The sequence below is a fragment of the Crystallibacter degradans genome (assembly GCF_012952295.1).
Classification (GTDB): domain Bacteria; phylum Actinomycetota; class Actinomycetes; order Actinomycetales; family Micrococcaceae; genus Crystallibacter; species Crystallibacter degradans.
This window is the reverse complement of record NZ_JABBCH010000022.1, coordinates 1-56,892: the sequence shown is the minus strand read 5'-3', so window position 1 is coordinate 56,892 and position 56,892 is coordinate 1. Positions and strand designations below refer to the sequence as shown.

At 64.7% G+C, this 56,892-nt stretch carries 52 protein-coding genes and 1 pseudogene (1 of these 53 only partly in view); 30 read left to right on the top strand and 23 right to left on the bottom strand.

The features are described from left to right. The 4 genes in view from ypfJ to HGO92_RS21095 are tightly spaced (at most 37 nt apart) and all read right to left on the bottom strand, a layout consistent with a single transcriptional unit that may run on beyond the window. A protein-coding gene (ypfJ, locus tag HGO92_RS21110; protein ID WP_169998382.1) for a KPN_02809 family neutral zinc metallopeptidase crosses the window boundary here: on the bottom strand, positions 1-336 show its 5' portion. Its footprint begins 570 nt before the window's first position; only the first 336 of its 906 coding nucleotides appear in the window; the start codon lies at positions 334-336; its stop codon lies beyond the left edge, outside the window. A 37-nt stretch (positions 337-373) separates the two neighbouring features. Next, positions 374-997, bottom strand: a complete 624-nt coding sequence (locus HGO92_RS21105; RefSeq protein ID WP_169998380.1) for a CbiQ family ECF transporter T component — start codon at positions 995-997, stop codon at positions 374-376. Beyond that, a complete protein-coding gene (locus tag HGO92_RS21100) occupies positions 994-1,701 on the bottom strand; it encodes an energy-coupling factor ABC transporter ATP-binding protein (RefSeq protein WP_169998378.1) in 708 nt (235 codons plus the stop codon). The genes HGO92_RS21105 and HGO92_RS21100 overlap by 4 nt, the downstream gene beginning before the upstream one ends. 1 nt (position 1,702) lies before the next feature. After that, a complete protein-coding gene (locus tag HGO92_RS21095) occupies positions 1,703-2,365 on the bottom strand; it encodes a biotin transporter BioY (RefSeq protein ID WP_169998376.1) in 663 nt (220 codons plus the stop codon). 194 nt (positions 2,366-2,559) lie between these two features. Between HGO92_RS21095 and abc-f the strand changes: the two genes are divergently transcribed. After that, the gene (abc-f, locus tag HGO92_RS21090; RefSeq protein ID WP_169998374.1) at positions 2,560-4,158 is read left to right on the top strand and encodes a ribosomal protection-like ABC-F family protein; all 1,599 of its coding nucleotides are present in this window, start codon (positions 2,560-2,562) and stop codon (positions 4,156-4,158) included. A 27-nt stretch (positions 4,159-4,185) separates the two neighbouring features. Here the strand turns inward: abc-f and HGO92_RS21085 are convergent, their stop codons facing one another. From HGO92_RS21085 to HGO92_RS21075, 3 genes are read right to left on the bottom strand one after another with little or no spacing between them, the layout of a single operon-like run. After that, entirely contained in the window at positions 4,186-5,079 is an 894-nt protein-coding gene (locus tag HGO92_RS21085) for an SURF1 family cytochrome oxidase biogenesis protein (protein ID WP_169998372.1), read from the bottom strand. Between the two features lie 3 nt (positions 5,080-5,082). Next, on the bottom strand, positions 5,083-5,331 hold the full coding sequence (locus HGO92_RS21080; protein ID WP_440915792.1) for a hypothetical protein: 249 nt from the start codon (positions 5,329-5,331) through the stop codon (positions 5,083-5,085). After that, positions 5,328-5,864, bottom strand: a complete 537-nt coding sequence (locus tag HGO92_RS21075; RefSeq protein WP_169998370.1) for a DUF3099 domain-containing protein — start codon at positions 5,862-5,864, stop codon at positions 5,328-5,330. The genes HGO92_RS21080 and HGO92_RS21075 overlap by 4 nt, the downstream gene beginning before the upstream one ends. A 154-nt stretch (positions 5,865-6,018) precedes the next feature. Here HGO92_RS21075 and HGO92_RS21070 point away from each other — a divergent pair, with 154 nt between their 5' ends. Further along, on the top strand, positions 6,019-6,741 hold the full coding sequence (locus HGO92_RS21070) for a beta-ketoacyl-ACP reductase (protein ID WP_139003589.1): 723 nt from the start codon (positions 6,019-6,021) through the stop codon (positions 6,739-6,741). 152 nt (positions 6,742-6,893) lie between these two features. Beyond that, positions 6,894-7,646, top strand: coding sequence for an SDR family oxidoreductase (locus tag HGO92_RS21065; protein ID WP_169998368.1), 753 nt, complete (start codon positions 6,894-6,896; stop codon positions 7,644-7,646). Positions 7,647-7,765: 119 nt separating this feature from the next. Here the strand turns inward: HGO92_RS21065 and serB are convergent, their stop codons facing one another. Continuing rightward, positions 7,766-8,659 carry a phosphoserine phosphatase SerB gene (gene serB / locus HGO92_RS21060; RefSeq protein WP_169998365.1) on the bottom strand — a complete coding sequence of 298 codons (894 nt, stop codon included), beginning with the start codon at positions 8,657-8,659 and terminating at the stop codon, positions 7,766-7,768. A 129-nt stretch (positions 8,660-8,788) separates the two neighbouring features. Here serB and HGO92_RS21055 point away from each other — a divergent pair, with 129 nt between their 5' ends. The 6 genes from HGO92_RS21055 (at position 8,789) to lplAB (ending at position 13,462) form a co-directional block, all read left to right on the top strand. After that, the gene (locus tag HGO92_RS21055) at positions 8,789-9,577 is read left to right on the top strand and encodes an ABC transporter ATP-binding protein (RefSeq protein WP_169998363.1); all 789 of its coding nucleotides are present in this window, start codon (positions 8,789-8,791) and stop codon (positions 9,575-9,577) included. A 13-nt stretch (positions 9,578-9,590) separates the two neighbouring features. Then, positions 9,591-10,367 carry a sulfite exporter TauE/SafE family protein gene (locus tag HGO92_RS21050; RefSeq protein ID WP_169998361.1) on the top strand — a complete coding sequence of 259 codons (777 nt, stop codon included), beginning with the start codon at positions 9,591-9,593 and terminating at the stop codon, positions 10,365-10,367. Beyond that, the gene (locus HGO92_RS21045) at positions 10,364-11,170 is read left to right on the top strand and encodes a TrmH family RNA methyltransferase (RefSeq protein ID WP_169998359.1); all 807 of its coding nucleotides are present in this window, start codon (positions 10,364-10,366) and stop codon (positions 11,168-11,170) included. Before HGO92_RS21050 ends, HGO92_RS21045 begins: the two co-directional genes overlap by 4 nt. A gap of 176 nt (positions 11,171-11,346) precedes the next feature. Then, positions 11,347-11,601 (top strand): type B 50S ribosomal protein L31, encoded by a 255-nt coding sequence (locus tag HGO92_RS21040; RefSeq protein WP_074702428.1) that lies wholly within the window; start codon positions 11,347-11,349, stop codon positions 11,599-11,601. Between the two features lie 161 nt (positions 11,602-11,762). Beyond that, on the top strand, positions 11,763-12,320 hold the full coding sequence (locus HGO92_RS21035) for an NADPH-dependent FMN reductase (RefSeq protein ID WP_169998357.1): 558 nt from the start codon (positions 11,763-11,765) through the stop codon (positions 12,318-12,320). An 80-nt stretch (positions 12,321-12,400) separates the two neighbouring features. Next, positions 12,401-13,462: a lipoate-protein ligase LplAB gene (gene lplAB, locus HGO92_RS21030; RefSeq protein WP_169998355.1), complete on the top strand. Its 1,062-nt coding sequence runs from the start codon at positions 12,401-12,403 to the stop codon at positions 13,460-13,462. Here lplAB and HGO92_RS21025 read toward each other — a convergent pair. After that, positions 13,357-14,298: an alpha/beta fold hydrolase gene (locus HGO92_RS21025; RefSeq protein ID WP_169998353.1), complete on the bottom strand. Its 942-nt coding sequence runs from the start codon at positions 14,296-14,298 to the stop codon at positions 13,357-13,359. The genes lplAB and HGO92_RS21025 overlap by 106 nt on opposite strands. Before the next feature lie 162 nt (positions 14,299-14,460). On the opposite strand from HGO92_RS21025, the gene HGO92_RS21020 reads away from it, so the two are divergent. After that, a complete protein-coding gene (locus HGO92_RS21020; protein ID WP_205834880.1) occupies positions 14,461-16,491 on the top strand; it encodes a hypothetical protein in 2,031 nt (676 codons plus the stop codon). Here the strand turns inward: HGO92_RS21020 and pepN are convergent, their stop codons facing one another. Next, complete coding sequence (pepN, locus tag HGO92_RS21015; RefSeq protein ID WP_169998351.1) at positions 16,492-19,113, bottom strand: aminopeptidase N; 2,622 nt, start codon at positions 19,111-19,113, stop codon at positions 16,492-16,494. Between the two features lie 121 nt (positions 19,114-19,234). Here pepN and HGO92_RS21010 point away from each other — a divergent pair, with 121 nt between their 5' ends. The 4 genes and pseudogenes from HGO92_RS21010 (at position 19,235) to HGO92_RS20995 (ending at position 23,625) form a co-directional block, all read left to right on the top strand. Beyond that, positions 19,235-20,800: a circularly permuted type 2 ATP-grasp protein gene (locus tag HGO92_RS21010; protein ID WP_169998349.1), complete on the top strand. Its 1,566-nt coding sequence runs from the start codon at positions 19,235-19,237 to the stop codon at positions 20,798-20,800. A gap of 37 nt (positions 20,801-20,837) precedes the next feature. Beyond that, positions 20,838-21,764, top strand: a complete 927-nt coding sequence (locus HGO92_RS21005; RefSeq protein ID WP_169998347.1) for an alpha-E domain-containing protein — start codon at positions 20,838-20,840, stop codon at positions 21,762-21,764. Then, positions 21,761-22,612 (top strand): annotated as a pseudogene (locus tag HGO92_RS21000) (transglutaminase family protein). The gene HGO92_RS21005 and the pseudogene HGO92_RS21000 overlap by 4 nt, the downstream one beginning before the upstream one ends. A gap of 17 nt (positions 22,613-22,629) precedes the next feature. Beyond that, positions 22,630-23,625: an adenosine deaminase gene (locus tag HGO92_RS20995; RefSeq protein WP_240974838.1), complete on the top strand. Its 996-nt coding sequence runs from the start codon at positions 22,630-22,632 to the stop codon at positions 23,623-23,625. Between the two features lie 32 nt (positions 23,626-23,657). On the opposite strand, the gene HGO92_RS20990 is transcribed toward HGO92_RS20995, so the two are convergent. Continuing rightward, positions 23,658-25,100 (bottom strand): SDR family NAD(P)-dependent oxidoreductase, encoded by a 1,443-nt coding sequence (locus tag HGO92_RS20990; RefSeq protein ID WP_169998343.1) that lies wholly within the window; start codon positions 25,098-25,100, stop codon positions 23,658-23,660. Positions 25,101-25,214: 114 nt separating this feature from the next. Then, a complete protein-coding gene (gene glgC / locus HGO92_RS20985) occupies positions 25,215-26,483 on the bottom strand; it encodes a glucose-1-phosphate adenylyltransferase (protein ID WP_169998336.1) in 1,269 nt (422 codons plus the stop codon). 104 nt (positions 26,484-26,587) lie between these two features. On the opposite strand from glgC, the gene glgA reads away from it, so the two are divergent. Then, complete coding sequence (glgA, locus tag HGO92_RS20980; protein ID WP_169998334.1) at positions 26,588-27,784, top strand: glycogen synthase; 1,197 nt, start codon at positions 26,588-26,590, stop codon at positions 27,782-27,784. Positions 27,785-27,836: 52 nt separating this feature from the next. On the opposite strand, the gene HGO92_RS20975 is transcribed toward glgA, so the two are convergent. Beyond that, on the bottom strand, positions 27,837-29,954 hold the full coding sequence (locus HGO92_RS20975) for an acyl-CoA dehydrogenase family protein (protein WP_169998332.1): 2,118 nt from the start codon (positions 29,952-29,954) through the stop codon (positions 27,837-27,839). Between the two features lie 10 nt (positions 29,955-29,964). Beyond that, positions 29,965-30,696, bottom strand: a complete 732-nt coding sequence (locus tag HGO92_RS20970; protein ID WP_346769046.1) for a TetR family transcriptional regulator — start codon at positions 30,694-30,696, stop codon at positions 29,965-29,967. A 74-nt stretch (positions 30,697-30,770) separates the two neighbouring features. Between HGO92_RS20970 and HGO92_RS20965 the strand changes: the two genes are divergently transcribed. The 4 genes from HGO92_RS20965 to HGO92_RS20950 are packed head-to-tail and all read left to right on the top strand — an operon-like array spanning position 30,771 to position 35,617. Further along, positions 30,771-32,120 (top strand): acetyl-CoA C-acetyltransferase, encoded by a 1,350-nt coding sequence (locus HGO92_RS20965; protein WP_169998330.1) that lies wholly within the window; start codon positions 30,771-30,773, stop codon positions 32,118-32,120. 3 nt (positions 32,121-32,123) lie between these two features. Next, on the top strand, positions 32,124-33,467 hold the full coding sequence (locus tag HGO92_RS20960; RefSeq protein WP_169998328.1) for a 3-oxoacyl-ACP reductase: 1,344 nt from the start codon (positions 32,124-32,126) through the stop codon (positions 33,465-33,467). Beyond that, entirely contained in the window at positions 33,464-34,363 is a 900-nt protein-coding gene (locus HGO92_RS20955; protein WP_169998326.1) for a MaoC/PaaZ C-terminal domain-containing protein, read from the top strand. The genes HGO92_RS20960 and HGO92_RS20955 overlap by 4 nt, the downstream gene beginning before the upstream one ends. Positions 34,364-34,387: 24 nt before the next feature. Then, the gene (locus HGO92_RS20950; RefSeq protein ID WP_169998324.1) at positions 34,388-35,617 is read left to right on the top strand and encodes a kynureninase; all 1,230 of its coding nucleotides are present in this window, start codon (positions 34,388-34,390) and stop codon (positions 35,615-35,617) included. A gap of 55 nt (positions 35,618-35,672) precedes the next feature. Here HGO92_RS20950 and mshA read toward each other — a convergent pair whose 3' ends face one another. Next, positions 35,673-36,905, bottom strand: a complete 1,233-nt coding sequence (gene mshA / locus HGO92_RS20945; RefSeq protein ID WP_169998322.1) for a D-inositol-3-phosphate glycosyltransferase — start codon at positions 36,903-36,905, stop codon at positions 35,673-35,675. A 160-nt stretch (positions 36,906-37,065) separates the two neighbouring features. Here mshA and HGO92_RS20940 point away from each other — a divergent pair, with 160 nt between their 5' ends. Beyond that, positions 37,066-37,563, top strand: a complete 498-nt coding sequence (locus tag HGO92_RS20940; protein WP_169998320.1) for a hypothetical protein — start codon at positions 37,066-37,068, stop codon at positions 37,561-37,563. On the opposite strand, the gene HGO92_RS20935 is transcribed toward HGO92_RS20940, so the two are convergent. From HGO92_RS20935 to HGO92_RS20925, 3 genes are read right to left on the bottom strand one after another with little or no spacing between them, the layout of a single operon-like run. Further along, positions 37,560-38,729, bottom strand: a complete 1,170-nt coding sequence (locus HGO92_RS20935) for an FAD-dependent monooxygenase (RefSeq protein ID WP_169998318.1) — start codon at positions 38,727-38,729, stop codon at positions 37,560-37,562. The genes HGO92_RS20940 and HGO92_RS20935 overlap by 4 nt on opposite strands. Next, on the bottom strand, positions 38,722-39,423 hold the full coding sequence (locus HGO92_RS20930) for a methyltransferase domain-containing protein (RefSeq protein WP_169998316.1): 702 nt from the start codon (positions 39,421-39,423) through the stop codon (positions 38,722-38,724). Before HGO92_RS20930 ends, HGO92_RS20935 begins: the two co-directional genes overlap by 8 nt. A gap of 18 nt (positions 39,424-39,441) precedes the next feature. Continuing rightward, a complete protein-coding gene (locus HGO92_RS20925) occupies positions 39,442-40,620 on the bottom strand; it encodes a type III polyketide synthase (protein ID WP_169998314.1) in 1,179 nt (392 codons plus the stop codon). A gap of 250 nt (positions 40,621-40,870) precedes the next feature. Between HGO92_RS20925 and HGO92_RS20920 the strand changes: the two genes are divergently transcribed. The 5 genes from HGO92_RS20920 (at position 40,871) to HGO92_RS20900 (ending at position 45,658) form a co-directional block, all read left to right on the top strand. Further along, positions 40,871-41,566 (top strand): phosphoribosyltransferase, encoded by a 696-nt coding sequence (locus HGO92_RS20920; protein WP_169998312.1) that lies wholly within the window; start codon positions 40,871-40,873, stop codon positions 41,564-41,566. A 66-nt stretch (positions 41,567-41,632) separates the two neighbouring features. Then, positions 41,633-42,949, top strand: a complete 1,317-nt coding sequence (locus tag HGO92_RS20915; protein ID WP_169998310.1) for an ATP-grasp domain-containing protein — start codon at positions 41,633-41,635, stop codon at positions 42,947-42,949. Further along, on the top strand, positions 42,946-44,985 hold the full coding sequence (locus HGO92_RS20910) for a CocE/NonD family hydrolase (protein ID WP_169998308.1): 2,040 nt from the start codon (positions 42,946-42,948) through the stop codon (positions 44,983-44,985). The genes HGO92_RS20915 and HGO92_RS20910 overlap by 4 nt, the downstream gene beginning before the upstream one ends. Before the next feature lie 19 nt (positions 44,986-45,004). Further along, positions 45,005-45,214, top strand: coding sequence for a DUF6480 family protein (locus HGO92_RS20905; RefSeq protein WP_440915791.1), 210 nt, complete (start codon positions 45,005-45,007; stop codon positions 45,212-45,214). Positions 45,215-45,220: 6 nt separating this feature from the next. Continuing rightward, positions 45,221-45,658, top strand: coding sequence for a hypothetical protein (locus HGO92_RS20900; protein ID WP_169998306.1), 438 nt, complete (start codon positions 45,221-45,223; stop codon positions 45,656-45,658). A 116-nt stretch (positions 45,659-45,774) separates the two neighbouring features. Here the strand turns inward: HGO92_RS20900 and HGO92_RS20895 are convergent, their stop codons facing one another. Continuing rightward, positions 45,775-46,260 (bottom strand): hypothetical protein, encoded by a 486-nt coding sequence (locus tag HGO92_RS20895; protein WP_205834866.1) that lies wholly within the window; start codon positions 46,258-46,260, stop codon positions 45,775-45,777. A gap of 225 nt (positions 46,261-46,485) precedes the next feature. Between HGO92_RS20895 and HGO92_RS20890 the strand changes: the two genes are divergently transcribed. The 3 genes from HGO92_RS20890 (at position 46,486) to HGO92_RS20880 (ending at position 50,469) form a co-directional block, all read left to right on the top strand. After that, the gene (locus tag HGO92_RS20890) at positions 46,486-48,162 is read left to right on the top strand and encodes an alpha-amylase family glycosyl hydrolase (protein ID WP_169998304.1); all 1,677 of its coding nucleotides are present in this window, start codon (positions 46,486-46,488) and stop codon (positions 48,160-48,162) included. An 85-nt stretch (positions 48,163-48,247) separates the two neighbouring features. Then, positions 48,248-48,661 (top strand): CBS domain-containing protein, encoded by a 414-nt coding sequence (locus HGO92_RS20885; RefSeq protein ID WP_169998302.1) that lies wholly within the window; start codon positions 48,248-48,250, stop codon positions 48,659-48,661. Between the two features lie 17 nt (positions 48,662-48,678). After that, positions 48,679-50,469, top strand: coding sequence for a thiamine pyrophosphate-requiring protein (locus HGO92_RS20880; RefSeq protein WP_169998300.1), 1,791 nt, complete (start codon positions 48,679-48,681; stop codon positions 50,467-50,469). A gap of 6 nt (positions 50,470-50,475) precedes the next feature. On the opposite strand, the gene HGO92_RS20875 is transcribed toward HGO92_RS20880, so the two are convergent. Genes HGO92_RS20875 through HGO92_RS23945 form a run of 3 tightly spaced genes read right to left on the bottom strand, consistent with a single transcriptional unit; the run spans position 50,476 to position 52,937 of the window. Further along, a complete protein-coding gene (locus HGO92_RS20875) occupies positions 50,476-51,594 on the bottom strand; it encodes an FUSC family protein (protein WP_169998299.1) in 1,119 nt (372 codons plus the stop codon). Between the two features lie 51 nt (positions 51,595-51,645). Next, positions 51,646-52,083, bottom strand: a complete 438-nt coding sequence (locus tag HGO92_RS20870) for a DUF1684 domain-containing protein (protein WP_346769045.1) — start codon at positions 52,081-52,083, stop codon at positions 51,646-51,648. Positions 52,084-52,088: 5 nt separating this feature from the next. Beyond that, on the bottom strand, positions 52,089-52,937 hold the full coding sequence (locus HGO92_RS23945; RefSeq protein ID WP_240974837.1) for a metal-dependent hydrolase: 849 nt from the start codon (positions 52,935-52,937) through the stop codon (positions 52,089-52,091). Between the two features lie 216 nt (positions 52,938-53,153). Between HGO92_RS23945 and HGO92_RS20865 the strand changes: the two genes are divergently transcribed. Continuing rightward, positions 53,154-53,936 carry an SRPBCC family protein gene (locus tag HGO92_RS20865; protein WP_169998297.1) on the top strand — a complete coding sequence of 261 codons (783 nt, stop codon included), beginning with the start codon at positions 53,154-53,156 and terminating at the stop codon, positions 53,934-53,936. A 1,100-nt stretch (positions 53,937-55,036) separates the two neighbouring features. Here HGO92_RS20865 and HGO92_RS20860 read toward each other — a convergent pair. Continuing rightward, complete coding sequence (locus HGO92_RS20860; RefSeq protein WP_169998295.1) at positions 55,037-55,414, bottom strand: PGPGW domain-containing protein; 378 nt, start codon at positions 55,412-55,414, stop codon at positions 55,037-55,039. A 232-nt stretch (positions 55,415-55,646) separates the two neighbouring features. On the opposite strand from HGO92_RS20860, the gene sbnA reads away from it, so the two are divergent. Next, positions 55,647-56,720 (top strand): 2,3-diaminopropionate biosynthesis protein SbnA, encoded by a 1,074-nt coding sequence (gene sbnA / locus HGO92_RS20855; RefSeq protein WP_169998293.1) that lies wholly within the window; start codon positions 55,647-55,649, stop codon positions 56,718-56,720. Positions 56,721-56,892 lie beyond the last annotated feature (172 nt).

Below are 56,892 nucleotides of genomic sequence, written 5' to 3'. Positions count from 1 at the left end.
GGACGGCCGTGGATACGTCATGTTGAACCGGGGGAGCTCCTCGCCCCAGAACCGGTTGAGGCTGTTGACTGTGCCCACTACCCGGCAGTCGCGGCGCACGTTGGCATCCTGACCGGTTTCGCATTGGGCCGCGATACTGTCCGGCCCAGTGGCCTCCTGCTGCACTGAAGTTCCGGAGCCGAGTCCGAGCCCCTGCAGCAGTTCCGGTGGAACCCCCAGAAGCGAGGCGATGAGCACCACCAATCCGCCGCCTCCGATGGCGATCTTGCCGCCCATGCCGCCGCGCCGGTCCTGGACCTGGGACGTGTCCAGCCGGGAGCCCTGATTGAAACTCATGGGCTTAGAATAGCGCCGCCGGCCGCCGGTGGAGGCGCTATTGTTCCTTTTCCCCGAGTCCGCGTGCGGCTAGGGCGTCTCCGGTCTGCCGGGCATAAGCCACCGCGCCGATGATGACGGGCTGCACGATGGCGCGCGGGGAAGAGCCAAGCCCGCGGGCCTTGGCCGCATCCCGGACGTCGTGCAGTGACCCGAGCAGGTACGGGATGCTCCGCAGCATCAAGGAGATAGTCAGGGCGAAACGCTCGGGATCGGCGCCGAACCGCTGCAAGGGAGAGACGGCCGCAACCAGCCCGTCGAGCAGCCGCTGGGTCTCGGTGGTGGAGGTCAGCAAATTGGCCGCATAGATGCAGGTCAGCAGGGCCGCTACCACAGCCAGGGCCCCGGCCGGCGAGTCGACCCACCAGCGGTAGGCGACCACCACCAGCAGGAAAAGCCACATGGCGCGCAGCGGCGTCACCAGTTTCCGGACCGGAAGGCCCGCGGCTACATGAAGGACAACGACGACGGCCAGAACCGCCGTGCGGGAGAGGGCACCGGGCAGGGCCAGCACCAGGATGCCGGCCGCGGCAAGCAGCAGGAACTTCAGCAGCAGCGGCGCCCGGTGCAGCCAGCTGCGCCCCGGTACATAGGCGCTGATCAGGTGGGCACGCCCTCTCACGGCGTCCGCTCCCGGATGCCCGCGCAGAGTTTGCGGTAGTAGTCCACGGCGGCGGGCGGATCGCCGTCGTAAATCACTGTGCCTGAGTCCACGACGAGGGTTCGTTCACTGTCCAGGGCCAGTTCCAGGTCGTGGGTGGCCAGGATGACCTGCTGCGGTAGCGAGGCAAGCCGGCCCCGCAGCAGCAGCGTGTTCTTCAGGTCAAGCAGGGTGGAGGGCTCGTCCAGCACCAGGACATCCGGATCCACCGCCAGCACGCTGGCCAGGGCGGCCAGCTGACGCTCCCCGCCGGAGAGTTGGTAGATGCTCTGGTCGGCCAGGGCAGCGAGTCCGAAGCCGGTCAGGATTTCCATGGCCGCGTTCCGGCGGTCGGTACGGTTGCGGTGGGTCCGCCTCAGCGACAGCTCGACGTCTTCGAGCGGCGTGGGCATGACCAGCTGGGACAGAGGGTCGGTGAAGACAAAGGCCACTTTCCGCCGTACCGCCGTCCCGTGCTTTGCGGTATCGCGGCCGTCCACGCCCACGGTTCCGGCGTCGGGGAGGACCAGTCCGTTGATCAATTTAAGCAGGGTTGATTTACCGGAGCCGTTGGCGCCGATGATGCTGATGCGCTGTTCCCCGAGCGCCAGCTGCGGCACAGACAGGATCGGGGCTGCGTCTTCGGCGAAGTCGGGACGGACCAGTACGTCGCGGAACTTGATCATCTCAGCGTGGCCGGCGGAGCAGATCAGGGAAGGCTTTGTGGATACCGACGGCGATCGCAGCAGCCGCGGCGTTCTTGACCAGATCCCCGGGGACGAACGGCAGGTCGGCAACCAGCGCAGCACCGAAGGCCAGCTGCCCGTTGAGCATCATGCCTGCAATCCCGCACAGATGCGTCAGGACGGTGCCTGCGGTCGCAGCCGCGAACAGCCACAGCGTGGTCAGCGTGGTCAGCTTGCGGACCCGCCGGAGCGCTGGCCGCGCCAGCACCCCGATGAGTGCAGCGGCGAAGGGGAAGGAAAGCAGGTAACCGGCCGAACCCATCGCCAGCACGCCCAGACCGCCCTGGTAGCCGGCGAAAATGGGCAGGCCGACAAGGCCAAGCAGCACATACAGTCCCACCGCGGCGAACGCGCGGGCGCCGCCGAGGACCAGTCCGGCCAAGGCAACCACCATGGTCTGGAGCGTTATGGGCACACCGAGGATATTGCCGGCCGGGATCGGGGGAACCGCGATCGATGCGGCGGTCAGCGCGGCGAAGACGCCGATGAGGGCCAGATCTGTGCCGTTCCAGGAACGGCGGCGCGGCGCGTTTCCGGCGGCAGGGGAGCCGCCGACGACGTCGGAGGCTACAAGGTTCCGATTGTGGGCGGACTGCTTCGGCATCGAAAGCTCCTTCTATGGCATGGGGACAACGTGTCTACCCCAACTACCGAGAATAGCGCCTGCGGGGCAGGGAGTGTTTGCAGGTTTCCTTCGAAGTCATACGGGCCGGTAGACTGGAAAGGCTGATTTCTACAGCATCTTGTACTGCATATCCCCTTATAACCCCTTATATTCCCCTTGAAGAGGTCCTACCTGTGATTACCGTTAATGATCTTGAGCTGCGCGCTGGAGCCCGTCTGCTCATGGACGCGGTGTCATTCCGTGTGGACAAGGGCGACAAGATCGGGCTGGTGGGCCGCAACGGCGCCGGCAAAACCACGCTGACCCGGGTTCTCGCCGGCGAGGGCATTCCGGCCGCAGGCCAGGTTACCCGCAGTGGAGACATTGGCTACCTGCCGCAGGACCCGCGGACGCCGAACATGGACCAGCTGGCGCGTGACCGTATTCTCTCCGCCCGCGGACTGGATGTCGTCTCCGGCAAACTCCGCGCCGCACAGGCCGACATGGCCAGCGAGAATCCGGACGTCCAGGCCAAGGCTATGCGCAGTTACGACCGGCTCGAAGCCGAGTTCCTTGCAGGCGGCGGCTACGCTGCGGAGGCCGAAGCGGCCGCGATTTCCTCCAACCTGGCGCTGCCGGAGCGGATCCTGAACCAGCCGCTCAAGACTCTTTCCGGCGGCCAGCGCCGCCGTGTTGAACTGGCCCGAATCCTGTACTCAGGCGCCGACACCATGCTGCTGGATGAGCCCACCAACCACCTGGACGCGGACTCCATCACCTGGCTTCGTGAGTTCCTGAAGAACCACCACGGCGGTCTGATCGTGATCAGCCACGACACCGAGCTGCTCGAAGCCACCGTCAACAAGGTCTTCCTGCTTGACGCCAACCGCGCCACCATCGACATCTACAACATGAACTGGAAGCGCTACCAGCTCCAGCGCGAAACCGATGAGCGTGCCCGCAAGCGTGAGCGCGCGAATGCGGAGAAGAAGGCCGGGGTGCTGATGGACCAGGCCAACAAGATGCGGGCCAAGGCCACCAAGGCCGTCGCAGCGCAGAACATGGCCAAGCGGGCCGAGCGGTTGCTCAGCGGACTGGATGCCGTACGTGCCAGCGACAAGGTCGCAGCGCTGCGTTTCCCGGACCCGTCTCCCTGTGGCAAAACCCCGATGACGGCCGAGGGACTGAGCAAGTCCTACGGCTCATTGGAAATCTTCACCGATGTGGACCTGGCCATTGACCGCGGTTCCAGGGTAGTGATTCTGGGACTGAACGGTGCAGGCAAGACCACGCTGCTGCGGATGCTCGCCGGGGTGGATTCACCGGATACCGGCGAGGTCATTCCCGGGCACGGGCTGAAGATCGGCTACTACGCGCAGGAGCATGAAACGCTCGATACCGAACGCAGCGTCCTGGAAAACATGCGCACGGCCGCCCCGGATCTGCAGGACGCCGAAGTGCGCAATATCCTGGGCTCGTTCCTGTTCTCCGGCGACGACGTCAACAAGCCTGCAGGCGTACTCTCCGGCGGTGAGAAGACCCGCTTGGCGCTGGCCACCATTGTTGCGTCCTCGGCCAACGTGTTGCTGCTCGACGAGCCAACCAACAACCTCGATCCGGCCAGCCGTGCCGAGATCCTCGGCGCGCTGCGGAATTACAGCGGCGCGGTGGTCATGGTCAGCCACGACGAGGGGGCAGTGGAAGCGCTGAACCCGGAGCGCGTTGTCCTGCTGCCCGATGGCGTGGAGGACCTCTGGAACGAGAGCTATCTGGACCTGGTCACGCTCGCATAGCGTACTTTACGGCCGCCGGCGGCGGGCCTAGTCCCGCTCGCTCAGCAGCGAACCATCCGTGCGGAACCCTTGGGCGTCCAGCACGGCGTCTTCTTCTTCCTCGGCGCTAGGGCGCTTGCGGGAACGCTTTTGCGCTGCCGGCCGCGGAGCGGGATTGGCTTCGTGGTAGCCGGCTTCTTCATCTTCCTCCTGCAGCCGGTCCATTCTTGCCTGCTGCCGTGCGGCATAGCCGTAGCCGACGAAGAACAGCACACCGAAGGCGTACCACTGCATGGAGTAGGACAGGTGCGGACCCTCATCGATCGCCGGCTTGGGCATGAGGGCGGGACGTTCAGCCGGGGCCGGATTCTCGGCCGCCATCAAGCCGTATCCTCCCGTAAAGACCGGGTACCCCAGCTCGGCTGCGTACTCGTCGAGCTGGATCGATGCCAGCTGACCCTCCGGGGCCCCGCGGTCCACTGACGACTCGCCCGGCTTGACGCGTGCGACGACGGTGACGTCACCTTCCGGGGCTGCCGGGATCGTGTCCGGGTGGCCGGCCACGTCATTGCCGATCGGCAGCCAACCGCGGTTGATAATGACCGCCGGGCCTGAATCCAGCTTCAACGGGATCAGGACCTCGTATCCGGGACGGCCGTTGAGCGGCCGGTTGCGCACAACCCGCTGGCCGGCCTGGTCATACTCGCCGCGCAACACCACAGGCGTCCATTCATCAGCGTCGTCGGCTTCGGCGAAGATATCCGGCACGGCCTCAAAATCGACAGGGTCGGCGTCGTAATTGGATTCAATCGCGGTAATCACGTCATGGGCCTGGTCCCTGCGGTCCATCTGCCAGTTGCCCAGCAGAACGCAGACAGAGGCGAGGACCGCGACCAGAAGGAGCCAGCCCAGCCATTTCGCGCTGAACAGAAAACGGTACATCGGTTAGCTTCCCTCTACCGGAGCGTCCAGGGGCTGGGTATCGCGCCACAGCCCGCGCAGCTTGAGATAGTCTTCCAGCCAGCCGCGGTGGTCCTCGCAGGCCAGCCAGACCTTCCGCCGTTCGGGCGTGTGGATTTTGGGGTTGTTCCACCGCACCTGCCAGACTGCAGCAGCGCGGCAGCCCTTTCTGGAACACACGGTCTCAGCCGGCATTGGCTGCCCGACTCCGGATAGCTGGTCAAAAATACTCACGCGGCGCTTTCGTCCTTCCGGCGCTTCGTCACCGGGCTCAGATTGCCCTCGAAGACCTCATAGCTATCATGAACATGTGCGGCAGGACCCGCACGCCGGTGAATGGTTTCCGAACCGGTTGCCCGTCCCGCTCCTTCTCCGGGGGCGGACTGGCCAGCCGCCGTATCGGGTTCCTGCTCCTCGTCGATGATCTCGCCGGGCACCACCACGGGCTCAGCGGCCTTCGCAGCGGCTTCCGCAGACTCCAGTTCGCCGGCGGGTGCGCGGTCCAGCAACGCATCGCTGTGCTTGAGATTGCTCTGGTCGCTGCCGCCATTGGCGATGATGACAGCGATCCAAGGCAGGAAGACTGCACCGGCAACAAAGAGCCATCTGGCCCAGCCGTCGATGAAAAAGAACAGCAGAAGGCAGGCCAAGCGGATTCCCATCGCAAGGGAATACTTGACCATCCGACGGTGCATCTCGTCTGTGTGGCTTTCGGGGACATCCGTAATGCTGAGGACTTCCCGATCATCATCTGGCTGCTTATTCATCACGCTCCAAAGACCCACTTCAATTCTCCCACGTGCCGGAACCCAGACGAAGTCGATGGCCGGGATGGCCGTGATGGGTATGGTCACATGCGGGTCCGCAGCCGGCAGAGGGCTAGGATTCTTTAGAAATAAACCGCGTTCAACGGAGGTAAATGTGAGCAACGAGCAGCAGACCGGGCGAAGCGTCCTGGTCACGGGCGGCAACCGCGGGATCGGCCTGGCCATCGCCAAGTCCTTTCTGGCCAACGGCGATAAGGTAGCCATCACCTACCGCAGCGGTGACGTTCCCGAGGGTCTGCTGGGCGTCAAGGCCGACGTCACCGATACCGCATCCCTTGACGCAGCCTTCACCGAGGTTGAGGCCGCCCACGGTCCGGTGGAAGTAGTCGTGGCGAATGCCGGCATCACCCGCGATACGCTGCTGCTGCGGATGAGCGAAGACGATTTCACCGACGTCGTGGACACGAACCTTGGCGGCGCCTTCCGCGTCATCAAGCGGGCGTCCAAGGGCATGATCCGGTTGCGCAAGGGCCGCGTTGTCCTGATCTCCTCCGTTGTCGGCCTGTACGGTTCGCCCGGCCAGATCAACTACGCCGCGTCAAAGTCCGGCCTGGTCGGCATGGCACGGTCGCTGACCCGCGAGCTCGGTTCGCGCGGCATCACCGCCAACGTGGTGGCCCCCGGGTTCGTCAACACGGATATGACGGCGGAACTGCCCGAGGATACCCAGAAGAGCTACCTTGCCAGCATTCCCGCCGGCCGCTTCGCCGAACCGGAGGAGGTGGCCAATGTGGTCCGCTGGATCGCCAGCGACGAGGCCGCCTACATCTCCGGCGCCGTCATCCCCGTTGACGGCGGCCTCGGCATGGGGCACTAGCGCCGATCAGGCTGCTTCGGCTGCGCTTTGTCGGTTTCCTACAACAGGTCCGGCTTCGCGGACTGGCAGTATGGAAGCAGACAACCATTACCGTTAAGCGTTTCCTACAAGGAGGCGCAGGGGAGTCCCCCCGCAAAAATTGAGGAGCAGCCATGGGCGCATTGGAAGGTAAATCGGCCATCGTGACGGGGTCGTCCCGCGGGATCGGCGCAGACGTAGCGAAGAACCTCGCCGCGGAGGGCGCGTCCGTGGTCATCAACTACCGCCAGAAGGCGCCCCGTGCCAACAAAGTAGTGACGCAGATCGAAGCAGCCGGCGGCCGCGCTGTGGCGGTCGGGGCGGACCTCACCGTGCCGGAAGGCGCGCAGGCGCTGGTCGACGCGGCCACGGAAAACTTCGGCGGATTGGACCTGCTGGTCCTCAATGCGTCCGGCGGCATGGAGACCGGGCTGGGTGAGGACTACGCCATGCGCCTGAACCGTGACGCCCAGGTAAACATGCTCAAGGCCGCCGTGGACGTCATGCCCTCGGGTTCGCGCGTCGTCTTCGTCACCAGCCACCAGGCACACTTCATCGACACCGTCCCCACGATGCCCGAGTACGAGCCGGTGGCCCGGAGCAAGCGGGCCGGCGAGGACGCCTTGCGGGCCGAACTGCCAACGCTGGCGGAGAAGGGCATCTCGCTGGTGGTGGTCTCCGGCGACATGATCGAAGGCACCGTGACCGCTACGCTGCTGGACCGCGCGGCGCCCGGGGCCATCGAGGCCCGCCGTGAGGCGGCAGGAAAGCTTTATTCGGTTGAGGAGTTTGCCGTGGAGATTGCCAGGATGGCGACGGCGGACGTTCCTTCGGGACACACCGAGCTGGTCGGCGGAGCCGACTGGTTCCAGAACGCCCAGGCCTGAGTCTCTCAACCGGGACCTGAGCCGGCGGCTGCAGCGGAATATTTCCGCGGCAGCCGCCGGCTGCTTAAGCGGTTTGCCAGGCGGTGCCGCCGGAGAGACCCGGAACCTCTCGAAGCCGGTCAGACACCAGCGAAGAGCCTGGCGACGTCCAGATAAGGGATGTTAATCGCGGCGTCGGCGGCATCGCGCACGGCCGGTTTGGCGTTGAAGGCCACGCCAAGGCCGGCGGCGGCCAGCATGTCGAGGTCGTTGGCACCGTCACCGATCGCGATGGTTTGTGCCAGGTCGATGTTCTCGGCCTCGGCCCACTCGCGCAGCGAGGCTTCTTTGGCAGCCCGGTCGACGACGGCGCCATCCACCAGTCCGGTCAGCGCACCTTCCGCCGTACCCAACAGGTTGGCCCGCCAGTAATGGAGTTTCAGCTCCGCGGCCAGCGGGTCGAGGATTTGGCTGAAGCCGCCGGATACCACCCCCACAACATGGCCCGCGTCCAGGAATGCCTCCACAAGCTCGGCGGCTCCGTCAGAGAGCTGAACCGTCTCCCGGACCCGCTCGGTCACGTCCACGGGCAGATCCCGCAGCGTCTCCACCCGCGCATGGAGGCTCTGGGCAAAGTCCAGTTCGCCGCGCATGGCCGCTTCGGTCACGGCAGCGACCTCCGTATGGGTGCCGGCATGCTCGGCCAGCAGCTCGATCACTTCCTGCTTGATCAGCGTGGAGTCCACGTCCATGATCAGCATCTTCCGGTGCGGTCCCGCCAGTTCGGCCGGCATGACCGCCGTTCCCAAGGTTTCGGTGATCACTGGTTTGACCGCCGCCCGCAGCGCCGAGAGACCGGCGGCGGTATCGCCGTCGTACCCGACGGTCAGTATGGTGGCCTTGAAGCGGTCGTTCTTGAAGTTTTCCAGTTCCACAATGTCCCCGCCGGCTTCGGACACGGCGTGCTGGACGGCGGCAAGGTAGTCGTCGGGGAGTTCGACGCCGTAGGAAACAACGCGGAAAAGCGAGAGCATGCGGGATAGATCCTTGTCTTCACGGCGGGGCCGGACGGATAAACTACGGGGAAATGTGCCGGATCCCATCATCGGTAACCGGCGTAGCGTTTGGCGAATGCTACGGCTTTTAGCCTAATGTCTACTCCTATGAGCGATGTTCTTGAATTTGCCGGAGTCAGCGTTGTCCGCGGGCGCAAGACCCTGCTTGACAGCGTGGACTGGCAGGTCAAGGATGGTGAGCGCTGGGTTATTCTCGGTCCGAACGGTGCCGGCAAGACGACGCTGCTGCAGATCGCCGGTGCCCGTCTCCATCCTACCAAGGGCGAAGCCGGCATCCTGGAAGAGACCATGGGCTCGGTGGATGTTTTTGAGCTGCGGCCCCGGATCGGTCTGGCGTCGGCGGCGCTGGCCAACCAGATACCCGAGCATGAAACGGTCCTCAACGTCGTGGTGACGGCCTCCTACGGTGTCACCGGCCGCTGGCGCGAGCAGTACGAAAAGATGGACGAGCGCCGCGCGTTCCGACTGTTGGACCAGTGGGGCATGTCCACCTTCCTGAACCGCCCGTTCGCCACCCTGAGCGAAGGCGAACGCAAGCGCGTGCAGATCGCCCGTGCACTGATGGCGGATCCGGAACTGTTGCTGCTGGATGAGCCGGGCGCCGGACTTGATCTGGCCGGCCGCGAGGACCTGGTGCAGCGCCTGAGCGAACTGGCCGCCGACGAGGAAGCTCCGGCCCTGGTCCTGGTCACCCACCACCTCGAAGAAGTACCGCCGGGCTTCACCCATGCCATGCTCCTGCGCGAAGGCGGCGTGGTGGCGCAGGGTCCCATTGCCGACGTCCTGACCGAAGAGAACCTCAGCTCGGCCTTCGATATGCCGCTTGAGCTCAAGGAAGACGGCGGCCGCTACACCGCCGTCGCCCGGCGCAGCTAAGCTCCGCCCCTAGATGGATTTACTGCAGGCTGGAATCATTGCCCTGGCCGGGCTGTGGGCCGGAACGATCAACAGCATTGTCGGTTCCGGCACGCTGGTCACCTTCCCCGTCCTGGTGGCGCTCGGCTTCGCCCCCGTGACGGCAACCATCTCCAACGCCATGGGCCTGATCGCCGGCAACGTCGGGGGAGTCTACGGCTACCGGCGCGAACTTTCCGGGCTCCGCAGCACCCTCAAGGTCCTGTTGCCGGCCTCGTTGCTCGGCGGCGTTACCGGTGCCGCCCTGCTGCTGAACCTGCCCGAAGCAGTTTTTGAATACGCCGCCCCGTTCCTGATTGTGATCGCCCTGCTGTTCGTGGTCTTCCAGCCCCGGCTGCAGAAGTGGGTGCGTGAACGCGAGGCCGCCCAGGCCCGCGAGAAGAGCCACCCCTGGGTGCTGCTGTTCCTGGTCTACTTCGCCGGCGTCTACGGTGGCTACTTCGTTGCGGCCCAAGGCGTCCTGCTGGTCGGGATCCTGGGGGTGTTCCTGCACGGCACCATCCAGCAGGCCAACGCCATGAAGAACGTGCTGGTGCTGGGCGTCAACATCATTGCCGCCATTTCGTACATGATTTTCGCGTTCGACCGGATCGACTGGTGGGTGGTACTCATCATCGCGGTCAGCTCCCTCATCGGCGCCTTGGTCGGTTCCGCCGTCGGCCGGCGGCTCAAGCCCATTGTCCTGCGCGGCATCATAGTTGTCCTTGGCCTCGTGGCGCTGTACGTGATGATCTCGAACCTCATCGCATGAACCTGCAGCACCTGTCCTCGCCCCAGGATCCTCGCGTGGCCGACTACACCCAGCTGACCGACACCGCGCTCCGCCGGCGCCGCGAACCGGCCGAAGGCATGTACATCGCGGAGAGTTCCAAGGTCCTGCGCCGGGCCATCGCTGCCGGCCACACCCCACGGTCCTTCTTCCTGGCCGAGAAATGGCTGGCGGACCTGGAGGATGTGATCACGCAGTTCCCGAAAGTTCCGGTGTTTATCGGCGCACCCGAGGTCCTCGAAGCGATCACCGGCTTCCACCTGCACCGCGGTGCAATGGCCGCGATGAACCGCCCTGCCCCTCTGCCGGTGGCCGCGGTTCTCTCCGGCGCCCGCCGCGTGGCCGTGCTGGAAGACATCGTGGACCACACCAACGTCGGTGCCATTTTCCGTTCCGCCGCCGCGATGGGCATGGACGCGGTGTTGGTCAGCCCCCGCTGCGCGGATCCGCTCTACCGCCGGAGCATCCGGGTGAGTATGGGTACCGTCTTCCAGATCCCGTGGGCACGGCTGGACAACTGGCCGGGCGAACTCGCCCTGCTGCGCCAAGAAGGATTTACGACGGCGGCGCTGGAACTTACCGAGGACGCCATCACCCTCGATGAACTCGAGTCACGCGATTTCGACAAGCTGGCCCTGCTCTTGGGGACCGAGGGTGCGGGCATGCTGCCGGAGACCTTGGCCGGCGTCGATCTGAAAGTCATGATCCCCATGCGTGCGGGCGTGGATTCCCTCAATGTGGCCGCTGCCAGTGCGGTGGCTTTCTGGGCCTGCCGCCCTGACTGAAATGCCCGGGACATGGATGCCCGCGGCGAAGGGGCCGCTGCCAAGCCGGGTTGCCGTCCGGTTTCGACGTGCGGGCTTGGATACGGTAGTGTTTATTGCTGGTCCTGTGTGGACTGCTCTCTTTCCAATCCTTAAAGCCGCTGGCAAAATCCAGGGGCGCGATCAAAGGTTACACAATGAAGTCTGATATTCACCCGAAGTACGCCCCGGTTGTTTTCCGCGATCTGGCGTCCGGCGTTTCCTTCCTGACCAAGTCCACTGTTGGTTCCAACAAGACTGTTGAGTGGGAAGACGGCAACACCTACCCGCTTATCGAGGTTGAAATCTCCTCCGAATCGCACCCGTTCTACACCGGCAAGCAGCGCATCATGGACAGCGCCGGCCGCGTGGAGCGCTTCAACGCACGCTTCAAGGGCTTCGGCAAGAAGTAATTCTTCGCCCGCAGCTTTCCGCGAATGCCCGTACCGCTTCGGTACGGGCATTCGTGCATTAACCGGAACCTCACGCCCTCGGGAGGTTAGGATGCGACTAGGCCCACCGGCCGCAGACACGAGCACGACTGAACCGCCTTCGTCGAATGGAGAAGTCCGCCATGTTGAAAATCGCGATCATTCTCGGCAGCACCCGCCCCGGCCGCACCGGCTCACCCGTGGCCAACTGGGTCTATGAACACGCCCGCCAGCGTACCGATGCCGAGTTCGAGCTGATCGACGTCGCCCAGCAGAACCTGCCTCTGCTCGACGAGCCGATGCCGCCGTCCACCGGGCAGTACAGCAAGGACCATACCAAGGCCTGGTCGGCGAAGATTGCCCCGTTCGACGGCTACATCTTCGTCACCGCGGAATACAATCATTCGGTCCCCGGCGCCCTGAAGAACGCCATCGACTTCCTGTACGCGGAGTGGAACAACAAATCCGCCGGATTTGTCAGCTACGGCAGCGCCGGCGGCACCCGCGTGGTTGAACATCTTCGCGGGATCGCGGCCGAACTGCAGCTGGCCGACGTCAGGGCCCAGGTCTTCCTGCCCTTCGATGATGAATTCGACGACGACCAGGACTTCGTCCCCACGGACGAGGCCACCGAGGCCCTCACCCCGCTCTTCGACCAGGTCATTGCCTGGGCCGGCGCGATGAAGACCCTGCGCAGCTGACCTGCCTCGCTTCGCGCACTGGCCGCCGTCGATGGTAAGACTGAAACGTTGGGTTGGTAGGCGTGGAATAGGGAGCGCAGATGTCAGAGCACCGGCACGGTGAATACAAGGTCCTCGGCGGCAAGCTGGTCGTCGCCGACCTCGATGTCCTCGATGGCCGGCTGGCCAATGTTTCGATCAGCGGCGACTTCTTCCTGGAACCGGACGAGGCTCTGGGGGACATCAACGCAGCCCTGAACGGCCTGTCCGCGGAGGCCGGCCATGGCGAGTATTCCGCAGCCATTTCCGCCGCGCTGGCTGCCGACGTCGTGCTTTTCGGATTTTCGGCCGATGCGGTGGCAGTGGCAGTACGCCGGGCCTTGGCCAAGGCGACCGGCTGGCTTGACCATCACTGGCAGGTCATCGGGCCGCAGGCGCTGCCCATCCACCTCAACGTTGCCCTGGACGAGGTGCTGGCGCGGCGGGTGGGCGAAGGCAAACGGCCGCCCGCGTTGCGTTTGTGGGACTGGGACGAGCCGTCCGTGGTCATCGGCAGCTTCCAGTCCGTGCGTAACGAGGTGGATCCGGACGGAGCCGAGCGCCACGGCGTCACGGTGGTCAGGCGGATCACCGGCGGGGGAGCCATGTTTATGGAGCATGGCAACGCCATCACGTACTCCCTCTATCTGCCACAGACGCTGGTGGACGGGCTGTCCTTTGAAGCCTCGTATTCGTTTCTGGACGCCTGGGCCATGGCTGCACTGAAGAAGGTGGGCGTGGAGGCGTTCTACCAGCCGCTCAATGACATAGCGACGCCGGAAGGCAAGATCGGCGGGGCCGCGCAGAAGCGGTTGGCCAGCGGCTCCATGCTGCACCACGTGACCATGTCCTATGACATCGACGCGGACAAGATGACCGACGTGCTGCGGATCGGCAAGGAGAAGATCTCCGACAAGGGCATCAGCAGTGCCAAAAAACGGGTAGACCCGCTGCGCCGGCAGACCGGGTTGTCGCGCACCGAAATTATCACCACCATGATGGATACCTTCAAAGACCGCTACGGGGCGGTGGAAGCCGGGGTTTCCGAAGAGGAACTCGCTGCCGCCAAGGAACTGGCGGCCACCAAGTTCGCCACCGACGAATGGCTCAACCGCGTGCCCTGAACCTTCGGTGCGAGGAAGTCCGAAACGAGGCGGTTGAAGTCGTCGGGGCGCTCGATCGCCGCAACGTGCGAGGCCCCGTCTCCGCGGATGACTTCGAACCGGGCGCCGGGGATGGCGTCGGCGACCTCGCGGGCTATCCAAGGTGGCGTCAGCAGGTCCTGCTCGCCAACGAGGACAAGAGTGGGTGCCGTGATTGCGCCCAGCCGGTCCAGGGCGTCGAACCGCAGGTAGGCATCTGCCTGCCGCCCGTAGGCCTCGGGACTCATCGGATAGGGATTGCTTGCCAACAGCGCGGCAGTGTCCTGCACGGCCTCGTGGTTCCGGAGGAAGGCTGTGGAGAACAGCGACACGAACTGCTGCCCGCCAAACACCTTCCCCGTAGCGTCGTTCGCCTTGACCCAGCTCCAGATCTGGATCGGGTCGACGGCGCTTCTTGCCGGCGCAGCTCCCGTTCCGGCGAGCACCAGCCGGTCCACTCGGTCGGCGTGCCGTAGGGCGAATTCCTGGGCAATCATTCCGCCCATGGAAAGCCCCAACAGGTGGGTTCGGGCAATCCCCAACGCGTCAAGCAGGCCGGACAGGTCATCTGCCATGTCTGCAATGGTGTACGGGTGGCTGGCTTTCGAGCTGCGGCCCGCGTCCCGGTTGTCGACCAAGACCACCCGGAACCGGGGGGACAGGGCCGGGACCTGCGCCAGCGTCCAGAGCGTCGAGTCGTAGCCGATTCCCATCACCAGGACGAGTGCAGGTCCTTCGCCGTGAATTTCGTAATACAGCACCTGCCCATTCGTCTGCACCGTGCCCGATGATGGCAGCTTTGTCTGGTTCGTGTTCATTTTGATGCTCCTTGTGCGTGACCCGTCATCCGCTCGCGGCGTCTCCCGCGGCCAGGGTTCGGGCTTGGTAACCCCTATGCGTGAGGAACACTGTTACATGGGTAACCCCCGGTGTTACGCCGGGGCCGGGTCTGAGCAGGCATGCCTGCGGATCGGTGAACGATGTACGACGACGCCGAAGCGCCGCTGGTGGAGCGGGCGCGCGAGGCATACTCCAGCGGCGAGTGGTCGCAGGCGTACGACCTGCTCGTCGGACTGGACGCGCGCGCTCCGCTTTCGGTGCAGGACCTGGGGCTTCTGGCCGAAGCCGCCTATGCCGCCGGTCATCTCGACGTGACGATCGAGGCATGGGAACGCGCGCATGCGGAGGCTGTGCGTCTCGGCGACCCGATCGCAGCGGCCGCTGCGGCTGCCCGCGTTGCCTTGCATCTGCTCATTGATACTGCGCTGATGGCGCCGATCCGCGGGTGGGTCAAACGGGCAGAGCGGCTCTTGGTGGGGCATGAGGAGACGCCGGTCCATGCCTGGCTGGCAGTCATCAGGAGCTACGAGCGCCTGATGATAGGCGACGTTGGCGCCGCGCGCGAATGGGCCGGCCGGGCCGTCGAGGTGGGATCGATCTGCAACCCGGCAGCGGCTGCCGTCGGCAGGGTGGCAGAGGCTCACGCCGTAATTCTGGAGGGGGACGTCCGCCGAGGCCTGATACTTGCCGACGAAGCGGCGGTGGCCGCTGTCTCCGGTGAACTGGATGCCGTATCGACGGGAATGGTTTACTGCGAGCTCGTGTGCATGCTCCAGGGGCTCGCTCAGTACGACCTCGCCGAGGAGTGGACGGAGGCCATGGAGCGGTGGCGCCACGGAAACGGTATCGGCAGCGCCCATGGTCGCTGCCGTGTCCACCGCGCCCAGATCCTGCGGCTGCGCGGAGCAACCGCCGAAGCGGAGCAGGTGGCCTTAGCGGCCTGCGCGGAGCTCCGGCCATATCTTCGGCGTGAGTTCGGGTGGCCACTTACAGAATTGGGCCGCGTGCGATACCAGCTGGGCGATCTCCATGGTGCGGAGGAGGCTTTCCTCGCAGCTCGCCAGGCTGGGTGGGATCCGGAACCGGGACTCGCCCTTGTGCGGCTGGCTCAGGGCGACGTGGCTTTGGCGGCAGCATCCATCCGGGACTCACTCGATCATCCCGTGACCGTCCCTTCCAAGGAACTCCCGCCGAACACCGGACTACGCCGGGCTCCGCTGCTGGCCGCGAGGGTCGAGATCGAAGTGGCGGCCGGAGATCTCGTGGCCGCCCGCGACTCCGCCGACGAACTTGCCCAGGTAGCCGCATCGTTCGAAAGCAGGGCATTGTCTGCCAGTGCGGCTATGGCGAACGGACGGGTGCGGCTCGCCGCCGGCGACGTTCCCGGCGCCCGGAGTGCCTTCCAGAGTGCCGTGCAGCTGTGGAGCCTGGTAGGAGCACCCTATGAAGTCGCCTTGGCCCGCACCGGGCTCGCACAGGCGCACCCCGCAGCGGGGGATGAAATCAGTGCCGGCCTTGAGGTGGCGGCTGCCGATGCCGCCGTCGAAATCCTGGGAGCAGGCCATAAGGCAGAAGAGCGCAAACGCGGGCCCAACTCCTTTCGCCGGACAGGCGACTACTGGTTCATCTCATTTGAGGAAAACACTGTTGCCCTGCGCGATCTGAAGGGGCTTCACTATCTGGCGCGGCTCCTCGCGCATCCCGGCAGGGAGTTCCACGTGCTCGACCTCGTATCGAGCGGGACTGATCCGGCTGCGGTCCATGCGGGTCTGCTTGATCCCGAGCTCGCGTCTTCCGGCTGGGGAGACGCAGGCGCGATGTTGGACGACCAGGCGAAAAACGCCTATCGTCGGCGGCTTGCGGAGATCGATGAGGACCTCGATGAGGCCCGTCTCATGCGGGACCGTGGCCGCGTTGTCCAGGCGGAGGCGGAACGCGAGTTCCTCATCAGCGAGCTATCGAGGGCTTTCGGACTCAGCGGGCGTGGCCGGCGCGCCGGCTCCGCCTCCGAACGCGCCCGCGTCAGCGTGACCCGGGCAATCCGCCATGCCATGGACCGGATCCGTGAGCACGACCCGCCGTTGGCGGAGCACCTCGAGCGGGCCATCCGGACGGGGGCTTACTGCGTCTACCTCCCGGACTCACGCGTCAACGAGGCCTGGATAACCTGATCAGAATGCCTGGACCAACTGCCGCCCCTGCACCGTGAGGGCGCGGAGCAGATGGTCGCGCTGCTCGATGACGATCCGGCGCAGGGCGGCCGGCGCCTCGCTGTGTCCGGCCAGCCATTCGTCGCTACGGACAACGACGGCGTGCTGCCGCGGCTCCGTGCCCGGCTCGAGATCCTGGGCGAGGGGAAAGAAACCCCTGACAATACGGCTGGCGATCTCGATGCTCTTCTGCGCCCAGACGCTTTCGATGCTCTGGAAGTACGGCTCGACGTAGGGATCCAGCAGTTCATGGTCGGCGGCGGTAAACCCGTCGATGGTCGCATCGAGCAGTTGGTTGGACAGCTCGGAGCCGGCCACTGCGTCAGCCCAGGCCTGCGCCTTGACCGCAGGATCGGGACGCGCTGTCATGGCTGTCAGGTGGCCGGCTCTGCCCGCTGCGGTCAGGTCCGACGCCAACTCCGTGTCCAGCTGCTCCTGGGCGGCGTGGCCGGTGGCGGCGAGGGCCTGCCAGAAACGCCAGCGCAGCTCGGAGTCCAACGTCAGCCCGCCAACGCTGGCAGTGCCGTTCAGCAGTTCTGCGATGTAGCCGGCACAGCGCGGAGTCGAGCGGGATAGCGCGGCCAGCGACCGGGCCCAGGTCAGCTGTTGGTCGCTGCCGGCTGTGGCCTTGCCCAATTGGAGCCGGACGGAGTCAACAAACCGCTCCCGCTGCGTCGTCCGCTCATCTGCCGGCAGGTAGCGGTCCAGTGCGGTCCCGGCACAGTCGAGCAGTACCTGCAGCACCCCGTTGTCCGACTCGGCGGGAGCGAAGCGATCCACGGCACCAAGGTAGTCGGCCGGTGTCAGCAGTCCGTCGCGGGTCATGTTCCACAAGGTTGACCAGCACAGGGCGCGGGCCAGCGGGTCAGTGACCTTGTCCAGGGAAGAGAGCACGGTCTGCCGCGAGGCAGCATCGAACCGGACCTTGGCGTAGGTCAGGTCGTCGTCGTTGACCAGCAGCAGCGCCGGGGCGGGCCGCCCCGCGAGCTCCTGAACGTCCGTGACCGCTCCGGCCAGATCCAGCTCCACTGAATCGGTGCGTACCAACGCACCACCGGCGTCGAAGTCGTAGAGACCGAGCCGGAGCCGGTGCGGCCGGTCCACGGTCCGGGCGGTAACGGGATCAATAGCATCCTGGAGCAGCCGCACCCGAGCCAGCCGATCGCCGTCGTACTCAATCTCCGGAACCAGCGTGGAAATGCCGGCAGTCTGCAGCCACAGGGAGGACCAGCGGCGCATGTCCCGCCCGGAGGCGTCGCTGAGGACGGTCAGGAAATCGTCCAGGGTGGTGTTCGAGTAGGCGTTGTCCCGGAAGTACTGGCGGGCGGCGCCGATAAAGGCGTTGAAGCCGACGTAGGCGACCAGCTGCTTGAGCGCCGAGGCGCCCTTGGCATACGTTATCCCGTCGAAATTCTGCTTGGCGGCCTCCAGGTCCCGGATGTCGGCGACGATCGGATGCGTAGTGGGCAGCTGGTCCTGGACATAGGCCCAGGCTTTGCGGCGGTTGGCGAAGGCGACCCAGGCGTCCTTCCACGCGGTGGCTTCCACCAGCGCCAGCGACCCCATGTAGTCGGCGAAGGACTCTTTGAGCCAGAGGTCGTCCCACCACTGCATCGTGACCAGGTTGCCGAACCACATATGGGCCATCTCGTGCATGATCGTGTTTCCGCGTGCCTGGTACTGGGCACCCGTGGCCCGGGATTTGAAGACGTAGGTCTCGGTGAAGGTGACCAGCCCGGGGTTTTCCATGGCACCGAGGTTGTATTCGGGCACGAAGGCCTGCTCGTACTTGCCGAAGGGATACGGATACTCGAACAGCTCGTGGAAAAAGTCCAGTCCGGCCTTGGTGATCGCGAAAATATCCGCCGCGTCGAAGGCCTCGGCCAGCGACGTGCGGCAATAGGCGCCCAGCGGCACCTGCAGCTCGGTGCCGTCCGCAAGGGTGCGCTTCCAGCTGTCCTCGACGAAGTGGTACGGGCCGGCGAGGACGGTGGTGATGTACGTGGAGATGGGCTGGGTCGGGGCAAAGCGCCGGATCGAGAACCCGGGCGTCGAGGTCATCTCTTCACACACGGCCAGCGGGCTGTTGGAGGACACCTGCCAGTCCGACGGCGCGGCGACATTGAAGGTGAAGCTGGCCTTGAGGTCAGGCTGTTCGAAGTTCGCGAAGACCCGGCGGGCGTCGGCCGGTTCGTACTGCGTGTACAGGTAGATCCGGCCGTCCGCGGGGTCCACGAACCGGTGGAGCCCCTCGCCGCTGCGGCTGTAGAGAGCAGTGCCGACGATCGTGACCTGGTTTTCGGCGGCCAGGTCCGCGAGGTGGATACGCGAGCCGTCCACGACGGCGTCCGGATCCAGCTGGATCCCGTTCAGCATGACCGAGTGGATGCCATCGTGAATGAAGTCCACAAAGGTCCCGGCTCCCGGTTCGTTGCACTTGAACGTGATGACGGAGCGGGAAATGTAGCCGGTTGACTCCGGGTCCAGGACACCTCGCAGATCCAGCGCTACGTCGTAGTTCTCGACTGCGACGAGTTCTGACCGTCGGCGGGCTTCTGAGCGGCTAAGATTCTCGTTCTTCACCCGGCCCATTTAACCACGGTGGCCGCTGCACCGATCGCTAGAACTCGCACCGCTCCGCTGTGAACACGCTGTTGTGGAGCAAAAGCGTGTTCCGGAGCCAAATACGTGAAACGCTTTTGCCATGTCGGACTTGTTTGAGGACTACGCTACCGCGGCAAAACGCAGCCCTGCCTTCGACGAGATGTTCGGCGCGGGCCAGATGCCGCGGGCCGAGTATGCGCATGTAGCGGCCGCGCTGGGCGAATTGACGTTGGCGGATGTCACCGCACGGGCAGATTCCATGGCCCGTACCTTCCTGGACCGGGGAGTCACGTTCGACTTCGCCGGCGAGGAACGGCCCTTTCCGCTGGATCTGGTGCCGCGGATCATCTCCGGGTCCGACTGGAACATCCTCGAGCGCGGTGTCACCCAGCGGGTCCGGGCACTGGAGTCCTTCCTGGACGATGTCTATAACCGGATGACAGTGGTAGCGGACGGCGTCATCCCGCGCAGGCTCATCACCTCGAGCGCCAACTTCCACCGCGAAGCGTACGGCTTCGATCCGGCCGGCGGCGTGCGCGTGCATATCGCCGGAATCGACGTGGTCCGCGATCAGGCCGGCACCTTCCGTGTCCTGGAGGACAACGTCCGAGTTCCCAGCGGCGTCAGCTACGTGATCGAGAACCGCCGCGCCATGGCAAAGGGCCTGCCGGAGGCATTCGGGCAGCAACCCATCCGGCCGGTCGAGGAATACCCGCGGCGGCTGCTTACGGCGCTGCGCAAAACCGCACCTTCCGGCGCCGAGGATCCGACCGTCGTCGTACTCACTCCCGGCGTTTTCAACAGCGCCTATTTCGAGCACACCCTGCTGGCCGGATTGATGGGCGTGGAGCTGGTCGAGGGACGGGACCTGATCTGCCGTGGCAACCGCGTCTACATGCGTACCACCGGCGGCGAACAGCGTGTGGACGTGATCTACAAGCGGATTGACGACGAGTTCCTCGACCCGCTGCAGTTCAGGTCCGATTCGATGCTGGGCTGCCCGGGCATCGTTAATGCGGCCCGGGCCGGCAACGTGACGATCGCCAATGCGGTGGGCAACGGTGTAGCTGATGACAAACTGGTTTACAGCTACGTGCCCGACCTGATCCGCTACTACCTGAGCGAAGAGCCCATCCTCCCCAATGTGGACACCTTCCGGCTGGAGGAACCCCAGGCCCGCGAAGAAGTCCTGGACCGGCTCGATGAGCTGGTGGTCAAACCGGTGGATGGATCGGGCGGCAAAGGGCTGGTGATCGGGCCGGATGCCACCAAGGAGGAGCTCGAGATGCTGCGCGCCAAGGTTCTCCAGGATCCGCGCGGCTGGATTGCCCAGCCGGTGCTCCAGCTGTCCACGGTGCCCACCATGTCCGGCGGCCAGTTCAGCCCCCGGCATGTGGACCTACGCCCCTTTGCGATCAACGACGGCGACGACGTCTGGGTGCTGCCCGGCGGATTGACCCGGGTGGCGCTGAAGGAGGGGTCGCTGATCGTCAACTCCAGCCAGGGCGGCGGCTCCAAAGACACCTGGGTGCTCGCCGACGATGCGCCCGACACGCAGGTCGAAACGACCGGCCGTCCTGCCGTTGTGCCTGCACCGCCGGCGCGGGAACAGGCGAGTGTCTGGCCCGTGGATTCAAACTGGCCCGACAACCAGCCGGAACAGTGAAGGACGTTGTGACATTGAACCAAGGAGGCAGGAACCGATGCTGAGCCGCATTGCGGAATCCCTGTTCTGGATAGGCAGGTATGTGGAACGCGCCGATGGCACGGCGCGCATCCTGGACGTCAATCTGGAGCGGCTGAACCAGTTGCAGCCGGACGAGCAGCGTCTGGTGTCGCGGCAGCTGCTTGGGATCATGGGTGCGCGGCCCGACAGCGATGACTTCGGCCTGGGGGATCTGCTGAACAAGCTCGCCTATGACAGGGTAAGTCCGACGTCCATCGCCGGCGCCCTCGGGGCCGCACGCGAAAACGCCCGCCGCGCGCGCGAAACGGTCTCCTCAACGCTCTGGGAAGGGCTGAACACTACCTGGTACGGGCTCAGCCAGCACCGCAAGGATGTGGTGGGCACGTACCGGTTCTGCCACTGGGTGCTGGAACGCACAGCCATGATTAAAGGCCTGGCCGATACCACCATGAGCCACGACGAGAGCTGGCAGTTCCTTGCCCTGGGGCGCAGCCTCGAAAGGGCGGACATGACGGCCCGCATGCTCTCCACCCAGGGGGTGCTCTCTGCCGGGCTGTCCTGGGTGAATATGCTGCGTTGCGCGGGGGCTTACGAGTCCTTCCTCCGCACCCGGCGCGGGGCCTCAGGCGAAGAACAGGCCGCGGAGTTCCTGCTGCTGGACCGGTTGTTTCCGCGGTCCATTGTCTATGCGCTGAGCGACGCGGAAAAGGCCCTCGAGCGTCTGGATCCGTCGTACCAGCGGATCGGCTTCATCAATGACGCACGCAGGATTGTCGGCCAGGCCCGCACCTTCCTGGAGTTCCACCAGCCCGTTGATCTGCTGGCCGAGTTGCCCGAGCACATGGACCGCGTCCAGAGGGCCTGTGCCCAGGCCTCGGATGCCGTCACACGGACCTACTTCGCCCAGCCCATTGATCTGTCCTGGGTAGGGGAAGTCTCATGAGCCGCCTGCGCATCGAACACCGGACCGGATACCGCTACGACCGCGACGTCACGCTCTCCTATAACGAGGCACGGATGACGCCCCTCACCGACTCCCAGCAAGTGGTGCTGGAATCATCCCTGACGGTCAGCCCATCGAGCGCCGTCGTCAGCAATTACCGCGACTACTGAGGCACCCGGGTGACGGCCTTCGACATGCAGACGGCGCACGATTTCCTCGAAGTCACCTCGCTGACCACAGTAGAGGTCCACCGCAGCCAGAGGCTTCCGGCCGTGGAGGAAACGGCAGACTGGGACGTGCTGCGGTCGGATCCGGTCCTGGACGACTATGCCGATTGGCTGCCGCAGACCCGTCTCAGTGAGCCTGGGGAAGAAGTCCAGACGTCGGTGCGTGCGTTGACGGAAGGCCTGCCGCCGCATGAGGCCGCACATGCCCTCATGGCCTGGCTGAAGGCGGAAATGCAGTATGTCCCCGGTGTCACGGGTGTGCAGTCCAGCGCTGAAGAAGTATGGAATCACCGCAAGGGCGTCTGCCAGGACCTGGCGCACCTGGGCATCGGCGCGCTGCGTGGCCTCGGTATCCCGGCCCGGTACGTCTCCGGGTACCTGCATCCCAAGCGGGACGCGGGGATCGGCGAGACGGTAACAGGGGAGTCCCACGCGTGGCTGGAGTGGTGGGACGGAGAATGGCGCAGCTGGGATCCTACCAACGCCGTCCCGATCAGTGACCTGCATGTGTCCGTGGCACGCGGCAGGGACTACCGCGACGTCTCTCCGCTGAAGGGCATACTCTCCGGCGGCGGCAGGTCCGAACTCAAGGTGCAGGTCGAGGTAACCCGGCTGGCATGAAGACGCAGAGGAGCGAAATGACCGAGCTACCTACCGTGGAACTCCACATCCACATCGAGGGAACGCTGGAGCCGGAGCTGATCTTCCGGCTCGCCGAACGCAACGGCATCAAGCTGCCGTATGGAGATATCGAAGAGCTGCGCCGGCACTATGAGTTCATCGACCTGCAGTCCTTCCTGGACCTGTACTACAGCAATATGGCCGTACTCCGGACCGCGGATGATTTCGCCGACATGACCAGGGCGTATCTGGCGCGCGCGGCTGCCGCGGGTGTCCGCCACGCGGAAATCATGATGGACCCGCAGGCCCACCTGTCCCGCGGAATCCCCTTGACTACCTCGGTGGGAGCCGTTGCCGAAGTGCTGGCGAAGAGTGAATCCGAATTCGGAGTCAGCACTGAACTGATAGCAGCATTCCTACGGGATCGCCCCGCGGAAGAGGCCCTCGCCGTACTGGACGAGCTGCTTGAGATGGAAGTGCCGATCATCGGTATTGGCCTGGATTCAGCCGAGCGGGACAACCCGCCCCGAAACTTCGTGGCACTGTACGAAAGGGCCCGTCAAGCGGGCCTCAAGTGCGTGGCACATGCGGGGGAGGAGGGGCCGCCGGACTATATCCGCGAGGCGCTGGATCTGCTGGCAGTGGACAGGATCGACCACGGCATCCGGTGCATGGAGGATGAGGAACTGGTGGAGCGCCTCGCCGCCGAACAGGTTCCGCTCACGGTGTGCCCGCTATCCAACGTGCGGCTGCGGGCTGTGGAAACGTTGAGCGCGCACCCTCTGCCGCGGATGCTGCAGCGTGGCCTGAACGTGTCCGTGAACTCGGACGATCCGGCGTACTTCGGCGGTTATATGGACGAGAATTTCCGCCAGGTGCGTGCGGCCTTCGGTTTCGGTACCGCGCAGCTGGCCGATCTGGCGGCCAATTCCGTCAGGTCAGCCTTCCTGACGGACACTCGTCGGCGCGAATTGCTGGCCGAGGTCGAACAGTGGCGGCAACAGCACGAGTAGAACGCGACAAGGTTGCATCCCTGTAGCCGGAGCTACCATGGTGATGGCTTGTAGTCCTTCAGGAAGCAGCCGTGGAGGTCCACGCCCTCTTCCCCTTGGACCACGGGATCGTAGACACGGGCCGCACCGTCGACAAGATCCAGTGGGGCGTGGAAACCCTCGTCGGCCAACCGCATCTTGGTGTGGTGCGGCCGCTCATCGGTGATCCAACCGGTGTCCACGGCAGTCATCAGGATGCCATCCTCGGTGAACATTTCTTCGGCGCTGGTCCTGGTGAGCATGTTCAGCGATGCCTTGGCCATATTGGTGTGCGGATGGCCGGGACCCTTGTAGCGGCGCGAGAACTGGCCTTCCATGGCCGACACGTTCACGATGTATTTCCGCCGTGCGGGCGAGGCAGCCATTGCGGGCCGCAGCCGGCTGACCAGCAGGAACGGCGCGGTCACGTTGCACAGCTGGACTTCGAGCATTTCCAGCGGATCCACTTGGTCGACAACCTGCGTCCAGCTGTTGATGTGCGTGATGTCCGGTACTAGTCCACCGGCGTCGATCGCCGTTCCGTTGCTGATCCGCTCCGGCGTCGCGGAACGGGCGGTCAACGCCAGGGCGGTAATCTCGTCTGCTGCAAGCACCGGGTGGGAGGAAACCGAGCCGGCCAGGGCGATCGGATGCTTGTCATGGGCGTGGCCGAAGGTCACCAGTTCGGGGGCAGCGCCGGATCCAGCGGGCAGCGGCTCCGATTCGGCGTCCACCAGCGGCCGGTAGGCGTTGGGGGAGCGGCGCACGGTCTGGGCGGCATTGTTGATCAGGATGTCCAGCGGACCCGCTTCGGCGACGGAATCGGCCAGAGCAATGACCTGTGCCGGATCGCGCAGGTCGATGCCGACAATGCGCAGCCGGTGGATCCAGTCCGCACTGTCTTCCAGCGCCATGAAACGGCGCGCGGCATCCTTGGGGAAGCGGGTCGTGATCGTGGTGTGGGCGCCGTCGCGCAGCAGCCGCAAAGCGATGTACATGCCGATTTTGGCGCGGCCACCGGTCAACAGGGCACGCTTGCCGTGCAGGTCGGCCCGCGCTTCCCGTTTGCCGTGGCTGAATGCGGCGCACTCGGGGCAGAGCTGGTGGTAAAAGGCGTCCACCTGGGTGTACGGCTGCTTGCAAATGTAGCAGTTCCGCGGCCGGATCAGGTGCCCTGCCACGTCGCCCCGGGCGGAGGAGGTCAGCTGCAGGCCCTGGGTTTCGTCGTCGATCCTGTCCTCGGCCGCGGTAGCAGTCCGCGACATGACCTCACGGTCGGCGGCAGCAACGGCGTCGCGCTTTTGGACCTTGCGGTGCCGCTTGACGGACTTGAACATTTTCCCGGTGGCGCGGCGCACTGCCACATAGTCCGGATGGTCCTCATCCAGCACATGGATCTGCTCGAGCACTTTCACGCATGCGGCGATTTCTTCCGGGGTCAGGTCTGGCTTGCTCATGTGGTGCTGTTTCACTCCGGAAGACTTGGCAGGGGACGGCCCGCATTAATACCGGGCCTTGCCAAGTTTACTGCCCCCGGGCTGTGTCCGTTGAACCCGGGGGCAAGGACCTGCTTACGGGGTGGCCACCGGCGACGGGTCCTGGAGCAGGACTTCCTGGCCCTTGCTCAAGACGGTCAAGCCGGAATCTGTCACGGTAAAGCCGCGCGACCGGTCCAGCGCGGCATCGACGCCGATGCTGGCGCCCGCAGGCACGTGCACATTCTTATCCAGAATGGCCCGGCGGATGACAGCGCCTTCGCCCACCGTGACCTTGTCCATCAGGACGCTGTCCGATATTTCTGCCCGCTCGGCCACAAAGACATTTGTGGCGAGAACCGAGCCGGAGACCTCGGCACCGGAGACCACAACACCCTGGGACAGGATCGAATCAAGCGCGGTACCGGCGGCACCGCTGACACCGCGGACCAGTTTGGCCGGCGGCGAGACGGACTGCCGGGTGTAGATGGGCCACTCAAGGTTGTACAGGTTGAACGCCGGCAGCGGGCTGATCAAATCCATGTGCGCGTCGTAGTAGGAATCCAGCGTTCCGACGTCGCGCCAGTACTGCTGGTCGGCAGCCGTGGAACCGGGAACGTCGTTGGCCGTGAAGTCGTAGACGGCAGCCTCACCGCGGTTCACGAAATACGGGATGATGTCCCCGCCCATATCGTGGTTCGTGTCCAGGCGTTCGGCGTCGGCTTCCAAGGCGGCCAGGAGCGCGTCGGTATTGAACACGTAGTTGCCCATGGATGCCAGGAAGCTGTCCGGATCATCCGGCAGGCCCGGTGTGCTGGCGGGCTTTTCGACAAAGGCCTTGATCCGCGCCGGCGCCTGCGGGTCGGTTTCGATCACGCCGAACTGGTCAGCGAGCCGCAGCGGCTGGCGGACCGCGGCCACGGAGGCCGGGGCGCCGCTGGCAATATGGTCCTCAACCATCTGGGAGAAGTCCATCCGGTACACATGGTCCGCCCCGATAACGACGACAATGTCCGGGTTTTCGTCATGGATCAGGTTCAGCGACTGGTAAATGGCGTTGGCGCTGCCCAGGAACCAGCTCTTGCCGCGGCGCTGCTGCGCCGGCACGGATGCCACGTAGTTGCCCAGCTGGGTTGCCATCCGCCAGGTCTCGGAGATGTGCCGGTCAAGACTGTGCGACTTGTACTGGGTCAGCACCACAATCTTCCGGTACTCCGAATTGACCAGGTTGGACAGCGCGAAATCGATCAGCCGATAGCTGCCCGCAAACGGCACGGCCGGTTTGGCCCTGTCTGCCGTCAATGGCATCAGCCGCTTGCCCTCGCCGCCTGCTAAGACTACGGCGAGAACTTTCTTCTGTGGCATTGCATTTTCCCCGTTCAGTCGCGTAGTTCGTCCGTGAACCAACTATGAAGTCCCCCACGACTTCAGACTAGAGGAGAACCCCCGGGTGCACTACGTTAGGTTTCGTGCGGATAGATATTGTGACGAAGGAATTCCCCCCTGCCATCTATGGCGGCGCCGGTGTTCATGTGGCCGAGCTCAGCCGTGTGCTGGCAGACAAAGTGGACCTGCGCGTCCACGCATTCGGGGCTGACCGCCCCGCTGACTTCCATGGGGCGACGGTGCGCAGCTATGCGGTTCCGGCGTCCCTGAACGAGGCCAATCCGGCGGTCCAGACACTCGGAGTTGACCTCGAAATGCTCGCGGGAATCGAGGGCGCCGACCTGGTCCATTCACACACCTGGTACGCCAACATGGGCGGGCATCTGGCCAGCCTGTTGCACAACATTCCGCACGTGTTAAGCGCGCATTCACTCGAGCCGCTCCGCCCGTGGAAGGCCGAGCAACTCGGAGGCGGCTACGCGGTTTCTTCCTGGGTTGAGAAGACGGCCTATGAGGCCGCGGCGGCAATCATCGCGGTGTCCGCCGGAATGCGGAACGACATCCTGCGCAGTTACCCCAACGTGGACCCGGACAAGGTGAAGGTCGTCCACAACGGCATCGACGTCGAATTGTGGCAGCGGGATGAAAACGACGACGCCGTTCGCGCCCTTGGTATTGATCCGTCCCGTCCCAGCGTGGTGTTCGTGGGCAGGATTACCCGTCAAAAGGGCGTGCCCTACCTGTTGCGTGCGGCCAAACTGCTTCCGCCTGAGGTGCAGGTTGTGCTCTGCGCCGGCGCGGCCGACACGCCGGAACTCGGGGCCCAGGTCAACGCCTTGATCGAAGACCTGCGCGCGGAACGCGACGGCGTGGTGCTGATCGAGCGGATGCTTCCCCGGAACGAGCTCATCCAGGTGCTCAGCCATGCGACCGCCTTTGCCTGCCCGTCCATTTACGAACCCCTTGGCATCGTTAACCTCGAAGCCATGGCCTGTGGTGCCGCGGTCGTCGCCAGCGCCACCGGAGGCATTCCGGAGGTAGTCGACCATGGCGTCACCGGCACGTTGGTTCCGCTGGAGCAGGTCCAGGACGGCACCGGAACGCCGCTGGATCCCGAAAAGTTCGTGCAGGATTTCGCCGCCGCGTTGACTGAGACGGTCAACGACCCGGCCCGCGCCCGGAAGCAGGGCGAGGCCGGACGGCGCCGGGCGGAGGAGCATTTCTCCTGGCATTCCATCGCGGAGACCACTCTTGAGGTCTACCGCAGCGTACTGAAGTAGAACGTTAGGCCCCGCCGAGTCGGCAACTTTGGCCGGCGGGGCTGGGCGTTTGTCAGCTCCCGGCCGCGGCCTGGCGTTTCTCTCGCTTGGCCGCCGCCTTCTGGCGGGCGATGAGGATCTTCTCATCCACGGGAGCCTCGCCGCTGGCCCGGCGTCTGCGTGCATAGGCCATGGCCTCGTCCTGGCGCGCGCCTTCCGCACCGGAGGCGATTTTCGCGCGCAAATGCTCCGGGCCGTAGCCAAAGGCATCCACAAGGTCCAGCGAGAACGGGCGCAGACGGGAAAACAGCCTGTTGATGTAGTCGCCGAGCGTCCTGGCGCGCTGCGCGGAGAGCCGGCCGTTCATCAGGTACCAGCCGAGGTTCTTCTCCACCAGACCCAGCCCGAACAGGTCACGGACCCAGGTCAGGACCTGGCGGGTGTCCCGGTCCTCGATGCCGGGCAGCGCCCTGGTGAAGGCCTCCCACTGCAGCAACTCGGCATGGGCCCGCGCCGCCTCGATGAGTTCGTTCTGGTGCTCATTGAACAGCGCTGCGGCTTCGGCCTGGGGCATCCTGTTGGCGCTGCGCAAGGCATTGCCCGCCTCCTTGACCATCGCGGACACCCGCTCCGTCAGCAATTGGCGCTGGGTGTTTTCATCCTTGAGATAATTGGCGGACTTCTTCTCGGAGCCACTGTCCACAAAGGTCTGGGCGACCTGCCGCAGGCCGGTCCTATGCAGCGTGGCGTCGGCGGCCTTGTGGGCCACCCAGCGGGCCATCACGCCGAAGTCGGCATGGCGGAATTCCTTGGCGTAGTCCGCCAGCAAACGCTTGGCGACCAGCTGCAGCAGGACGTTGTTGTCCCCCTCGAAGGTAGCGTAGACATCCAGATCGGCGTACAGCGACGGGAGCCGGTTCTCGGCGAGGTATCCGGCGCCGCCGCAGGCCTCGCGGCACTCCTGAATGGTGTCAAGGGCGTGCCAGGTACTCAAGGATTTGAGGGCCGCGGCCAACGTCTCCAGGTCCTGTCGGTCTTCGTCGGTGTCGTGGGCTCCCGAAAAGACACCATCGAACTGCTCGAGCAGTTCCTCATGGGCGAAGGAGGCCGCATATGTCGTCGCGAGCCGCGGCAGCAGGCGCCGCTGATGGCGCTGGTAGTCCATCAGCACTTCCTCGGTAGTGTCCGAAGCTGCGTTGAACTGGCGACGCTCGTTGGCATACTTGATCGCGATGGACAGTGCTACCTTACTTGCGGCCACGGCTGCACCGTCCAGGGACACCCTGCCCTGCACGAGAGTCCCCAGCATCGTGAAGAAGCGCCGGCCCGGACTGGCAATGGAGGAGCTGTAGGTGCCGTCTGCGGCGACGTCACCGTAGCGGTTGAGCAGGTTGGTGCGGGGAATGCGGACGTGGTCAAAGTGCAGCCGGCCGTTGTCGATGCCGTTCAAACCACCCTTGAGGCCATCATCCTCACCGCCGACGCCGGGCAGGAAGTTGCGCTGTTCGTCGCGGATGGGCACAAAGAAGGCGTGCACACCGTGGTCAACCCCGCGGGTGATCAGATGCGCAAAAACGACGGCGGCAACCCCGTCCTTGGCGGCGTTGCCCAGATAGTCTTTCCAGGCCGCGCGGAACGGAGTGTGCAGCACGAATTCCTGGCTCTGCGGATCGTATGTGGCGGTCGTGCCGATGCTGGCGACATCGGAGCCATGCCCCGTTTCCGTCATGGCAAAGGCGCCCGGAATATCCATGTTCATGATCCCCGGCAACCACTTGTCGTGGTGTTCCTTCGTGCCCAGGTGGAGCACTGCTGAGCCGAAGAGCCCCCATTGGACACCGGCCTTAATCTGCAGCGACGGATCCGCCACCACGAGTTCCTCGAAGCCAGCGATGTTGCCGCCGTGGTTGTCTTCTCCGCCGAGGTGTTTCGGGAACGCGCGGTGGACGGCACCGCTGTCCACGAGGTATTTGAGCTGACCGGTTACCCGTTCCCGGTGTTCGGTCATGGTCAGCCCGTCGATGCCCTGAACCTCGGGGCGGCCGGCCAGCTCGCGTGCCTGCCGTCGGATGTCCGCCCATTTGCCGAGCAGATGGCCGCCCAGAGCGGCAACATCGACGGCGGCCGGGGCCGCGATGCCGTCTTCCGGGAGTTCGGGGGCGCTTGTTTGGGGGACTGTCACTTGGGTCATCCTTGATCCTTCAGCTGGTGGTTTTGTTCTTGTTGCTAGTGCTGGTGCCGGCATTCGACGCGATCTGGGCGATACCGTCAAAGAGCCAACCGGTGAGCTGCTCCGTCATTTGCTCCCTGCTGGGCTTATCGTCACCTTCGGGTGTTCCGAGCCAATGCTCGCCAGCCGCACGGACCATGCCGATGGCGGCGGGAGGCCAGTATGCAGCGGCTTTGAGCTGGGCTTCGGTGCTCATGCCGGCTGTCAGATGGGCACGGAACGGAGCCGCCATCATGGTCGTCACGGCCGCGAAAAAGTGGCTCAGGACCGCTGCGCCACCGGCGCCGTCCGGCTCGATTCCCGTTGGAGCAGATGGGTCTGCTCCGCCGGGCCGGGTAACAAAGGCATAGACATGGGGCGATGATTCAGCCATCTGCAGGTAGACCGAAACCATCGCGTGCAGGCCTTCGCGGGCCGTTGTTGCTGTCTCCGCCGCTTCCTGCAGTTTGTTCTGCATGCGTCCGATCACCACTTCGCCGACCGCCCGCTGGAGACCTGCCTTATCGCCGAAATAGCGGTAGAAGACTGGTTTGGAGGTGCCTGCCGCCGCGGCGATCTCTTCCATCGAAGCGTCCGGACCCAGCCGGTGCACAGCCTGCCGAGCCGCCCTGATGAGTTCCCGGCGCCGTGTCACCCGATGGGCATCCCACCGCGCCGATCTTCCATCTGCTGCAGGTTGTCCGTGCGCAAGAGCTGTATTCACGATACCTAGCGTATCAGGTACGCTAGGTAGCAGTAATACCTGATCTGCCACCAAGCTCCGAGGAGAATGCCCCCATGGCTGCTTCACCAGATGTATCCGCCGCTTCCACTGACTCCGCCGCTGGTGCGGGAATCCGCAAGGCGGTAGTCATCGGTGGAAACCGCATCCCCTTCGCCCGCGCCAATGGCGCCTACACCAACGCCAGCAACCAAGACATGCTCACGGCGGCACTCGATGGCCTGGTTGCACGCTTCGGCCTGCAGGACGAACGTATCGGCGAAGTCGCCGCCGGGGCGGTACTCAAGCACTCCCGGGACTTTAACCTCACCCGCGAAGCCGTGCTCGGCTCCGCCCTCTCACCGGAGACGCCCGTTTACGACCTGCAGCAGGCCTGCGCCACTGGGTTGGAAACGGTCATGGGACTGGCGAACAAGATCAAACTGGGCCAGATCGAATCGGGAATTGCGGGCGGTGTGGACTCCGCCTCGGACGCACCGATAGCAGTCAGCGAGGGACTGCGCGCAGTACTGCTGGAGCTCAACCGCGCGAAGACCCTGCAGCAGAAGCTCACGGCTGTGGCCAAACTCAGGCCAAAGGACCTGGCACCCAACGCCCCTGGTACGGCCGAACCTCGTACCGGGCTGTCGATGGGGGAGCACCAGGCCCTCACCACTGCCGCCTGGAACATCTCCCGGGAAGCACAGGACGAACTGGCCCTGGCCAGTCACAAGAACCTTGCCGCCGCCTATGACCGCGGCTTCTTCGACGATCTGGTCACCCCGTACCATGGCCTCACCCGCGATGCGAATCTTCGCGCCGACACCTCGCTGGAGAAGCTCGGCAAGCTTGGACCGGTATTCGGCAAGAGCCTGGGCGACAAAGCAACAATGACCGCCGGCAACTCCACACCGCTGACCGACGGCGCCTCGACGGTCCTGATCGGCTCGGAAGACTATGCCCGCGCGCACGACCTGCCTATGCTTGCGGACATAGTCGACTCGGAAGCGGCAGCCGTGGACTTCGTGCACGGCAAGGAAGGGCTGCTGATGGCGCCGGCCTACGCCGTGCCGCGGTTGCTGGCGCGGAACAACCTCACCTTCGATGACTTCGACTACTTTGAGATCCACGAAGCTTTTGCCGGCACCGTGCTGTGCCATCTGGCGGCGTGGGAGAGCGAAGAATTCTGCCGCAACAAGCTCGGGCTGGACAAACCGCTCGGCGCCATCGACCGCAGCAAACTCAACGTCAACGGTTCGTCGCTCGCGGCCGGTCATCCCTTCGCAGCGACCGGGGGACGGATTGTAGCGGCGCTGGCCAAGCTGCTCCATGAGAAAGCGGCAGCGGAGGGCAACCGCGGACGCGGACTGATTTCGGTCTGCGCAGCAGGCGGACAGGGCGTCGTAGCCATCCTGGAGGCCCGCTAAGCCATGACGGATTCCTACCTGACGCTCGTCAACAGCGGGCTGTCCAAGAACATTGCAAAGAAGCTTGGCCTGCCACGGCCGGCCATCCTGCGGCGCTACCACCCGGGCCAGCCCTTGGTCCCCGGACCCGTGCTCCTGATCGGCAGCAGTGCCGGTACCGAGGCGCTGGCCACGGAACTGCTGGCCTGGGGACTCGATGTGCGCCGGCACGCCGGGCCCAAGGACAAGCTGGGGGCGATCATCGCTGTGCTGGACGAGGTATCCGATCCCGAGGACCTTGCCGAGCCCATGTTGGCCGTCGGCTCCTCGCTGCGGAGCCTCCTCCCGGGTGGGCGCGTCGTGACGATCTCGCGTCCGGCCTCCACTGCGGATGCCCCGGCACGGGCCGCTGCCCGGCAGGGGATCGAGGGCGCGCTGCGCTCCCTGGCGCATGAACTGCGTGGCGGCGCTACCGGAAACGGCATCTTGCTCGACGACGCCGTAGACGCCCAGGCGCCGAGTGCGCTGGCAGCCCTGCGCTTTTTCCTGTCCGGACGCAGTGCTTACGTGGATGGTCAGTTCGTGCTCGTCGGGTCGCCACAAGGAGAGTTGCCGGCAGACTTTGACCGGCCGCTGGCAGGGCAGGTCGCCGTCGTTACCGGTGCAGCCCGTGGCATCGGCGCTGCCATAGCCAAGGTCCTGCACCGCGACGGCGCCCGGGTCATCTGCGTGGATGTACCGGCCGCCGGCGAGCAGCTGGTGAAGGTATCCAATGAAACCGGCGGAACGGCGCTGCAGCTCGATATCACCGGTGAAACCGCCGGGCAGAAAATCCTGGATCACGCCCACAGCCGCTATGGAAGGCTGGACATCGTGGTCCACAATGCCGGCATTACCCGGGACAAACTGCTGGCGAACATGGATGAAGCAAAGTGGAATTCGGTGATCAGCGTCAATCTCGCCTCCCAGCTGCGGATCAACGAGGTACTGCTCGCCTCCGAGCTGTTCCCGCAGGTTCCGCAGGTGGTCTCGCTTGCTTCGACCAGCGGCATCGCCGGCAACCGGGGGCAAACTAATTATGCGGCCTCTAAAGCCGGGGTCATCGGCATGGTTGCCGCCTCCGCGGCGGCCTTCGCCGAACGCGGCGGCACCATTAACGCCGTCGCTCCCGGCTTCATCGAAACAGAGATGACGGCAAAGATTCCCATGGCGACGCGGGAAATCGCACGCCGGATGCTGCCGTCCCTGCAGCAGGGCGGACTTCCGCTCGACGTCGCCGAGACAATCTCCTTCCTGGTCAGCGATGCGGCCGGCGGCATTAACGGACAGACCTTGCGGGTCTGCGGCCAGAGCCTGGTGGGCGCATGAGCACCCGCGAAGCTATTGCGCTCCCGGAACTGCCGTCCCTGTCCAAGCTGTATGTCAGCGCCCTGTCGACGGCCGCGCGGACCAAGCTGGGGGCGCTGGAACGCAGCCATGCCCTGCCCCACGTGCAGCACACTGTCACGGATGTGCAGGTCAGCCTGGAGCACGTCACCACGTTCCAGCACCTGCTGCACGGCACGGTGCGGGACAGCCTGCCCTCCGTGTTCGTCCACTCGGTAGCGTTCCCGGTAGTCATGAGTGTGCTGACGCGCCCGGATTTCCCGCTACCGCTGCTGGGCATGGTCCATCTGGGCAACCGGGTGCGGCACCTGCGCAGCATCGACTTCAGCGAACCCCTGGCGGTCACTGCATGGGCGGAAAACCTGGCCGGCCATCACGCCGGCACCTGCGTGGACGTGCGTGTGGACGTCCAGGCAGCGGGGGAGAACGTCTGGGAAGGCACCTCCACCTACCTGGCCAAGGGACTGTACGTTCCCGGGCTGGACAAGGCGAGCCGGCCCGAAAGGCAGGACTTCGTGCCGCCCCAGCCGACAGCCAAATGGCGCCTGGGCCCGGAAGCGGGACGGGAGTATGCCGCCGTCTCCGGCGACTTCAACCCGATCCACCTGAGCGCGCTGTCCGCCAAGATCCTCGGTCTGAAACGTTCAATCGCGCACGGCATGTATCTGGCCGCGAGGGTCATCAACAGTGTCGAGGCCGTCGCAGCGGAGCCGTTCGCCTGGGACATCGAGTTCGCCGCACCGGTGTTCCTGCCGGCCACGGTTGCCCTGCGGATCGAGGACCACGAAGCGGACGGCCGGTGGGATTCTGCGGACTTCACCGGCTGGGGCGAGCGCAGCCACCGCAAGCACTTCAGCGGCAGTGTCCGCGCGCTCTGACCCGCCGGAAGTATGCTTGGCACCATGACTGAAGACCACCGATTTCTGAAGCGTGCCCGCGAGCTGGACACAGCGGACCCGTTGGCGTCGTTGCGGGCCCGCTTTTTGGGGCACGACGACGCCACGGTCCCCGCCTATCTTGACGGTAACTCCCTGGGACGCCCGCTCCAAGCCAGTGTGGAACGGGTCCAGGAACTGATGGTGCACCAGTGGGGCGGCCGCCTGATCCGCGGCTGGGACGAGGCCTGGCTGCAGCTGCCGAAAAGCATCGGCGACGAGCTGGGCCGGGTGGCACTGGGCGCTGCGCCGGGCCAGTGCATCGTGGCGGATTCCACCACAGTGCTCCTGTACAAACTGGCCCGGGCCGCAATCCAGGCCCGCCCCGGACGTAACCGGATTGTCATTGACCGCGACAATTTCCCGTCCGACCGGTTCATCGTAGAGGGCATCGCGGACGAATGCGGACTCGAACTGGACTGGCTCGAGGCACCGCAGGATGGCGGCGTGGACGCCGGACTGGTCCGGTCGGTCGTAGGTCCGGATACGGCGCTGGTACTGCTCAGCCATGTGGCCTACCGGTCCGGGTATCTGGCCGACATGCCCGCGATTACGCAGGCAGTGCACGACGCCGGGGCCCTGGTCTTGTGGGATCTGTGCCATTCCGTTGGTGTCGTCCCGGTGGAGCTGGACGCCTGGGGCGTGGACCTCGCCGTCGGATGCAGTTACAAGTACCTCAACGGCGGTCCCGGCGCCCCGGCCTGGGCCTATGTCAGGGCCGAGCATCAGCATTTCCGCCAGCCGATCCAAGGGTGGATCGGCAGCGCCGAGCCCTTCGAGATGGGGCAGGGCTATGAGCCGGCAGCGGGCATCGGCCGGTTTGCAAGCGGGACACCCCCAATCATCGGCATGACGGCCATCCAGGACATGGTGGACCTGATCGGCACCGCCGGAATCCACAATGTCCGCGCCAAGTCCGTGGCCCTGACGGAATTTGCCGTCGAGGTGACGGACGAGCTGCTGGCGGGCTACGGCGTCGCTATTTCCTCACCTCGGGACCCCGCGCAGCGCGGCAGCCATATCACCATCGACCATCCGTCCTTCAAGAAAGTGGTGGGCAGGCTCTGGGACCAGGGAATCATTCCGGACTTCCGCGAACCTGACGGCCTGCGGCTGGGACTGTCGCCCTTGTCCACCAGCTTCGAAGAAGTGTACGTCGGCGTGGCAGCGATCGAGGCGGAACTGGCGCTCGGCTGATCGCGGCTGTCAGCCGACGGCCAAGCCGGACGGGACCGGCCTGGCGACGGCGGCGCTACGCGAAGTGGTCCACCGCATGCTGGTAGCTGTGGGCGGTCAGGGCAGCGGTCTGTTCCCAGCCGAAGGCGGCGGCATGGATCGCCGCGCTGGCCCCGAGGCGGTGGCGGAAGTCCGGGTACTCGTACAGCTCGCGCAGGGCCGAGGCCCAGTCCTGTGCCGCGTGCCCGTCCACCAGCAGCCCGGTAACGCCGTGGCTGACCGCCGAGGGCAGGCCCCCGACGTTGGTGGCGACCACCGGTGTACCGCAGGCCTGTGCCTCAAGCGCCACGAGGCCGAAAGACTCGCTATAGGAGGGCACTGCCACCACGTCGGCGCTGCGGAAGTGCTCGGCCAGGTCGGCAGCGCCCACCGGCGGCAGCAGCCGGACCGTCTCCTCCAGGCCGAGCTGGTGGATCAGCGGTCCCAGGTCCAGCTTGCTCGCGCCGCTGGCTTCACCGATGACGGTGATCTGCAGGCGCATGTCCGGGCAGAGCTCCTTCAGCCGCGCCGCGGCGTGAACCAATACCTGCGGCCCCTTCAGTGCTTGGATCCGCCCGGCGAAGCAGATGTGGAAAACGTCCAGGGCGATGCCTGCGCTGCGCCGCGCCGCGTCCCGGCCTTCCGGCGTGAAGTTCGACAGATCCACACCGGGCGGAACCACATCGATCTTGTCTCCGGCGGACCCGTACAGCTCCTTGAGCTCGGTGGCCTCAGTGAGCGTGTTGGCTATGAGGCGGGCCGCGCCGTCAGCGACGTCCTGTTCACCGGCGATCCTGATTTGCGGCTCCGGGGATTCGCCGGACTGCAGGTGGCGGTTCTTGACCTTGGCCAAGGTGTGCATCGAATGCACCAGGGGCACCCGCCAATCGCGCTGGAGCTGAAGCCCCACGGCGCCGGAGAGCCAGTAGTGGGAATGGATCACATCGTAGGGTCCGGCGTTGTCGGCGGCCGTGAACCTGCGCAGTTCTGCCTCCAGCCGCGGCAGCAGCCCCGGGAGTTCCTCTTTGGGCACGGTGTCCGCGGGGGCACCGGGCAGGTGGATGACGCGCGCCCCGGGCCGCGGATACTCAACCGGCTCCTGATCCTCCACTGTGGAGCGGGTGAAGACATCAACCTGGGCGCCCATCGCGATGAGTTCCCGGGAAACCGCCCGGACGTAAACGTTCATGCCACCCGCGTCTCCGCCGCCGGGCACGGCCAGCGGCGAGGTATGGAGGGAGAGGACCGCGATTCGGCGCAGGGGGCGCATGGGCTTCCTTCCCTCAGGGCTGGCGGACGTAGCATCAACTTTAGTCGCTGCTGAACCTTCTGCCGGCCGCACGCGTCTGGATCAGTAAACGCGCTCGGGCCGATGAAACGTCACAGCCGGCGCGGCGACGAAAGCCATCGGAGTTAAGGGGAGCACCGCCATGGAGTACGAAGTCAATGGACTGCCGATGCACGTACTGCTGGTCCATGCCACGGTCATCGTAATTCCGGTTGCAGCGCTGTGCACCATTTTGAGCCTGGTCTGGCCGACGGCGCGGCGACGGCTGGGCATTGTGACGCCGCTGATAGCCCTGGCCGCCCTGGTGCTGGTCCCGATCACCCAGCAGGCCGGCGAGTGGCTGCTGGAGCGGATCGATGAAACCCGGCTGGTCCAGGAGCACGAAGCGCTGGGCGAAATGATGCTGCCCTGGGTGATCGGCATCTTTATCGCCGCCCTGGGCCAATGGCTGTGGTTCCGCTACGGCGCGACGGCGGCGGCCGGCATCCGCCGCAAGCTCGGCAAGGTCGGGACCTGGGTACTCGCTGCCCTGGCCGTGCTGGCGGTTGCAGCCGTGTGCGTGGGGGCCACGGTCATGATTGTCCAGGTGGGCGAATCCGGTGCCCGTGCCGTGTGGCAAGGCAGCTTCAGCGAGGGCTAGTGCATGGTAAACCGGCGGGCCACTACTGCGGCTGCACCGGGGATGGCCAGGGCGGGCAGCAGCAAGCTGTTCCGGGCATCCAGCACCGCTGGCGGAAGCGGCCGCCCGAGCGCCATATTCAGGTGGGCCTGCCAGCCTGCCGTGGCGGCTGCGGCGCGCCGACTGCGGTCGAACACGCGCAATTGTTCGCCGGTGTCCTGTCCTTGAAGTGCCGCGGAAATGATCGGGGCAAGCGCGGCAGCGTCCAGCCACCCCAGGTTCATGCCCTGTCCGCCGATCGGGCTGATTTCATGCGCGGCGTCCCCGATCAGGGCAACGCGGCCGTGGACCATCCGGCGGACCCGCCGCGAGCGCACGGCGAACGAGCTGAGCATCGAATTCGTGGCGACGTCCACGGTCCCGCCGGTGCGCCCGGAGATCAGACCGGCCAGCCTGCCCGGCTCCGGCTCAGGATCCAGCGCGCGGGTCCGGACCACCCAGCGGCGCAGGCCGCCGGGCAGCGGAAAGGACTCGACGATGCCCTCCGGCTCCAGGTAGAGAACGGCGGTGGCTCCGTCGGAGGTGTTGTCGGCGAAGTCGCCCATCAGGTAGGTATCGGGATAGCGCCGCGATGCCACGGGCACCTTCAGAAGGCCCCTGACAGTGGAACGGGCGCCGTCGGCCGCCACGGCCAGCCGGGCGGCGTAGACCTTCTCCCGTCCTGGGTCGGTGCTGCTGCCGGCGCTGCCAGCGGTCCCGCCGCAGCGGCTGACTTCCAGCGTCACCCGGCCCCCGCCGTCGTCAATCCTTTGGGCCGTCCTGCCGTAATGGACCCTGCCGCCGAGCGTGTGCAACTGCTGCTCCAGGATCCGCTCCGTTAGTACCTGGGGCACCGCGAGCACGTACGGATGCGGTCCGGGCACGCATCCGAAGTCCAGGGTGGCGATATCGCGGCCACTGCGCCGCGCCACTCCCTCCCTGATCTGCACACCGGAGGCAATCAGCTTTTCCGCAACGCCGGCTTCGGCCAGGACGGCGAGCGCGGGCGGGTGGATCCCGATCGCACGCGAATGATCACTCCGCCGCCTGCGCTGCTCAAGGATAACGACGTCGAGGCCGCGCTGCCGGAGCAGAATTCCGAGCAGCAGCCCTACTGGACCGGCGCCCACAATGGCAACGTCATGCACGGTTCGGCGGCCTGTAGGTGAGCAGATGGTGGAAGGGCCTCTTGGTGCTGACCGTCCAGCCTGGCGGCACAATCCGGGCAAGTTCGCTGGAGGTGTAGCTGCGGCGGATGGACGTCAACCCGTCCACGCGGATGAAGGAACCGGGGAAGAACGGCCGCGTCCCGACGGAAAAAAGGCCGTACGCCACCGGGCTGCGGCGGATGTCGTTGTGGATGGCGGCGCGGCGGCACAGCCGCTGCGAGTCTGACAGCAGCGCCATCAGCTGGGCGGCATCCAGGTGGTGGAGCAGGTGGTTGGATGTCACCAGGTCAAAGGTGCGCCCCTGCGCCACCAGTTCGGAACTGAGCGCGCGGTGGAACACCAGACCGTCCACCTTCGGCAGGGAGACGGCGAAGGCATGCGCTCGCTCATCCGGGTCGATCGCGGTGATCTCCAGCGGGATGCCGTCGCGGGCGGCCCACTTGGCGATCGCCCGGGGAATGTCGCCGCCGCCCGAGCCGATATCCAGCAAGGTGTTGGGACCGTTCGGCCTCAGCAACGGGCGCAGCTGCCGCCGGTAAACGCCATGCCAGCCCGACACGGCCCAGTTAATGAGCGGAAACTGCCGGTAGGTGCGCTCCAGCTTCCGCTCATCGCAGTCAGGCCGGTCCATCTCCTCGACGGCATCGACCGCCCGCTCGGCCAGAAAACCCACTACTGCTGCCTGCCGCGCCTAGACAGTGGCCGGTTCGCTGGCCGCTGCCCGCGGCGTCGTGAGCGTCGGTGCGCCGCTCTTGGTGAACAGGCCGGTTTCCACGGTGAGCCCCGGGCCGAAGGCCATGGAACAGATCCGTTCGTCGTCTCCGGCGAACGGCGCGTCCATGATGTGCTTGAGCACGAACATCACGGTGGCACTGGACATGTTGCCGTAGTCGCGCAAGGTCTCCCGGGCCGGGACCAGCTGGTGTTCGCGCAGCTGCAGTTTGGCTTCCACCTTGTCCAGGATGCTGCGTCCCCCGGGGTGGATGGCCCAATGCTCGATCTCCTCATAGGGTCGGCCATGAACCGCGGCATCGCGGGCCAGCAGGGGTTCCAGCGCGCCGACGATATGCTCGTCGATGATGTGCGGTACATAGGTGCCCAGCACCATTTCGAAGCCCTCATCGCCAATGTTCCAGGCCATGGATTCCTCGCCGACAGGGGTCAGTACCGTCTCGAAATGATCGAGCACAATACCAGGGGACGACAACGCCAGGTCCCGGGCGGTGACAATCGCCGCGGCGGCGCCGTCGGCGAACAGGGACGAACCCATGATGGTATCCGGGTCATTGGAGGTGCGTACGTGCAGCGTGCACAGTTCCGCGGTCACCACAAGGACAACTGCGTTCGGATCGGCCTCGCAGAAGGATTTCGCGGCTCGCAAGGCGGGAAAAGCTGCATAGCAGCCCATGAAGCCTAGATGGTAGCGCTGGACGGCTGGGCTAAGCCCGAGAGCCCGCACTACCTTGTAATCGGGTCCGGGATTGAAGAATCCCGTGCAGGAAACCGTTATCACGTGGGTCACGTCGGCGGCGGAGATCTCCGGACAGGAGGCCAGGGCTTTGGTCGCCGCCTCGATGAATAGCGGAGTGGCTGCATCCGCAAACTTGTCGTTGCGGACCTTCGTACTGGGACTCAGGATGAGCCGGTTCTCCGGGTCGAAGAAGACCGGACTGTCGGTGCGGCACTCCAAAGTCAGTTCTTCTACCGCCGTATAGCGCGTCTCGATACCGGAATAGTCAAAAGACGTACCCACCAGCCTCTGGCCCAGGCGGGTCAGACCGGGCTGGGCTGCGAAGACGTCGCGCACCTGGGACTGGACCAGAACGGTTTCGGGAACGGCGGTTTCAAGGGACCTCATGGTGACCGGCATAGTTCATTCTTAGAGGAGCCAGGTCCGGAAAACAATGGCTTGGTGCCGATCAGCTCCCGTCCTCACAGACGACATCGTTGTTCGCGACCTCGTGCTGGCGCCCGCCGTGGCATGCAGTCGATGGCCCCTGTCACACCTTGCCAACGCTCCTTGTCACCTCCGGGTATCGGTCATACGGTGGAGGAAACGCCACGAACTGAACAACCGCCGGCATGGATTACGGAACCGATTGCCAGGGATGGGAAGTGCAATGACTACCAACCGGAACCGCAGGGAGCGCTATGCCGACCGGCGGGACGCCGGCAGGACGCTGGCCGCGGAACTGGGTTCCTATGGCGGACGCCGGGATGTTTTGGTACTCGGCCTGCCGCGGGGCGGCGTCCCCGTAGCTGCGGTCATCGCCGAAACCCTGGAGGCTCCGCTGGATGTAGTCCTGGTCCGCAAGATCGGCGTTCCAGGTCATCAGGAGGTCGCCATGGGCGCCATCGCATCGGTGGCCGGTTCCATCGACACCGTGCGCAATGAGGACGTCCTGGCCAAATTCGCCAAGCGCTTCGGTGACTCGGGCGCCTTCGACCACGTTGCTGCAAAGGAACGGGCGGAACTGGACCGCAGGGAGCGCGTTTACCGCGCAGACAGGCCGCCGCTGGACGTCGTCGGCCGGACCCTCATTGTGGTGGATGACGGACTGGCTACCGGTGCCACCATGCGGGCGGCGATCACCGTGCTGCGCGAACAATCGCCGGCGCGCATCGTGGCAGCTGTTCCCGTCGGACTCAGCGGCACCTGCAAGGATGTTGGCAGGATCGCCGATGAAGTGGTGTGCCCTTGGAACCCGCAGGATCTGGTCGCCGTCGGCCAAGCCTATGACCATTTCGATCAGGTGGATGACGCCGAAGTCATCAACCTCCTCGCGAAATACCAGCGGCCGGCGCAAGCCGGTTGAGCAGACGTTGGGGGCATTACAGACCGCGGCGGGCAACTCGCCTGCCAACGGAGAAGGGACGGCACAATGACAGCCAAGAATGTATTCGTACTTGCACTGACTGATGTTCAGCGGGGGGAACTGGAAACTGTCAACGGCGCCGAAAACTACGCATTCCGCAACCTGCTCGACTACGAGAGTGTAGTAAACACTCCCGATATCGATTTCGAAGGCCTCCTAGCCCAAGCGCGACGTGAATTGCAGGAATTCGATGGGCCTGTAGATGCCATCGTGACGCACTGGGACTTCCCGGCCAGCGTGATTGGGCCGTTGCTGGCGAAGGAACACGGACTGCCTGCACCCTCGTTGGAGAGCCTGCTCAAATGCGAGCACAAGTACTGGAGCCGGCTCGAGCAAAAAGCCTCGATACCCGAATGCGTTCCGCAGTTCGCCTCTTTCGACCCGTTCGACGACGACGCACTGTCGAAGATCGACATCGATTACCCATTCTGGGTCAAACCGGTGAAATCGCACTCCTCGAACCTCGGCTTCGAAATCCAGAACGAGGACCAATTCAGGGAAGCTGTCCAGGAAATCCGCGACCAAATAGAACAGATTGGCGACGCCTTCAACGACGTACTCGCCATGGTGGACCTGCCGCCGGAACTGAAGAACGCGGATGGCAACACCTGCCTGGCCGAGGGGTTCATTTCCGGCATCCAGGCCGCCCCTGAAGGAACGATGTTCGGCGGAAAATTCCAGGTCCATGGTGTTTTCGACATGCACAAGGATGAAGCAGGGACGAGCTTTGAACGGCTCGATTATCCGGCCAACAGCGTCCCGGAGAGCGTACAGCAGCGCATGATCGACCTCACCGAGCGCTACATGCACCATGTCGGTTTTGACAACGGTTGCTTCAACGCCGAATTCATGTGGGACGAAGCCGAGGACAAGCTGTGGCTCGTGGAAATCAACACCCGTATCTCACAGTCCCACAGCGACCTCTTTGCGAAGGTGGACGGCGTCTCCAACCACGAAGTAGCTATCGACATTGCGCTGGGCCACGAACCGAAGATGCCGCGCCGCAAGGGCAACTTCGCCGTCGCATCACAATGCATGATCTTCCACGACGAGGATGCCATCGTGACGCGCGTACCCAGCGCCGAAGATAAGGCCGCTATCCGGGAACGCTACCCGGAAACAACCGTGACCCTGCAAGTCAAGGAAGGGGAGAAGCTCTCGGACCTGCCCGGCCAGGACAGCTACCGCTACATCCTGGGCAAGCTTTACATCGGCGCCGACAACCGGGAGCAGCTGGTGGAACGGTACAACGCCATCCTGTCCGAGTTGCCGTTTGAGTTCGCACCGGTAGATCAGACCGCCGGCCAGGAGGGAGCCGCATGAAGACCATCACCGAGTTTCCCCACGAAGTACGGGTCATCGAAAACACCTTCATTCCCATGCGCGACGGCGCCCAGTTAGCAGCCCGGATCTGGCTGCCGGTCGACGCCGAGGAGCTTCCCGTTCCGGCCGTGCTGGAATACCTTCCTTACCGTAAACGGGACAGCACGCGCGGCCGGGACGCCATAAACCATCCCTACATTGCGGGGCACGGTTACGTCGCGGTCCGCGTGGACATGCGGGGCAGCGGCGACTCCGACGGCGTCGTCGTGGATGAATACCGGCCACAGGAACATGAGGACGCTGAGGACGTCATTGCCTGGCTCGCAGAACAGCAGTGGTGCGACGGGAACGTAGGCATGATGGGCATTTCCTGGGGTGGTTTCAACAGCCTGCAGATTGCCGCCCGCAGACCGCCGGCGTTGAAAGCGATCATCAGTGCCTCCGCTACCGATGACCTGTACGTGGACAACATGCACTACATGGGCGGCTGCCTGCTGGCTGACAACCTGTCGGAAGCCACCGTCATGTTCGCCTTCAACTCGCTGCCGCCGGATCCGGCCATCGTGGGGGACCGCTGGCGCGACATGTGGCACGAACGCCTCGCCGGCAGCGGGCTCTGGCTTGAAACCTGGCTCGAACACCAGCGCCGCGACGATTACTGGAAACCTGCCTCGGTCTGCGAAGACTACGGCGATGTCCAGGTTCCAGTGATGGCCGTAGGCGGTTGGGCCGACGGCTACACGAACGCCATTTTCCGCTTGATGGAGAACCTGGATGTGCCGCGCAAGGGCCTGATCGGTCCGTGGGGACACAAATATCCCCACATCGGTATTCCCGGCCCGGCCATCGGCTTCCTCCAGGAAGTCGTGCGGTGGTGGGACCATTGGCTCAAGGGCAAGGACACCGGCCTCATGGAGGAGCCGATGCTGCGTGCCTGGATGCAGGACAGCGTCTCTCCGGAGCCGTCCTACGCAGACCGTCCCGGCCGCTGGGTCGCCGAGGACAGCTGGCCCTCGCCGGCCATTGAAAAACGCCGCTACCATCTGGGCCGCCATGGTATCGAGCAAGGTGACGCCAAGGACGAACCGGGCCACGAAGTCACGCTGCAATCACCCTTGAGCGTGGGTATGTTCGCCGGCAAATGGGCCTCGTACGCAGCCACCCCCGATCTTCCGTTCGACCAGCGCGAGGAAGACGGCGGAGCACTCGTTTACGAGACCGATCCGCTGCGGGAAACGATGGAGATCTTCGGGCTGCCCTCGGTCACCTTCGAAGTCTCCGCAGACAAGCCCGTCGCGATGCTTGCGGTCCGCCTGTCCGATGTGGCGCCGAACGGCGAAGCTACGCGGTTCACCTACGGTCTGCTCAACCTCACCCACCGAGACGGCAGCGAAAACCCGCAGCCGCTGGAACCGGGCCGCAAGTACCAGGTGGAAATCCAGTTGAACGGGATCGCACAGACCATCCCAGCGGGTCACCGGCTCCGGCTCTCGGTGTCCACGTCATACTGGCCCTTGGCCTGGCCGTCGCCGGAGGCAGCCATGGTGACGCTGACGACCGGCGCAAGCACCCTCACCCTGCCGGTCCGCCCCCCGCGGCCGGAGGATGCCGCCCTCCGGGAATTCGGCGAGCCCGAAGCGGCGCCGGACCTAGAAATCACCCCGTTGACACCGGGCGAGCACCACTGGCGTGTTTCCCGCGATCTGGTCACAAATGTGTCGACCCTGGAGGTGGCCAACGACCAAGGCAGCTTCCGGATCGACGAAACGGACACCATAGTCCGGCGCAGCACCAACGAGTGGTACAGCTTCCGCTGGAACGAGGTAAATTCCGTACGCGGCGAAACCCGGACGGTCCGCCGCTTCGAGCGCGATGACTGGAGGGTGGAAATAGTGACCCGGACGGTGTTGACGTCAACACCGACGGACTTCCACATCAGCGCACAGCTCGATGCCTATGAACTCGATACCCAGCGCGGGAATCCCCGTGTCTACTCCGAGAACTGGCAGCGTGCGATACCCAGAGACCTGGTTTAGGACGACGAAGGGCAGGATCATGAGAAGTATGGAAGAGCAGGAAAGCAGCGTTCCGAATGTGGAGCCGCCGGTGAAAGAGGGCAGGTCTTCGCAGGACAAAGCGGACAGGGTCAACCCCGATCCGGAGACGGAGAACATCACCGGTCTGGAACCCGGCGGGGGAGTCCCGCCCGGGGAAACTCCTCCCGCAGAGGACCAGATGAGCTCGGACCAAGGCCATGAGGAGTAGCAGGCTATGAAAAACAAACTCATTTTCGGAGCCGGGCTCGCGGCAGGGTTCGTCCTCGGGTCACGTTCGGGCCGTGGCAGTTACGAGCAACTGAGGGACGCCGCGCAGGAGTTGTGGACCAGCAATATTTCCAGGAACGCAGGCCAAAAGGATCCGGTGCGGAGCGGTTCGTCAACGGGCTCGCGGGCGGGACGCCGCGCTTCGACCGGGAATGCGTGGAACAGCGACGCCGGTGCTTCTTCCGTGCGGACCGGAGCAGCAGGCTCCGGCGCCGCGGACGCCGGGGCTGCTGCGGCGGCAGGGCGGCCGGAAACAAGGCGGGATGTCTCATCCGACCCGGCGATGGATGACCGTCCGGGCGGAGAATGGGCAGGCGAAGGCGGTGCGCTCGCGGACGGACCCGCCACCGGTACCGATCCCGAGGAGAATCTGGGCCACTCCTGAGCGGCTGATGCCGGCCCCTGCGGCCAGAACCCTGCGGCCGGGCAGTCCGCCGACTGTCCGGCCTGCGGCTGCCCGAAGTAGAGACGCTGGCAGATTCGGGCGCACCGGCTGAGGTTTCAGCCAGCTTCCCTATGCTCCGACAGATCAGGCCCCTGCTGCATGTCCCGTTGTCCCTGTTCGGGCGACGGCAGATCGGGCAACCCGGCCAGGTGAATGTGGCCTACTTTGAGCCGGCCGCCGCGGAAGTTGCCCGCGGGAACGGCCAGCGCCACCACAAAGCGGGCGCCGTCGTCGTCCCTTGACGTAATAGTCAGGCTTCTGGTTCCGGCGGGAACGGACGGCGTAAAGACCTGCAGGTGGCGGGAACCGATGCTTGCGCTGCTTTCCAGCGAATACTCGGTGCCGAAGTGGTCCTGAACGGCAATCCGTGGCTGCGGAGGCTGCGAACCGTTGGCGGGCGGCAGTTGCAGGTTGACCACGATGCCGGTGCTCCAGATCTCTACGCACAACACGGTGAATTCCGTGACCGCGGTCTGGTGCCGGCCGAACTTCTGGGGCAGCAATACATATTGAAGGGAGCCGCCGGGTATTGGATCTTTCATCGTGTGTCCTTCCTGCAGGCCCCCGCAGAAACTAATTGACTAGAGCATTCCATTTTAGTAAGGCTGCTGCTGATTTGTCAGCAAATTCGGGCACACGATCCTGAGGCACCTCGACAAGGCCTAATCGCGGTGCTAGACAAAGGGGCAACGGCACGGAGCCGGACGGAGTGACCATGCGCGTAGCCGATACCGCCGTTTCCGCGGCAGGAGAGGAATGAACCGACCGTGACCGACACTTTTGACCAGTTCAAGCCCGCACCGGACGCTAACTGGTGGCGGCAGGCAGCTGTTTACCAGATCTACCCGCGAAGCTTCGCCGATGCAGATGGCGACGGACTGGGCGATATCCGTGGCATCACCGCCAAAATTCCCTATCTGGCGGCGCTGGGCATCGACGCCGTGTGGCTCAGCCCGTTCTACCCGTCGCCGCTGGCGGACGGCGGCTATGACGTGTCCGATTACCGCGATGTGGACCCGCGTCTGGGCACGTTGGAGGACTTTGATGAAATGGTTGCGGCGCTGCATGCCGCGCAGATCAAGCTGATCGCGGACATCGTGCCCAACCATTCCTCCGATCAGCACGAATGGTTCCAGCAGGCGCTGGCCGCCGGGAAGGGATCACCCGAACGGGAGCGGTACATCTTCCGCGATGGTCTCGGTGCCGACGGCGGAAAGCCGCCCTCGGACTGGGTTTCCCACTTCGGCGGCAGCGCCTGGACCCGGATCACCGAGCCTTCCGGCGAGCCCGGCCAGTGGTATCTGCATCTCTTCGCCAAGGAACAGCCGGACTGGAACTGGGAGAATCCGGAAATCCGCGAAGACTTCCTGAAAACGCTCCGGTTCTGGTCGGACCGCGGGGTCGATGGCTTCCGCGTGGACGTGGCCCATGCCCTCGCCAAGGACATGAGCGAACCGCTGCGCAGCAAACCGAGCGTGGCGGACGAACTCACCCCGGTGGACGGCAAGGATCCGCTCTTCGACCGGGACGAGGTCCACGACATCTACGCCGAATGGCGCAAGGTCTTCAACGAGTATGATCCGCCCCGCACCGCGGTTGCGGAGGCCTGGGTTCCCGCGTCGCGCCGGATGGCGTACGCGAGCCCGGAAGGACTGGGACAGGCCTTCAACTTCGATCTGCTGCGCGCGGACTGGGACGTGGGGCAGTTCCGCTCCATCATCACCAACAACTTGTCCCAGGCGGAAGAATCAGGCGCGTCCTCAACCTGGGTTTTCTCAAACCACGACGTCGTACGCCATCCGTCACGCTATGGGTTGCCGGCCGGTCTGGACTATGGCCCATGGCTCATGGCGGACGGCTCCGAACCTGAGGTGGATCAGATGACAGGGCTCCGCCGTGCCCGTGCCGCGACCCTCCTGATGCTTGCCCTGCCGGGATCGGCCTATCTGTACCAAGGCGAGGAACTGGGCCTGTTCGAGGTGCCGGATCTGCCGGCGGCGACCTTGCAGGATCCCATTTGGCACCGAACCGGACATCAGCGCAAGGGCCGCGACGGCTGTCGTGTCCCGCTGCCGTGGACCCAGGAGGGGGAATCCTTCGGGTTCGGGACCAACGGAGCCCACCTGCCGCAGCCGGCCTGGTTCGGCGGACTCTCCGTCGAAGCACAGGACGGCATCGCGGGATCCACGCTGGAGTTCTATCGGCATGCCCTGAAGCTGCGGGGGCAACTGCAGAGCTATGAGGACTTGGAGTGGATCGGCGGGACCGGCGGATCGACGCTGCATTTCAGCCGTCCCGGCCAATGGCAGTCGATCACGAACTTTGGCCGTGAACCGCTGGCCCTGCCGCCGGGCAAGGTTCTCATCAGCAGTTCGAAGCTGGCGGCAGGTCAACTGCCCCCGGATACGACCGCGTGGCTCGCCGGATCCGTTCAGGAGGGTTGAGGGCCGGGAGTGGGTTCAAATCCGCTTCGGTCAGTGGTAGACAGTAAGTATCCTTAGTAAAGCCTACGATCGGGAGTTGATACGGATGCTGACAGCACGCGAAATCATGACAGGCGGCGCCGAGTGCATTGGCGAGAATGAAACTTTGGAGCAGGCCGCCAAGAAGATGCTGGACCTGGACGTGGGTTCGCTGCCGATCTGCGGTGAAGACAACCGGCTCAAGGGCGTTGTGACCGACCGGGACATCGTGGTGAAGTGCCTGGCCAAGGGCGGCGATCCGCGGAGTGTGAAGGCGGGGGAACTGGGTGAAGGCAAACCGGTGACCATTGGCGCGGACGACAGCATCGAAGAGGCCATCAAGACGATGCAGGAGCATCAGGTCCGGCGGCTGCCCGTGATCGACGGCCACGACCTCGTGGGCATGCTCAGCCAGGCAGACGTTGCCCGCAACTACCCCGAGGACAGGGTCGGGGAACTCGTCGAGTTCATCTCCTACTAGGCCTCAGGAGGAAACGGATGCCGCAGCGTCTCGTTGCCGATGCCATTGTCGAACGGCTCGAGGCGTGGGCGGTACCGCGCGTCTTCGGTTACAGCGGCGACGGCATCAATAGTTTCATGGGCGCGCTCCGGCGGGCCGGAACAGTGGAATTCGTCCAGGCCCGTCATGAGGAAAACGCGGCCTTCATGGCGGTGGGCCACGCGAAATACAGCGGCGGCGTGGGCGTGGTGACCTCAACCCAGGGACCAGGGGCGGTCCACCTGCTCAACGGCCTCTACGACGCGAAGCTGGACAGCGTTCCCGTGGTGGCCATTATCGGGCAGCAGTCGCGCAGCGTGCTCGGCTCCGGCTACATGCAGGAAGTCGATCTGATGGACCTGACCAAGGACGTGGCCTCGGCATTCCGCCAGCAGGTCAACACACCGGAAGCGCTGCCGATGGTGCTTGACCGGGCTTTCAAAGCCGCGCTCGCAAACAGGGCCCCCGCCGTCGTTATTGTTCCCCATGACGTGCAGAAGATGCCGGCACCACAACTGGAGCACGAGCACGGCATTATTGCGACGGCCCCGCGCTGGGAGCAGTCCGCCAGCCTGCCCGTGGACGATGACCTTAAGGCGGCAGCGGAGGTGCTCAATGCCGGCAGCAAAGTGGCGCTGCTCGTAGGGCAGGGCGCCCGGCACGCCTGGCAAGAGGTTGCCGCGATGGCCGCACGTCTCGGGGCCGGCATCACCACGAGCCTGCTGGGCAAACCATACGTGGACGAGTCGCTGCCGCATGTTGCCGGCACCATGGGGCATTTGGGTACCAGCGCCAGCGGGCAGGTGCTCGGCGGGTGCGACACGCTGCTGATCATTGGTTCCAATGACCCCTGGACCGAGTTTTACCCACCGCCGGGGGCGGCACGCGCCGTACAAATCGACACGGACTCCGGCGCCATTGGCAACCGGTACCCGGTGGAGGTGCCGCTGCCCGGGGATGCGTCCCGGAGCCTGCAAGCGCTGCTGCCCCTGCTGGAAGACAAGCGGGATCTGCCGTGGCGGGGCCAGGTGGAGCGGTGGGTCTCGCACTGGCACGAGCTTTCCGCCGAGCGCGCCATGACCAAGGCAAATCCGGTCAATCCGGAGCGGGTGCTGTTTGAGCTGAACAGCAGGTTTCCCGCAGACGGTCGGCTCGCCGTCGATGTTGGCAGCTCGGTCTACTGGTACGCCAGGCAGCTGAGGCTGCCGCTCGGCGTGCCTGCCCACTTATCCAGCACCTTGGCCAGCATGGGCTGTTCGGTGCCGTACGGCATCGCTGCCAAACTCGATCAGCCGGGGAACCCCGTGCTGATCGTCTCAGGTGACGGCGCCATGCAAATGATGGGTATCGCCGAGCTTATAACCGTCAGCAGATTGTGGCAGACCTGGCAGGACCCGCGCTTTGTTATCTGCGTGTTGAATAACCGGGAGCTTGCCGAAGTGACCTGGGAACAGCGCGAGATGGAGGGGGAGCCCCGCTACGAAGCCAGCCAGGCTCTGCCGGACTTCGACTACGCCGGCTATGCAAAACTGCTGGGGTTTGATGGCGAGCGGGTCGATGATCCGGAGCGGATTGGCGCCGCCTGGGATGCCGCACTGGCAGCAGACCGGCCGTACTTGATTGAAGTCGTCACGGATCCGGAAACCCCGCTGCTTCCGCCTTTCCCCGCCGGCGAGCAGAAGGCCGGCTCCATGCTCGAGGCCTTAGGACAGGAGAGCACCGAGTCTGCGGGCCGCGCCCAAAAGCTGCTCCGGACCTATGTCGACCAGGAGAAATCGAACTTCTCCTGAGGATTGCTACGCTGCCTCCGCATCCTGCTTGATGCAAGGTTGCAGGGTGTCAAGAATCCGCCGTACCGCGGTTGCCACGCTGGAGGCCGGGCTAAGGGCCGCCGCTCCGGCCTCGCCGTGTGCATCGACTTGGTCGAACAGTGCGCTCAAGGCCTGTTCCGCTTCCTCCCACCGGGCCGGGATCTCCGATCCGGATTCCCAGGCCTTCAGGATTTCGGCTGTGCCGCGGAGCGCCACACTGACCGGCTGCAGCAGCTCGGTGGGCAGTTCATTCGACAACGGATCCGTGCCGCCATCACTGACGCCGGCAAGGGTGTCAGTGATGTCCTTAACGTGGAACGACACCGATTCCAAGGCCCGAAGGTCGCGGTAGTCCTGCGAAAGATTGCGCCGATGCAGTTTGGCCCGTGGGTTGCCTTTGCGACTCTCATCCGCCTGGTAAACCGCCTCCCTCACATCATGCCCGGCGGTGGAGAGCTCATCATTGTAGCTCGTCCACTTTTCCGGCTCCGGCGGCCACTCCTCGGTCAGCGCGTCAGCCATGCCTTCCAGATGACGTGCCAGCATGGACCGGAAGCGGGACAACTTCAAAACTGCCGCGTTAAAATTCAGTGGTGGCAGGATCACGGCGTTAACCAGCAGCCCGCATCCTACGCCGACCGCCATCTGGACCGCATAGCCAATGGAATAGGACTCGATATCCTGCCCGCCGATGATCAGGACGAAAAGTGCCGCCATCGGAACGTAGTCTTTGCCATGGCCGAGCCAGCGAAGCCCCGAGACCAGGACGGCAACGCCGACCACCAGCGAAATGGTGAGGAGGTTCGGTTCCGCGAACAACACAATGACGCCTGCCAACAGGATCCCGATCAGCAATCCAAGAAGGGTTTGGAACCCGGCCTTGGCCGAGCCCATCAAAGTGGGGTACATACTGACCAGCGCCCCGAGCGGCGCGTAGTACGGATAGTCGTCGACCACGCCCGGCATGTACCCGGCCACAAACCAAGCGATTCCGACGGCAATGGCCGCCTTGATGGCCAGCATTAGCCGCGGAGCTGCCAGCCCGGCCTTCGCCCAGGACAGGGCGCGGTGGACGGAATTGCGCGTTGGCTGCTCCGGGTTCATAGGTTCATGATCACAGCATCGGCTGGACAGCGCCAACCACAGCGGGACCCGCTAACGCCGGGGCAGTTTTTCGCCGGCCTCGACGAGCGCGTCCATCTGGTTGCCGCAGATGGGCCGCGGGCAGGTGCCGTACGGGGTAAAGGCGCTGGGATAGTTGATTGCGCGGTTGAAATCTATGATGACGCTGCCGTCCGGACGCAGCTTCGCGGTGGTGACCTTCCGCCAATCGTAGGTACTGGTGCCGTTAGTGAGATCGTGGAAGTTCAGTGTCAGGCCGCCAAGGGTGCCCGGCTCCGCCACGAGCCGGTGGTTGGCGCCGCGGAGCTCGAAACTGACTTCACCAGGATCGAAATCAAAAATGGGCACACCCTTGAATCCGGTGTAGACGGGGGAGTCGAGGTCGCGGGTGCGGATGGCATAGCGGTCTGCGCGGACCGCGAGTTCCACCACGATGTTGCCGAACCGCACCCTGTTCAGCGACTCCTGCACACGGACTAACGCGAAGCGACAAAGGTGGACATGCCTACCTGCCCGAGGTCGGCGGTAGCACCGGCGAGAACCAGCACAACGTAGAGGCTGACCGGAATCAGCAGCAGCCACTCCCGCCAGGAACCTGCATTCCCAAGAATCGGTAGGGCAAAGTATCCGTTGGGACGCCAGATCCAGCGTAAAATGGGAATTCGTCGCCAGGCCTTGGGCGGTTTGATCCGCAGCGGCCAGGCCAAGTTCACTCCGCCTGTTGTCGCCATGTCACCGAGGATGTGCATGATGACCCCAATGCCCATCGCCAGCGGAAACCAGTTCTGTTGTTCGGGGGCGAAAAAGGTGATGAATCCAGCCACGAAGATTCCGACCGCCCAAGGGGTCTTCTTCAACCGGTCAGGTATGAACCTCAGGGCTTTGGCGGCGAAGGCGACCAGCAGGATGCACAGGACGCCGGCAGCCGGGTAGATGGTGCCAAACCGCTCCGTCTCCCATGTCACCAAGCCCGCCATCCAAGCGATCAGGATGAAGACGCACATCCCGATGATGGAATGGGTTCCCTTGCGGTGGCCGCCGGCCAGAGTGCCCACGCCGGCGCAAACAGCATTCGATACAGGCGGAAGCGAATGGGCAATGGTGGCCCGGTGATGGTCCGCGTCCGGAACCAGGGCAGCCCCGGCCGTGACCAGCGCCCCGGAGATGATGCCGATGGGTCCCACATCCAGCAGGCCCATGCCCAGCAGTATCGAATGGCCGCCGAGACCCAGCGGTTCCGCCAAGGGCCCGAGGGAAACTTCGAACTGGGTAGTGAGCGCTATCCAAGCAGCGGCTCCACTGGCGGCGTGATGGGCTCCCAGCATGATGAACAGGTTCCTTTCAATAACTGGTTCCGCCGCCGAAGGTTCGGTTTATCGTTCCAGTAGATCCGACGAATTCTATCGACTCTTACCGTGGCATACCGCACTGACAGAATCTGAAAGGTGCTTGCGCACTAGCCCAGAAGAGACAGAAACGATATGGTAAGCATGCTGATCAATCGCAGGCCTCTACGGTCTTTTCCAACAAAAGGAGACGCAATGAGCACGAAGGTCGAGAAGCAAGTCATGGTGAACGTGCCGGTGAGCACGGTTTATAACCAGTGGACCCAGTTCGAGGAATTTCCCCACTTCATGGGCGGCGTCAAGAGCGTAAAGCAGCTCGGCGATAACCGGCTGGAGTGGGTTGCCGAGATCGGCGGAGTCCGCCGGCAGTGGGAGGCGAGGATTGTTGAGCAGGTGCCGGACCAGAAGATCGCCTGGGCGGCGACCGAGGGCGCCACGAACGCCGGTGCAGTGACATTCGAGGATGTGGGTGGCGGCCAGACATCCGTTCGAATGACGCTCGAATACGAGCCCGAGGGCATCCTGGAGAAAGTGGGCGATAAGCTCAACGTCGTGGAGAAGCAGGCAGAAGCGGACCTGCAAAAATTCAAGGAGTTCATCGAGGCTGAGGGCTACGCCACTGGTGCCTGGCGCGGCTCAATCAATGAAGGCGCCGCAACAGGGACTCCTGGCGTCGAGGACGCTGCCGCATCCCGCGGTGACAGCGGAAAGGCCGGCGTGTCAGGCAAGGTTGCTGCCGCCGGGGTCGGTGTGGCAGCCGCGGCCGCAGCCGGCGTGGCTGCCGCAAAGAAGGACCGTGATGACAAAGACACGACAGTCACGCCCGTAGTGGAACCTGTGGTGGAGACTGCGCCGGTCGTGACAGAGCCGGTCGTCGACACCGGCGCGGCCCTCACCCCGGAAGAGATTGCCGCGAAGTCTGACCGCGTGCGTGAAGACATCGAGGACGACGGCAGGAACCGGGGCGCCGGAATCTAACATGCGATGACAAAGAACGACGGCGGCCTCCCGCCGTCGTCGTTCTTTGTGTCCACGTTGGACGGAGTGTGTGCAGCCCGCGGATCTTGAGCCAATCTTGAGCTAAAGCAGGGCACAGCGTTGAGATTACTCGGCCATCCTTGAAACAGCAGATGGCGAGAGCTGAAGCCGGAGTCCGAATACTGGGGAGTACACGGATCTACAAGGCCAGCTCGTCTCAGCTCATCCGGTGCGGGGCACGGGCAGGCCTTGGGGAGGCTACCCGCCCCGGCACTCGGGACCTGCCGGCTGGATGTCGCGGGCTGTGATTACTGATGCCGTTTCCGCGGCTTGAGGTCTGCGCCGCAGCGTGGACCGCAGGATCAAACCGAACGGCGCCATCAAACGACAGCTACAGATTCCTGTCGAAAGCTTTTGCTGATTTCATGAATGAAACGGTTGCCAGGGGTGACAATGGAGTCGTCGGTAGCTAATGAACGGAGGAAGCAACATGCGCGGAAGCAACCTTGTCTGGACAATCGTTGGCATTTTGTTGGCCATTGCCCTGATTATCTGGATCGTTTCTGTCATCTAGCGCGCAGCGGAGGTCTAGCCGTACGGCGTGGCCACCAGTGCGTTTCAGTTGCGGAACTAGAAGAGCCTCGGCAAGGGCGGGCCGGGGCTTTTCCGCGAAGAGTTGTCCACCGAAGCTTCCCCTGACAGGCACTCCCGCACATCTTGAGCAAATCTTGAGCTAACAGTGCGCGGGCATTGAGCTTGCTCCTTCACTCTAGAACCAGCAGATGGCGAGAGCTGAAGCCGGAGTCCAGCTACTGGGGAGTGCAGGGACATTCGCGGGCGGCTCGTCTCGGCTCGTCCGGTGCGGGGCACGGGCAGGTCCTTGGGGAGGCCGCCCGCCCCGGCACCCGCCTCAGGGCAAGCAATTACGCTGCGGCCGCGATTCCCGGTGTTCCCGGGCTGCTCGCAATTACGGCCGCCCCTCTGCTACCCGACCACATCAAATCATCGGGAAGGGTCCCCGCGGTGGGAGGAGGCGCGCGTCCGGCGAAATCTGCGGAAGCTGTAGATCATTAGGGCAAGGGCGACCACACCGGAGACGATCAAGGTAGATCCCACGATCCAGCTTCCTGGAAGCCACCAACGGTCACCGAATGCCCACCAGTCCGGCATCGGGGGGCCCGAACACCCCACAAGATTCCGGCAGCAATAGCCGCGAGCCCTCCCAAGGCACTGGCAACGATGCGCGGCCACGTCCGCACCTGCTTCTCTGCTATTTTGAGCGCCTCGGCCTTGATCGGCACCAGCAGGCGCTTGGCCCAGGCATAGCGCAGGGACAGAACCACCAATCCGCCGGCGAGGGCAAGAAGCCCCGGTCCAGGCAGTACAAGTGCGGCGAGTCCGACGGCGATGAGGGCCCAGCCGAGTAGTTCGATGCCCGTTCGACGAAGCCAAGACGGAATGACGTCGGTCCTCCCCATGAGCACATCCTGCCACAGCAATGTCATTGGCGAAGCGGGGCGGTTTTCGGCCTATCGTGCCGATAACGGCGCGATAACGGCGCGATAACGGGGCCGGGCGTCCACTGTAAACACATTGCAAACTTGCAGCTTCATGGGGTTCTTTGGGGAGAAAAGCGATGCGCACTGATGCAACCCGCCACCCCCTGGCGACCCTCGTGACCAAGCTCACGGCAGGAGAACGAGGGAGACCATGTCGATTATTAAGGATCCGCACCTGTTCAACGAGCAGAGCCTATTCGTCGACCTGGAAGGGGTGCTTGGCCGCCGCCTCTATCTGAAGATCGAGGGGTTCAACTTCGCCGGCTCGATCAAACTCAAGCCCGCGCGGGAAATGGTCGAGCGGGCCGAGCGGGAGGGGCTGATCGGGCCCGGCTCCACGCTTGTCGAGTCCTCGTCGGGCAACCTCGGCGTCGCGCTCAGCATGATCGCGGCCAGCAAGGGATACCGCTTTGTGTGCGTAGTCGATCCGCGCTGCAATCCGACGACCCGGCAGTTGATGGAGTCGCTCGGGGCACAGGTTGATCTGGTCACCGAACCGGATCCCGTCGACGGGTTCCTTGGGGCCCGGCTCAACCACGTCCGGGAACTGTGCGCGTCCGATGAGCGGTATGTCTGGCTCAACCAGTACGTCAACCCCGGGAACTGGGGCGCGCACTACCGCTGGACGGCCCCCGAAATCGCCGCCGAATTCCCCGACCTCGACGTGCTGTTCGTCGGAGCCGGCACCACGGGCACTCTAATGGGTTGCGCGCGGTACTTCCGCGAGTACCGCCCCGACGTCCGGATCGTCGCTGTCGATGCCGTCGGATCTGTTTCCTTCGGCTGTCCGCCGGCGCCCCGCCTGATTCCCGGCCTCGGCATGAGCGTGCGGCCGCCCCAACTCGACGAGTCCTTGCTCGATGACGTGGTGTTCGTCGAGGAGCCGGACACGGTGCGCGCCTGCCACCGCCTGGCCGCGGGCGGGTTGCTGCTTGGCGGGTCCACCGGGACGGTGGTCCACGGCGCCATGGCATGGCTCGCCGACCACGATGCCCAGGACGTCACCGCGGTGACCATCTCGCCCGACCTGGGCCGCCCATACCTGGAAACCATCTACCAGCCCGACTGGGTGCTCGACCACTTCGGTGCCGAAGCGCTCGCCAGCGCGGGTCAGACGGCAGACCCCGGTCTACAGTCTGACCCGGTGTCGGGGGCACAACTTCCCGCAGCCGGCCCGTTGAAAGACTCCATGGCCGCTGCCTCACTAAGGAGCTACTCGCAGTGAACAAATCCGTGGACACGCTGTCAACGTCGCCAGGTCCCACGATTCGTAACTATTCAGGTCCTCGGCGTGGTTGGTTGATTTTCCCGGCAGGGTCGGGATGCTTGGGGTGTTCGTGACTTTTGATCCCCCGAGGCAGGTTGACGTGCCTGATGTGCCGCCGGTGTCCCCGGTT

Bases quoted from the DNA above. Each gene is read 5' to 3' on its own strand.
- HGO92_RS20960 (WP_169998328.1), top strand. From the start codon at position 32,124: ATGACGGATTCCTACCTGACGCTCGTCAACAGCGGGCTGTCCAAGAAC.
- HGO92_RS21085 (WP_169998372.1), bottom strand. From the start codon at position 5,079: ATGTACCGTTTTCTGTTCAGCGCGAAATGGCTGGGCTGGCTCCTTCTG.
- HGO92_RS21045 (WP_169998359.1), top strand. From the start codon at position 10,364: ATGAACCTGCAGCACCTGTCCTCGCCCCAGGATCCTCGCGTGGCCGAC.
- HGO92_RS20965 (WP_169998330.1), top strand. From the start codon at position 30,771: ATGGCTGCTTCACCAGATGTATCCGCCGCTTCCACTGACTCCGCCGCT.
- HGO92_RS21035 (WP_169998357.1), top strand. From the start codon at position 11,763: ATGTTGAAAATCGCGATCATTCTCGGCAGCACCCGCCCCGGCCGCACC.
- lplAB (WP_169998355.1), top strand. From the start codon at position 12,401: ATGTCAGAGCACCGGCACGGTGAATACAAGGTCCTCGGCGGCAAGCTG.
- HGO92_RS20895 (WP_205834866.1), bottom strand. From the start codon at position 46,260: ATGAAAGATCCAATACCCGGCGGCTCCCTTCAATATGTATTGCTGCCC.
- HGO92_RS20955 (WP_169998326.1), top strand. From the start codon at position 33,464: ATGAGCACCCGCGAAGCTATTGCGCTCCCGGAACTGCCGTCCCTGTCC.
- HGO92_RS20880 (WP_169998300.1), top strand. From the start codon at position 48,679: ATGCCGCAGCGTCTCGTTGCCGATGCCATTGTCGAACGGCTCGAGGCG.
- HGO92_RS21065 (WP_169998368.1), top strand. From the start codon at position 6,894: ATGGGCGCATTGGAAGGTAAATCGGCCATCGTGACGGGGTCGTCCCGC.
- glgC (WP_169998336.1), bottom strand. From the start codon at position 26,483: ATGCCACAGAAGAAAGTTCTCGCCGTAGTCTTAGCAGGCGGCGAGGGC.
- HGO92_RS20910 (WP_169998308.1), top strand. From the start codon at position 42,946: ATGAAGACCATCACCGAGTTTCCCCACGAAGTACGGGTCATCGAAAAC.
- HGO92_RS20900 (WP_169998306.1), top strand. From the start codon at position 45,221: ATGAAAAACAAACTCATTTTCGGAGCCGGGCTCGCGGCAGGGTTCGTC.
- sbnA (WP_169998293.1), top strand. From the start codon at position 55,647: ATGTCGATTATTAAGGATCCGCACCTGTTCAACGAGCAGAGCCTATTC.
- HGO92_RS21005 (WP_169998347.1), top strand. From the start codon at position 20,838: ATGCTGAGCCGCATTGCGGAATCCCTGTTCTGGATAGGCAGGTATGTG.
- HGO92_RS20940 (WP_169998320.1), top strand. From the start codon at position 37,066: ATGGAGTACGAAGTCAATGGACTGCCGATGCACGTACTGCTGGTCCAT.
- HGO92_RS21095 (WP_169998376.1), bottom strand. From the start codon at position 2,365: ATGCCGAAGCAGTCCGCCCACAATCGGAACCTTGTAGCCTCCGACGTC.
- HGO92_RS21025 (WP_169998353.1), bottom strand. From the start codon at position 14,298: ATGAACACGAACCAGACAAAGCTGCCATCATCGGGCACGGTGCAGACG.
- HGO92_RS21040 (WP_074702428.1), top strand. From the start codon at position 11,347: ATGAAGTCTGATATTCACCCGAAGTACGCCCCGGTTGTTTTCCGCGAT.
- HGO92_RS20875 (WP_169998299.1), bottom strand. From the start codon at position 51,594: ATGAACCCGGAGCAGCCAACGCGCAATTCCGTCCACCGCGCCCTGTCC.
- HGO92_RS21050 (WP_169998361.1), top strand. From the start codon at position 9,591: ATGGATTTACTGCAGGCTGGAATCATTGCCCTGGCCGGGCTGTGGGCC.
- HGO92_RS21075 (WP_169998370.1), bottom strand. From the start codon at position 5,864: ATGAATAAGCAGCCAGATGATGATCGGGAAGTCCTCAGCATTACGGAT.
- HGO92_RS23945 (WP_240974837.1), bottom strand. From the start codon at position 52,937: ATGCTGGGAGCCCATCACGCCGCCAGTGGAGCCGCTGCTTGGATAGCG.
- HGO92_RS20990 (WP_169998343.1), bottom strand. From the start codon at position 25,100: ATGAGCAAGCCAGACCTGACCCCGGAAGAAATCGCCGCATGCGTGAAA.
- HGO92_RS20950 (WP_169998324.1), top strand. From the start codon at position 34,388: ATGACTGAAGACCACCGATTTCTGAAGCGTGCCCGCGAGCTGGACACA.
- HGO92_RS20975 (WP_169998332.1), bottom strand. From the start codon at position 29,954: ATGACCCAAGTGACAGTCCCCCAAACAAGCGCCCCCGAACTCCCGGAA.
- HGO92_RS21010 (WP_169998349.1), top strand. From the start codon at position 19,235: ATGTCGGACTTGTTTGAGGACTACGCTACCGCGGCAAAACGCAGCCCT.
- HGO92_RS20885 (WP_169998302.1), top strand. From the start codon at position 48,248: ATGCTGACAGCACGCGAAATCATGACAGGCGGCGCCGAGTGCATTGGC.
- HGO92_RS21100 (WP_169998378.1), bottom strand. From the start codon at position 1,701: ATGATCAAGTTCCGCGACGTACTGGTCCGTCCCGACTTCGCCGAAGAC.
- HGO92_RS21020 (WP_205834880.1), top strand. From the start codon at position 14,461: ATGTACGACGACGCCGAAGCGCCGCTGGTGGAGCGGGCGCGCGAGGCA.
- HGO92_RS20905 (WP_440915791.1), top strand. From the start codon at position 45,005: ATGAGAAGTATGGAAGAGCAGGAAAGCAGCGTTCCGAATGTGGAGCCG.
- HGO92_RS20860 (WP_169998295.1), bottom strand. From the start codon at position 55,414: ATGGGGAGGACCGACGTCATTCCGTCTTGGCTTCGTCGAACGGGCATC.
- mshA (WP_169998322.1), bottom strand. From the start codon at position 36,905: ATGCGCCCCCTGCGCCGAATCGCGGTCCTCTCCCTCCATACCTCGCCG.
- HGO92_RS21055 (WP_169998363.1), top strand. From the start codon at position 8,789: ATGAGCGATGTTCTTGAATTTGCCGGAGTCAGCGTTGTCCGCGGGCGC.
- HGO92_RS20920 (WP_169998312.1), top strand. From the start codon at position 40,871: ATGACTACCAACCGGAACCGCAGGGAGCGCTATGCCGACCGGCGGGAC.
- HGO92_RS20915 (WP_169998310.1), top strand. From the start codon at position 41,633: ATGACAGCCAAGAATGTATTCGTACTTGCACTGACTGATGTTCAGCGG.
- HGO92_RS20865 (WP_169998297.1), top strand. From the start codon at position 53,154: ATGAGCACGAAGGTCGAGAAGCAAGTCATGGTGAACGTGCCGGTGAGC.
- serB (WP_169998365.1), bottom strand. From the start codon at position 8,659: ATGCTCTCGCTTTTCCGCGTTGTTTCCTACGGCGTCGAACTCCCCGAC.
- HGO92_RS20925 (WP_169998314.1), bottom strand. From the start codon at position 40,620: ATGCCGGTCACCATGAGGTCCCTTGAAACCGCCGTTCCCGAAACCGTT.
- HGO92_RS20995 (WP_240974838.1), top strand. From the start codon at position 22,630: ATGACCGAGCTACCTACCGTGGAACTCCACATCCACATCGAGGGAACG.